The following is a 54,304-nucleotide window of genomic DNA, read 5'->3' as shown; positions in this document are numbered from 1 at the left end:
CTTTCTCATGTTGGGAAGTTTCGCGCTTGTCTTCGCAGAACTGGTGCGCCAGTCGGAAGAAACGAGCGCTAGGCCGATCCCCACGGCGTCGCGTTGCGGCGATGCCGCCGGCATGCCTTGCCCGCAAAGGGCGCTATAGGTCAAACACCGCATCGATCCGCACCAGGGGATCCGGCGTACTTTCGAATGGTTCAGGAAGCGGATAGCCGCCGATGGCAAATCGGCGGCGACGACCTGAAAACCGGAGATTTGCGGCTTCAGAACCCGGCCCGTCATGTCGAACGCGAGACGGAATCGAGCCGACCGGCGAAATAGGGCTCGAGCACGGTTTCGAAGACCTTAAGGGCGGCGCCGATCGCCTGATGCATATCGAGATAGCGGTAGGTTCCCAACCGTCCCCCGAGGTGCAGGTTTTTCTCCGCACCCGCCCGGTCGAGATAGCGGCGATAGACCGCCTGATCCTTGCGCGTGTCGATCGGATAATAAGGCTCGTCGGCGCGGCCTGCGAAACGGGAATACTCACGGCCGATGAGCGTCTTGGCGCTCCCGTGCTGGCGCTCCGGGTTGAAATGCCGGAATTCGACCACGCGGGTATAAGGCACGGCCTCGTCCGCGTAGTTCATGATCGCCGTGCCCTGATGGTCCGGCGTGTCCATGACCTCCAGATCGATATCAATGGTTCGCCAGCCGAGTTCGCCTTCGCTATAGTCGAAGTAGCGGTCGATCGGCCCGGTGTAGACGACCGGCAGGTCCTTCGGCAGCAAGGACTTGATGTCGAAGAAGTCGATGCCAAGCCGTGTTTCGATAAGCTCCTGCGCCAGCATCTTTTCGAAGATCGCCGTGTAGCCGTCCACAGGCTGGCCCTGGAACCGGTCGTTGAAATAGCCGTCCTCGAATGTGTAGCGAACCGGCAGGCGCGCGATGATCTGCGCCGGCAGTTCGCGCGGATCCGTCTGCCATTGCTTGGCGGTGTAACCCTTGATCAAGGCCTCGTAGAGAGGGCGGCCGACCAGGGAGATCGCCTTCTCCTCAAGATTGGCCGGCGGACGGTCGCCAACTTCCGTCGCCTGCTCGGCAATCATGTCGCGTGCCTCGTCCGGACTTAGCCGCCTGCCGAAGAACTGGGACATCGTGGCAAGGTTGATCGGCAGCGGATAGACCTTGTCGCGATATGTCGAGAATGCACGATGGCGATAGGCGGTAAAACCGGTGAAGGCACGCAGGTAATTCCAGACCTCCTCGTTGGATGTATGGAACAGATGCGGCCCGTAGCGATGGATCTCCACACCGGTGACAGGATCTTGTTCGGTGTAGGCATTGCCGCCGATGTGCCGGCGCCGGTCGATTACCAGCACGCGTCGCCCGAGTTGCGTGGCGATGCGCTCGGCAAGCGTTGCACCGTAAAAACCAGCGCCGACAATGAGGATTTCGGCCTTGCCCAGCAGGGTCCTGTCCATTCGCGTATCCGAACCTTAGGGCTTGAGAATTATTTGGGACAGATCGACGGACTTGGAATACTGCCTGCGCAGAAGGCGCCATAACAATTCCCTCAATCGATTCGCCTGGCGAAAGGCTTTCCTGTCCAAGAGATAGTCGGCCACCATACGCAGGCCGATCATCGATTTCGACCGCCAGCGCCGGCCTTTTCGATCGACGGCCTCATAGGACAATGGAAAAAGCTCGCCAAATCCATATTGCGACGCCAATTGGCGATATTCCTTGTCGGGCGTTCTTCCTGACTCGAGCATCGCTGTTTTCAGGTGAGCTCCCACCGGCCGGGTGTGGCGGACCGGCAAGGCGTCGAACACGGCAGATGTTCCACGGTTTTCTTCGGCAAGCCTGGTCCACAACAAGTCCAGACCAAAACCGCTCATGGAGTGTTTGAACAGAGGCAGCATCTTGGCCGCTACATCGGCTCTCAGGCAGGGGGCCATGATCTCGATCGTGTCTACCAGGCGAAACTCGAAGCTCTTGCAGCGGAGGAACGGGAGGTGGGAATAATAGCTGTCCAGCGTCAGTGACGGCTGGCCGATATGGAGGCCAAGCCGGCGCATGTTGGCGAACATCGCCTCGATGGTCGCCCGGTCTGCTTCCAGATCGTCGTCCGGCAGCCAGACATACTGGTAGCGGTCAAGAAGTTCGGGCTGTTGGCTCAGCAGAGCATGGATGCCATCCCATTTGCCGCCCTTGTAGTCGACTCGGTTTTCAAGCGGCAGCCGAAACGCAGATGGATCACTTCCGAAGTAGCTGACGATCAAATCAAATTCACAATTGGGATCGTCCGCCCCCCATCCACGATGGAGAGATTTGTCGCCTGCCCTGACTATCACGAGATTGCGGTGTGTGGTGTTCGTCAAAGTCCTGCTTCCGACACTCATACCCTCAATCCGGGTCCTCGGCGAGCCCTACACGAAAGCAAGTTGAATGCGAAGGGCATGAGGAAGATCTCCTGGCGTTACCTGAGCACGATGTCTTGCCGGCATAACGGGTGTATTTAAACGTCATGACGATTCGTCGTGTTTTGAGGCGAATCCAATGGGGCAGGGGCCTGTCATGTCAACAGCTATTGCCCGAACGAGCGTTCTGATAATCAAGATTCGCTGATGTACGGGACTCTGATTTTACAGGAACCAGGAATTCTATGAAACTGATCGTTGTCACCCCGGCCGGTCGTGAGAAATATCTGCGTCTGCTTGGCCATCATGTTTTGAAAAACCTCGATGTGCATGAGTGGCACCTCTGGGACAACTGTCGCAACGAGGCTGACCGGGCCTATCTACAAAGATTGGCGGCCTCCGATCCGCGTTGCAAGATCAAGCGGCTTCCACATGCCGATGGCGGGATCAACGTCATCGGCGATTTCTATCGCTTTTGCGACGATACCGGTGCTTTCTACCTACGCCTCGACGACGATGTAGTTTTTGTCGAGGACGGCTTCTTTCGAAAATTCATGGCAAGGGTCATGGCCGAAAGGGGATCGGCCATCTGGTACGCTCCGTTGATCGTCAACAACGCAATCTGCAATTCGCTGATCAAGCAGCTTTCCAGGGTGCGGGTGGATGGCCCGCTTACCTGTCAGGCGTCATGCGAATTCTCCTGGGCGCATGCGACCTTTCCGCAGGCCCTACACCCGGTGTTCATTGAAGCTGTGCGCTCCAATCGGCTCCAGGATTTTCGCGTGCCGGACCGGGAGATCAGGCTGTCACGCTTTTCGATCAACGCAATCGGTTTTTTCGGATCGGACATTGTCGATCTCGGAGAGCACTTTCAACCGCGCGGCGACGAGGAAGAGTGGTTGTCGGCGACGCTTCCGGCCAAGCTGGACCGGCCGGGCAAGATTTTCGGTGACCTGCTCGTCGCGCATTTCAGCTTCTATACACAGGAACGCCAGTTACTGCGCACCAACATTCTCGAAGGTTATTATGAGCTCGCCGGCCTGGCTCCCCCTGTCTACGAAAAACCGCCAGTCGGCTGGAGGGAGCAGCTGAGGCAATGGAGAAGACGCCGCAGGGGATCGGCGCCACCGCGCTATACAATCTCGCTTCCGGCACCCATTCCCGAGTGACGCACTGGCTCCGGCCGTTCGTGTCGCGAGCCGGTCGCCCACTGTGTCACCATCAGCGCACTGCGAGGGGTGGTGACGGGCTCGTGCCGCCCAGGCCTTCCCACGCCATTTCGACTTGATGCCGTAACTCAGCCCTCAAGGGCGCTGCCGCAGATGGCAGCCGGCCTGACGTTTCTGTTCGAGATATTCGTCGATCAACTGGCGGTAGCGCACCTTGCCGAAGCTCGAGAAATGGCCGCCATGGACGACCGAGACGTCGAGATCGCGCATGGCGAGCAGCGTCGCCATGTAATCTGGTATGTCCGAGTGGTAGACATCATCGATCAGCGGGCCATCATAGATGATGTCGCCGGACAAGAGGATGCCGGTCTTCTTCTCGTAGAGCGCAATGCCGCCCGGCGAATGGCCTGGCGTGTGGACGACCTCGAAGGCCCGGTCGCCGAGATCGATGATGTCGCCATGCGCGAGCATACGGTCGGCCGGCGCGGGCTGGATGCGATAGCGCGCCGTGTCCCAGCCCCGCGGCATGCCATCGAACATTTCTTCGGTCGCATAGGTGCCGGCAGCGGTCCATTCGTTGCGCGGATCGGCCAGGATTGCCGCTTCGGCCGAATGCACGGAGCGATCGGAAAACTCATGGTGGCAGCCGATATGGTCGAAATGCGTGTGGCTGGCAACGCAGGTCAGCTTGCGCTCGCTCACCAGGGACACATGGGTGCGCAGGCTGAAATGACCGAGGCCGGTGTCGAACAGGAGATCGCGGTCGCGTCCGCGCACATGCCACATATTGCAGCGGAAGAACGGTTTTATCCATGGCTCGTGAATTAGCGTGATGCCGTCGGCCATGCGGATTGTTTCGTACCAGTCCGGTGCGTCGATGACCGCAAGCGTGCTCATGTTCAATCCGTCAGCAAGATGATCTGGTCGGTATCACAGGAAATCGCGACCCTGTCGCCCGCATGGACGATGGAGGTCGCCGGCAGCTTGGCGATGAACCGCAGGGAAGGCTCTTCGACGGAGGTCGCCAGCACGCGCTTGAAACTGCCCTGGAAAACGACGTCGCTCACAGCAGCCTCGCCGAGCTTCGTGCCAGCCGACGCAGCGCCAAGCACAAGGTGCTCAGGGCGTATCGCCAGTGCGGCAGTAGACCCCAACGGCAAGGCACTGGATAAGGAAACCGGTCCGACCGGTGTCGTGACGGTGCTCGTCCTGTCACTGGACTCGATGACAGTGCCGGCAAGAATCGTGCTCTCGCCCATGAAGGTCGCGGAAAAACGCGTCGCCGGCCTCGCATAGACGCGCTCGGGCGGCCCCTCGTCCTCGATGCGGCCGTCATTCATCACCACGCAATGGTCGGCCAGCGCCATCGCTTCTTCCTGGTCGTGAGTGACATGGATGAAGGCGGTGCCGACCCGCTTCTGGATCGCCTTCAGTTCGTCCTGCATCTGGCGGCGCAGTTTCAGGTCGAGCGCCCCGAGCGGCTCGTCGAGCAGAAGCACCGCCGGCTCGATCACCAGGGCGCGCGCCAGCGCCACGCGTTGGCGCTGGCCCCCGGAAAGCTGGTGCGGCTTCTTGTCGAAGGCGGCGGCGAGGCCCACCAGGGCCAGCGCATCGCGCGCTTTTGCTGCCCGCGTCGCTCCATCGACACCTTGCATGCGCAGCCCGAAACCGACATTGCCGCCGACGCTCATATGCGGGAACAGCGCATAATCCTGGAACACCGTCGTCGTCGGGCGTTTGGCGGGCGGCACCGAGGTGCAGTCCTGGCCGCGGATGAGAACCTTGCCTTCGCTCGGATTGACGAAACCGCCGAGAATGGAGAGCAGCGTCGTCTTGCCGGAACCGGATGGTCCAAGCAGGATCGTATAGCTGCCGGCCGCTATCGTCAGCGAGACATTCTTCAGCACGGGATGCTGGCCGAAGCGGTGCCAGATGTCGCGGATATCGACCAGGGGCGCGTTCATGCCGGTTTCCTTCGCAGCAAGGTCAGTTCGAAGAACACCACCAGCACGATCGAGACGGCAAAGACCAGCGAACCGACCGCATTGGTCTTGGGGTTGAGGCCGGAGCGCAGCAGGTTCCAGATTTCCACCGGCAGCGTGGTATCGAAGCGCGTCAGCAGGAAGGAGATCACGAACTCGTCCCAGGAGAACGTCATCGACAGGAAGAAGCCGGCGAAAATGGCCGGCGCCATGACTGGCACGGTGATCAACAGCAGCACCTTCCATTCCGGCGCGCCGAGGTCGCGCGCGGCGCGCTCGATGTTGATCTGGTGGTCGCCTAACTGGCTGTAGATGATGGCGAAGCACAGCGGCAGGTTGATCACCACATGGCCGATCCCGGCGGCAAGCAGAGATTTCGGCACGCCGGCCCAGTTGAACAGCACCAGCAGCCCCATGCCGATGATGAGATAGCTGACGGTGAGCGGCAAGGTGATCAAACCGCGCAGCAGGCCCGAGCCTGGCAGGACGAAGCGCGCGAACCCCCAGGCCGACAGGAAGCCGAGCATGACGGCTGCGGCCGAGGAAAGAACCGCGACCAGCAGCGAATTGGCCAGCGCCGAAGTCAGCCGGTTATCGGAAAGAACCGCCTCGTACCAGCGCAGCGATGGGCCTGTGAACGGGGGGATGGGGAAGGACGTCGACTGCAGCGAGAACAGCACCAGCACGACGACCGGCAGGAAGATGAAGCCGTAGACGGCAAGCGCGTAAATCCAGGAAGCGATGCGGCCAATGCTGCGCATGATCAGGTCCGCTCGATCTTTAGCCAGCGGGCGCAGGCGAGATAGGCGATGGTCACGACCGCCATCAGGATGATCGACAGCGCCGAGGCCAATGGAAAATCGCCGCGCCGGCCGATCTGCATCATCACCAGCTGCGGCATCAGAAGCTCGTTGTTCCCGCCGAGGATCTGCGGCGTGATGTAGTCGCCGATGCACAGCACGAAAGTGAGAAAAGCGCCGACCATGATGCCGGGCAAGGTCAATGGCAGGATGACATGCAGGAAGGTGCGCACCGGTCCGGCGCCGAGATCGGCGGCGGCCTTGCGGTAACTGGGGCTGAGCTGCTTCAGATTGGCGAAGATGGTCAGCGTCAAAAGCATGACGAAGAAATGCACGAAGCCTGTGACGGTGGCCAGGCGCGTATTGGCGAGCTGCAGCGGTTCGGAGACCACGCCAATGCCAGTCAGTGCCCGGTTGATGACGCCGTTCTGCGCCAGCACCAGCAGCCAGGAGTAGGAGCGCACGACATAGGAGGTCCAGAACGGCAGCACGGCCAGCATCAGCGCCAGCCGCTGCCAGCGTTCAGGAACCTGTTCGGCCAGAATCCAGGCGAAGGGATAGGCAAGCAGCACGGAAACCACGGTGACGATGGCGGTGACCTGCAGCGAGTTCACCATCGCCTGCCAGTAGGCGGGGTTGGTGAAGAATTGGCTGTAGTTGGACAGGGTGCCCCCGCCGCCCTCCTGCGCGGTGAAGCTCGAAAGCCCCATGGCGACGAAGGGCAGCACGAAGAAGAGAAGCGTCCAGCCAAGTGCCGGTGTGACCAGCGCCCAGGGAAGGGCACGGCCTGTCCGCGCGCCCTCACTGTTTCCCGCGGCGCTCATCAGCGTATCGGCTCACTTGGCCTGCAGCATTTCGGTCCACATATCCTGCATCTTCTTGTCGAGGTCGGCGCTCGGCGCCGGATAGGCCTGCGCACGGGCGAGGAAGCCGGGCTGCTCGTCGAAGCGCAGGACCTTTTTCTGGTCGTCGGTCAATGCGGCCTTGGTGTTGGACGGCATGCCCCAGTAACAGGACGAGGTGGCGAGCCGTGCCTGGCCCTCGGGGCTCAGTATGTACTGGATGAATTTCAGCGCCATGTCCTTGTTCCTGGAATCCTTGAACATGGCGAGCGACTGCGACCACAGCACCGCACCTTCTTTTGGAATGGAAAAGTCCAGCGCCGGGTTTTCCTTGGCCAGCCCTGCCGTCACCCATTCGCCGCCGCCGACCAATATGTCGACCTCGCCGGTCGCCAGCGCCGTCTGGCTGGCGGTGACTTCACCGACCAGCTTGGCATTGGCCTTCATCTTGAGCAGCTCTTCCTTGAGCGCGGGCAGGTCGGCTTCCGTGAGATCGGCCGTCTTCTTGCCGATGGCCAATGCCGCCATGCCGATGACGGGGAGAGAATAATCGTAGATGGCGACCTTGCCCTTGTACTTGTCTGATGTCAGCGACGCCAAGGATTGCATGTCCGCCGGATCGACCTTTGTCTTGTTGAAGCCGATCGTGTTGTAACCGAACTTTTCGGTGATGCCGTAGCGCTTGCCGCCGACAATGGTCGAGCCGTCCATCTTCACCTGCGGGAAGAGATCGGCGAACGGCAGCTTGTCTTCCGGCAGCGGCTCGAACAGGCCTTTCTCGACGCCGCGCGGCACGTCGATGCTATCGATCACCATCACATCCCAGTCGCCGGGCTGCGACTGCTCGACGATGGCCAGCCCAGCCCCGGTGCCTTCGAATTCCTTGACGTTGACCTTGACGTTGTTGGCCTCCTCGAAAGGCTGCAGCAGCGCCGGATCGGAATGGTCGCACCAGATCAGCGCGTTGAGATCGGCGGCTTCGGCGAGGCTGCCCGCCGCAAGCAGCAATGCCGTGGCGGCACATGCAGCGTGCATCTGGCGCTTCAGGACGGAAAGCGGATTGCCGGATTTGACGGACATCGAGTGTTCTCCCTTGCCTTTGTGGCTTCTTGCAAAAAACTGAACCAATTCTAAAATTGAGTCAATTCTGTTTTTGTGACAAGAGGCTGATATGAGCGGATTGCGGGCAAGGCAAAAGGCGGATCGCCACCGGCGTATCATCGAGGCGGCGGCGACGCTTTTCCGCGAGGCCGGGTATGAGGGCGCCAAGATCGAGACGATCGCCGCGCAAGCCGAAGTCTCGATCGGCACCATCTACAATTACTACCAGAACAAAGGCGATATTCTCGGCGCCATCGTCTCGATGGAAGTCGACGAGGTGCTCAATGCCGGGCGCGGCGTGGTCGCCCGGCCGCCCGCCAATGTCGGCGACGCCCTGGACACGCTGATCGGCATCTATATCGAGCACTCGCTGCACTATCTCAGCAAGGAGATGTGGCGGCAGGCGATGGCGATCTCGACGCAACTGCCCGACAGCCCGTTCGGCCAGGCTTATACTGGCCTCGACCGCTCGCTCACCGAACAGATCCGCGCGCTGATCGCCCGCCTTCAGGAGATCGGCCTGGTGCGGCAGGATATCGACGGCACGGCACTCGGCGAATTGATCTTCAACAACATGAACATGATGTTCATCGAATTCGTGAAGCGGGATGAAGCCAGGATACCGGAGTTGAGGGCCGCGATACGGCGGCAGAACCGGATATTGGTGGCGGCGATCGGAGTGTGAGGGCGTCAGGAGCAGGCAGGAGAAGTTGTCGCTTCGGCATCGGACGGCGTCTTACGCGATGATTGGCTCTTGAGTTGAGTTTGAAATCTGCTACAACTTATAGGGGTATAAAAAGGGGGAAGGGTAAATGGGGACGTTTTCCATCTGGCATTGGGCGATCGTGCTGCTGCTGATCGGCGTGCCTGTTTTCTTTGCTGTCCGGTCAGCCGCGAAGCCGTCGCAGAATCCTGAGTCACTTGTGGGCTTCGGTGGCTGGCTGATGCTGCTGGCTATCGGTCAGACATTGTCACCGCTGCGCACGCTCGCCGATTTCGGCAATTCCGCCGACGGCTACCAGCAACTCATGACCCTCCCAAACGGCTCTCTGGCTGTGTATGGCGAGGTTGCCCTCAATCTGGCATTTCTGGCGCTTCAGCTGGTGGTGCTGGTTTCAATGCTGCGGCGAAGCCGTCGATTCCCGCAATTGTTTCTCTGCCAATGGTTTGCGATTCCTGTTGTGTTTATCCTGGATACGATCTGGATTTCGTCAATCCTGGGCGTTCCGGTAAACAAGGTGCTCGCAGGCGACGCGCTGGCGGCACCCATGGCTTCGTTTGTGGTGACCAGCATCTGGGCCGCTTATGTCTACAAGTCTGTGAGGGTGAGGAATACGTTCACCAGGACGAACGTGTCGGCCCAAATCGCGAGCGCTTCGTAAATGGTGGTGGCGACGTAATCGCCCTACAAGGGGGTCGGAGGACACTCCTGCGTCTACGGGCTTGGGGTGGCCTGCCACCCGGAGCTCAAAGAGCGTAGGGTGGTGCCCCCGGACGGAATCGAACCGCCGACCTTCGGTTTACAAAACCGCTGCTCTACCAGCTGAGCTACAAGGGCACGGCGCTCCGGTTAGCATATTTGTTGCGCCAGTAAAGACAAAAGTCCATTTTTGGGCATCAGCCGTGGTGGAGGATGCCCGCGCGTCCGCATGCTGAAATCCGCGAACGCGCTTCCTACATCAGGGTAAGTGCAATGCGCTGAACGGAGTGTCGCATGATCAGGCTTGTCATCATTCTCCCTATCGTCGTCGTGGCGTGGATGCTGCTGGTGAAGCTCATCAGCGATGTGAAGAAGGCCAATGTCGACTGGACAGGCGTCACCACCTTCATCGGCTTTATCGCGCTCGCCTTCTGGCTTCGGCATATCACCGGCATGGGCTGAGTGGGGAGTGGGGAGTGGGGAGTGGTGAGTAGTGAGCAATTGCTGCCGGTCATGGCGCGAGCCGGTGCTGCCTACTCAGTTTCGCCAACAGTGCGCCAAAAAAATCTCCAGATCTGTCGAACCTTTCGCCGCGGCGCGCCGACTGATCCTCAGAGGCGAATGGTCGCCTCGATCAGAGATCCAGGAGATCATCATGTTCAAGCGCAGTTTCGTTTCCAGCATCGTCGCCATCGTCGTTGCAACCGGCGCGCTCGCCGGCACCGTTCAGTCTTCGTCGGCTCACGGCATGCATCATCATCATCGTCATTTCGACGACTACCTCTACTACCAGGATTACCCGGACTATCCGGATTACTGGTGGGTCTATGGCCATCACCATCATCGTCATCACCACCACCGCCACATCATCCTCTACTGAGCGCAGCCTGGCGGCTTGATTGAAACCTCCAGCAAAGGGCGGCTTCGGCCGCCCTTTTCTCATCGAACGCGGCGCTTCCAGTCGCCGTCACGGACGATGACCGATCGGCGCAAGGTGCCTGAAGTGCCGGAATGGATGATCAACGCCGGCGAGCGTCGCCACGCCTTTTCAGCCAGCGAATTCCTGCTCTTCGAAAAAATCAAAACCCCGTCGAACCTTTTTCCTTGCCGCAACGACAGATCATCAAGAGGCGGATGGCTCGCCTCTCCAAACGAAGCAAGGAGATCATCATGTTCAAGCGCACACTCGTTTCCGGCCTCATCGCCACCACCGTCGCCGCCACCGCTTTGGTCGGCACCGTCCAGCCCTCTGCTGCCCACTCGCATCACCACGGCCTCGGTATCGGCATCGCCGCCGGCGTCGGCGGTTTCGTTCTCGGCAGCCTGCTTGCCCAGCAGCAGCCGCGCACCGTCTATGTCGAGGAAGATGGCGGTTCCTGGCACGTCCGCCGCTGCTTCGATCGCTACTCCAGCTACGACCCGGACTCCGACACCTATATCGGCCGTGACGGCTACAGCCATTACTGCCGGCTCTGAGCGGCGGCGGGCGACTGGAAAGAGGGGTTGCGAGGCAGCCCCTCTTCGTCGTTTGAAGACCGTCTTTCTAGAGGTGCATCTTCGGGTCGAGGATCGGCAGACCGGCCGCGCGGCAGATGCCGCCAATCTGAAGCCGGGCAACCTCGGTCTCGTCGCCCATCGCGACCAGTTCGAAGCGGCTTGCGGCGTCCGGGTAGACCTTGGCGATGAATGGCTTGTCGCCGACGCCGGATGAGGTTTTGGCATTGACGGTGCCGCAAACCACGATCTCCTCGCGGCCATCAAGCTTTCGCTCGCCTGCGAGCATGGTTCCGAACCTGGCGGAGGCCGAATCCGGCAGCCGCTGGCGGATACCGGCCGTGATGATCTCCTCCAGCGCGAGCGAGATCGGGATGGGATTGACCCGCTGGTCGCCGGTATCGGGTCGTGGTGCCGCCGCCACGCATCCGCACAGCGAAACGGCAAGCAGAAGCTGAACCACTTTCCTCATGCGCGCCCTTTCGCATGCATTCGAACGCGACGGCAAGACGGTCAAATCCCATGCAGCCGGCGGCATGCAGCGATTTTCGGCGCGTTTAGTCTATCCCTTGATCAGCCTGCCTTCGAGCCGCCGATCATTTTCGTCACTTCGGCCGCCGCGTCGCGCACCAGCGGGCCGATCTCGGCCAGCCGCTCGGGCGTGACCCGCACCGTCGGCCCGGACACGGAAACGCCGCCGATCGGCTCGCCATACTCGTTGAAGATGGCGGCGGCCACGCATCGCATGCCGGGATGGCGCTCCTCGTCGTCGACCGACCAGCCGCGATGCTTGATGACGGCCAGATCGTGCGCGAGGGCGGAGATGTCGGAAAGGGTCTTGTCCGTATAGCGCTGCAGGCCCGCCTTGCGCAGGATGGTTCCGACGCGCTCCGGTTCGAGATGTGCCAGCACCGCCTTGCCGATTCCCGAGGCATGGAAAGGGCTGCGCGTACCCGGCCGGAAGAAGGCGCGGATCGCCTGGTGCGTCTCGACCTGGTTGACGAAGACCACGCAATCGTCTTCCGCGACGCCGAGATTGGCGGTCTCGCCGGTCTTCTCCATCAGTTCCTGCATGACGATACGGGCGCGGTCGACCAGCTTGCGGCGGCGCAGGAACGCCGCGCCCATGCGGTAGGTCTCGACGCCGATCGACCAGAGCTGGTCCGATGTATCGAACTCGACCATGCCGTGATTTTCGAGTGTCGTCAGCATGCGGTAGGCGGTGGAGGCGGCAAGCCCGCTCTGCGCAGATATCTCGCTCAGCGACAGGCCGCTGCCTTCCGCGACAATGGCCAGGATACGCAAGGCCCGGTCGAGCGACTGCACCGAGGCAGCTTCGGCCGGACCATTGAAGGCGCGCGGGCGGCCACGCTGACGTTTTTCGCTCGTTTCCATGGCTGGCATTCTCGACCGTTTCTCCCAAGATGCAATGAAAAAGTTTTTCATGAAATTCTCGGTGCAAATCCTGGAAAAGGGAAAAGGAAACAAAATCAGTTGGTAAGAGCCGTTTATTAGAAATGAAAAAATATTCTGAAAAAATTGAAAAAGCGCCCGCCCGGTGACATCCTTAGCCATCCAACAATCATCTCGTGGAGGCTGGAAATGGCCAGGATGCGCGCTGTCGATGCCGCTGTTCTCGTTCTCGAAAAGGAAGGCATGTCCTGTGCTTTCGGCGTGCCGGGTGCGGCGATCAATCCGCTGTACTCGGCATTGAAGGCGAGGGGCACGATCCGCCATGTCCTTGCCCGCCACGTCGAGGGCGCCTCGCATATGGCCGAAGGCTATACCCGCGCCAAGGCGGGCAATATCGGCCTCTGCATCGGCACGTCGGGGCCGGCCGGCACCGATATGATAACCGGGCTCTATTCGGCCGCGGCCGATTCCATTCCGATCCTGTGCATCACCGGCCAGGCGCCGCGCGCGCGGCTGAACAAGGAGGATTTCCAGGCTGTCGACATCGCCGCGATCGCTGCGCCCGTCGCCAAATGGGCGGTGACGGTGATGGAGCCCTATCTGGTGCCGATGGCGCTGCAAAAAGCGTTCCATTTGATGCGCTCGTCGCGGCCGGGTCCGGTGCTGATCGACCTGCCGGTCGACGTCCAACTGGCCGAGATCGAGTTCGACATCGATGCGTATGAGCCGCTGACGCCATTCAAGCCGGCGATGACGCGCGCCCAGGCTGAAAAGGCGCTGGCGATGCTCAACGCGGCCGAGAAGCCGCTGATCGTTGCCGGCGGCGGCATCATCAATGCCGACGCATCCGACCTGTTGATCGAGTTTGCCGAGATCACGGGCGTTCCGGTCATTCCGACGCTGATGGGCTGGGGCGCGATTCCTGACGATCACCGGCTGATGGCCGGCATGTGCGGGCTGCAGACCTCGCACCGCTACGGCAACGCCACCATGCTGGAAGCCGATTTCGTCTTCGGCATCGGCAACCGCTGGGCCAACCGTCACACCGGTTCGGTGGACGTCTACACCAAGGGCAAGAAATTCATCCATGTCGACATCGAGCCCACACAGATCGGCCGTGTCTTCGCCCCCGATCTCGGCGTCGTTTCGGATGCCGGCGCTGCACTGAAGATGCTGCTCGACGTCGCCACCGAGTGGAGGACGGCGGGCAGGCTGCGCGATTGGTCGGGCTGGGCCAGGGAATGCCAGGGCCGCAAGAAGACGATGAAGCGCAAAACCCACTTCGAACAGGTGCCGCTGAAGCCGCAGCGTGTCTACGAGGAGATGAACAAGGCGTTCGGCCGTGACGTCACCTATGTCACCACCATCGGCCTGTCGCAAATCGCCGGCGCGCAGTTCCTGCATGTCTACAAGCCGCGCAACTGGATCAATTGCGGCCAGGCCGGCCCGCTCGGCTGGACCTTGCCGGCCGCACTCGGCGTGCGCGCCGCCGATCCCGAGCGCACCATCGTGGCGCTGTCGGGCGACTACGACTTCCAGTTCATGATCGAGGAACTGGCGGTCGGCGCGCAGCACAAGCTGCCCTATATCCACGTCGTCGTGAACAATGCCTATCTCGGCCTCATCCGCCAGGCGCAGCGCGGCTTTTCGATGGACTATGAGGTCAGCCTTGCTTTCGAGAACATCAACCGGGCCGACGATCCGGAGGCGGGCTATGGCGTCGACCATGTCGCCGTCGCCGAGGCAATGGGCTGCAAGGCGGTCAGGGTGCGCAAGCCGGAGGAATTCGCCGGCGCCTTCAAGCAAGCGCAGCGGTTGCTGAAGGAACACCAGGTTCCGGTCGTGCTCGAATTCATTCTCGAACGGGTCACCAACATCTCGATGGGGACCGAGATCGACAAGATCACCGAATTCGAAGACCTTGCCGAACATCAGGAAGACGCGCCCACCGCGATCGTGATGCTGGACTAAGCCATGCTGATATTCAGGTGAGGCCGGCCTGCAAACGGCGGCTTCCTGCGCTTCCGGTGCTCACGTACGAAAAGTACGCTCCGCTCCGGTTCTCGGAAACCACCATTTTCGACTCGGCCTGACCTGAATCTCAACACGGCTTTGGTTCCAGGCAAGAAAAGGAGAAAAAGAATGCCGCGTTTTTCAGCCAATCTGTCGATGCTCTTTGGCGAGCATGATTTCCTCGACCGTTTCGATGCCGCCGCCCGCGCCGGCTTCAAGGGGGTCGAATATATCGGCCCTTACGATCATGCGCCCGAGGTGGTCGCCGCCCGACTGAAGAAGAATGGCCTGACGCAGGTGCTGTTCAACCTGCCGGCGGGCGACTGGGCCAAGGGCGAGCGTGGCATCGCCGTGCTGCCGGACCGCGTGCCGGAATTCCGCCAGGGCATTGCCAGGGCGATCGCCTACGCGCAGGCACTTGGCTGCGGGCAGGTCAACTGCCTGGCCGGCATCGCGCCAGCCAATGTCGACCGCAAGGTGCTGGAGGATGTCTTTGCCGAAAACCTGGCTTTCGCGGCGGAGAAACTCGATCAAGCCGGCATCAAGCTGCTGATCGAGCCGATCAACACCCGCGATATCCCGGGCTTCTTCCTCAACTACTCCGACCAGGCGCTGACGCTGATCGACCGCGTCGGCTCGAAGAACCTGTTCCTGCAATATGACATCTACCACATGCAGATCATGGAGGGGGATCTCGCCCGTAAGATCGAGGCAAACCTCGGCCGCATCGCGCATATCCAGCTTGCGGACAATCCCGGCCGTCACGAGCCGGGGACGGGCGAGATCAACTATCCCTTCCTCTACGAACATATCGACCGGATTGGTTATGCCGGCTGGATTGGCGCGGAGTACAAGCCGAAGGCAGGGACGGAGGCCGGTCTGGGGTGGTTCAGGGAACTGACCGGGCAGGGAAGTGCTGCCGCTTAGCTGTCAAGAATCTTGCAATTCAGGTCGCGTTCTGTTGCGCCCCCTCTGGGCGTGAAGGAACGCGATCTGACAAAAAACGGAGAGAAGCAATGGAAACCATCGGCTTCATCGGGCTGGGCATCATGGGCGCGCCGATGGCGGGGCATCTGCTGGCGGCCGGCTACAGCGTCATCGCCAGCGACCACCGCTCAAAACCGCCGGCCGATCTCGTCGCCAAGGGTCTGAAGTCGGTCGCCGGCCATGCCGCCGTCGCGAGGGCCGCCGAGATCATCATCCTGATGGTTCCCGACACACCGCAGGTGGCCGATGTGCTGTTCGGCGACAACGGAGTCGCGTCCGGCCTGGCCAAGGGCAAGCTGGTGATCGACATGAGTTCGATCTCGCCGATCGAGACAAAGGAATTCGCAAAAAAGATCAACGATCTCGGTTGCGACTATCTCGACGCGCCGGTTTCCGGCGGCGAGGTCGGCGCCAGGGCGGCTTCGCTCACCATCATGGTCGGTGGTGAGGAACCGGCCTTCGAGCGCGCAAAACCCGTGTTCGAGAAAATGGGCAAGAACATCACTTTGGTCGGACCCAATGGTGTCGGCCAGACCACCAAGGTCGCCAACCAGATCGTCGTCGCGCTGACCATTGAAGCGGTCGCCGAAGCGCTTGTTTTTGCATCAAAAGCTGGGGCCGACCCAGCCAAGGTCAGGCAGGCGCTGATGGGCGGGCTGGCCGCCTCGCGCATTCTCGAAGTGCATGGCGAGCGCATGGTCAAGCGCACCTTCGCGCCGGGCTTCCGCATCGAACTGCACCAGAAGGATCTCAACCTGGCGCTGGAGGGTGCGAAGGCGCTTGGTGTGTCGCTGCCCAACACTTCGACCGCCCAGCAACTGTTCAATTCCTGCGCCGCCAATGGCGGCGCGAAGGAAGATCATTCCGCGCTGGTGAGGGCGCTGGAGCGGATGGCGAATTTCGAAATCGGCAAGGAGGCAAGAGAAATCAAAGCGGCATAGGGTCGGAAGAGGCGGCGTAACGTTCCCAGGCCGTCAACTTCCGTCTTAACCCAGCAACGGGTTCCGGCAAGCATCGCCGGGACCCGTTTTGATTTCTGGCGGGAGGCTTGCCGCTTCCAGTCAGCCGCGCTTCAGAAATGCCCGCGCCGCATAAAGGCTCACCGCCGCTGCGTTCGAGACATTGAGCGAGCGGATGGCGCCGGGCATGTCGAGCCTGGCCAGCGTCGTTACCGTCTCGCGCGTCTTCTGCCGCAGGCCCTTGCCCTCGGCGCCGAGCACCAAAGCGATCCTGTCGCCGGCAAAGCTGGTTTCGAGCTCAGCCGGCCCGTCCGAATCGAGCCCGATGGTCTGGAAGCCCACTTCGTGCAACTGGCCGAGCGCATCGGCGAGGTTCTTCACCTCGACCTGATCGATATGCTCAAGCGCACCGGAGGCGGATTTTGCCAGCACGCCTGATTCCTGCGGGCTGTGGCGCGCCGTGGTGATCAGCGCGCCAGCGCCGAAAGCGACCGCCGAACGCAGGATGGCGCCGACATTGTGCGGGTCGGTGACCTGGTCGAGCACCAGCACCAGCCTTGTGTCGCCAAGTGCGTCGAGGCGCTTGGGCTTCAGCGGCTCGGCCTCGATCAGCACCCCCTGGTGCACAGCGTCCGATCCGGTAATCTTGTCGATGTCCCTGGGTTCGACCAGTTCAGCCTTGAAGGGCAGGGCGGCGAGATCGGTGATCTCGAGCCGTTCGGCCGCATTGCGCGTCACCAGCATTTTCTTGATCCGGCGGCGCGGATTGTCGAGTGCCGCGCGCACCGTATGCAGGCCATAGAGCCGCACCAGCCCGTCGGCTGCGTTTTCGCCTGGTGGCACTGGTTGCCGTGGCTTGAACGCCGGCGCGCCGCCGCTCTTCTCGTCGCGAAAGGCGCGGCGCAGCTTGGCGTAATGGGTGTCTTTGGGGGTGTTGGAATTGTTGCTCATGGCCGGCTTCTATAGCCGTCTCCTCCGGCCAAGGATATGCCCTGTCGCCGCAGCCGGCGAACAACATCGAAAAACCGTGGCCGCGCGGTTGACACCCAATGGCCTTGCCGCCATAAGGCGCTTCGCTGGTTTCGGAGAAGACATCTATCTCGGGTCCGGATCGGCAAGAATGCCTCGTTGCATGGCTCCGGCGGCAGACTGGAGAGGTGCCCGAGTGGTTAAAGGGGACGGACTGTAAATCCGTTGGCTTAGCCTACGTTGGTTCGAATCCAACCCTCTCCACCACTGCCGGCCCGGAAGCCTGAAACGCGTAAAGCATCGGACCGAAAAGGGCATGGCGCTTTTCGGGGAAATCCGGTACTTCAGTGCAAGGTGCGGGTATAGCTCAGTGGTAGAGCAGCAGCCTTCCAAGCTGAATATGCGGGTTCGATTCCCGCTACCCGCTCCAGAAGCAGGTTCGTTTTGGACAACTATCGAAGCGACCGCCGCTAGGTGATGAGAGCGCCTACACACCTTGAGGGCCGTGAAGGACATCCGGAGAAAGCCACAATGGCGGATTCCCACCTATATTAGTCATTTCTGACGCAGCCCATCCGGTTCGGCAACCATGAGCTGGCGCCTATTGCCGAGAATGGCCGATCTCTTGGCCCGGGTTAATCGATCGAGCGTCAATGTTCTCAAAGGTCTAAGCCAGCGTGGGGGAGCGATGAGGCCATACTATTCGATGAACACAGACGGCTCATGCAGCACCAACCTCCAGCTTTATGCGCTGCTACAAGCAAAGCGCTATTGGAACGTACTCGCTGCAGATTATCTACGCGACAAGCAGGATACCAACGACCTAGTTGAGCGATGCGTTTTCATCGTCGCGACTTTGGGTCTGAGCGTGTCTCAGCTACTTGGCCAGAATGATCCGGCCCCAACAATTGGAAAGATTGCTAGCCCCAGGTCGATCTGGAAACGGTTCGTGGCCAAGCACGGCGTGACAGACGTCAGCACAGACGAATTTGAAAAGTTCATGGAAATCTATGACGCCTGTCGACACTTCGGTGTATCGCCAGACGGCCTAGGCCACTCCAGGCTAGAGCAACTGGATTTCGAGACCACCCGGAGATGGTATAATGTGGCCCACCTCATATGGTTGGCAGTTATCAAAGCTCTGCGTGCGGATCCGCAGAATGTCATTGATGTCATCGAGGTTGACGGATTCGAGGTGTAACGGAGCCGATGGATTCGGCCCCGTTTCGGCACGGATGATGTTTGCGGTGAAACGGCCCGTTGATTTCATTGGATTTCTAGGAACCTTCCAAGCTGAATATGCGGGTTCGATTCCCGCTACCCGCTCCAGATTTTCAGCGAAACAACCGGCAAGCCGAAACACTGCGCGGCAGGCGCGCAGCGCTTCAGGCATTGGTGGGCGCCGCGTCAGCTGTTGAAGGCGGAGGCGACCTGGTGCTGTTGCGGTACCTGGCCGTTCGGGGTCAGCTTGTCGACGATGCCGGGCAAGGCGGCCGATAGCTGCTTGAGCAGCTCCTGCTCGTCGAGCCCCGTCCTTTGGGCGATCTCGCGAATGACCTGCGGTCCGATCGCGTTGCCCAACTCATTGGCCCCGATTGACTGGTTCTGCCCGGTGCCGACCCAGGAGTCGGCGACATTGCCATGGCCGGCGTTCTTGAGCTTGTCGAGCAGCCCGCCCAGTCCGCCGAGCAGCCCACCGTCACCGGACGCGGTTCCGACAGGCGTGGGATCGGCGGGCGCCGGCGCCTGAGCCTGGTCCGGCTGTTCGGCGCTTCTGCCGCTCAGCATCTTCCCAACCAGCAGCGCACCGAGCGCGATCATCAGCGGTTTGGTGATATTGCCGCCGGGAACGGCGTTGTCAAAAAGTCCCATAGTGGATCCTCCATTTCAACCAAGCCCGGCCCATCTTCAACAATGGCGCATTCGGGGGGAATTTCAAGCTGGCTTGAGCTTTTGACAATCATATGAAAATGTCCGGTTGGCGGAGGAATGGAGAGGAAAAAAATGGGTATCATCAGCTGGATCATTCTCGGCGTCATTGCCGGGTTCATTGGTAGTAAGATCGTCAACAAGACCGGTCAGGGCATGATCATGGATATCGTGCTCGGCATTGTCGGCGCCATAGTCGGCGGGCTGATCTTCAGCGCCTTCGGTGCTTCGGGTGTGACCGGCCTCAACATCTATAGCCTGATCGTCGCCGTCGTGGGTGCCGTCGTGGTGTTGTGGGCCTATCATCAGTTCGCGGGCAAGCGGACCATCTAGACGCGATCGGCGGATTATCGGCTGCCGAATCCTGAATTGCGCTAACCCGCCGTCGGTGCTGACCGCGCTCACGGTATCGGAAACTATTATGCCGGTGCGCCGCCGCGGATCAGGCGACCACGGCCAGCCGACGCTTGCGCTGGTCCAGCGACACGATGGTCAGCCCGCTGGCGACAACCAGCAGGATGCCGCAGACCGCCAGTGCATTGGGGAATTGCCCGAACACCAGCAGCCCCGAAATGACGGCCCAGACCGTGAAGCAGTAATAGAACGGCGCCACCGCGCCGGTCGGCCCGACGCGATAGGCCATGAAGATGAAGAAGTGGCCGAAGATCAGGAAGAAACCGGCTCCCGCCATCAGCATCAGGTGGTGCGCCTCCGGCGCCACCCAGCGCTCGGAAACCAGATGCGCGGCGCCTGCGCCGATCAGGACCACGACGACCGCCGAGATCGCCACGATCATTCCTGGCACTTCGGCGGCGATCTTGCGGCCGGCCAGATCGCGCGCGGCGGCGAACGTCGCGTTGCCGAGCGCCAGCAAGGCATAGACCGAAATGCCTTGCATGGTCGGCTGCGCCACCATCAGCGCGCCGATGAAGCCCAGCCCGATCAGCGCCATGCGTTGGCCGCCGATACGCTCGCCAAACAGGATCGAGGAGCCGACCAGCATCAGCAGCGGCGTGATCTGCCCCAACGCGGTGGAATCGGCGATCTGCATGTTGGCGAGCGCGACGACGTAACAGAGGATCGCCGCCAGTTCGAGGAGGTTCCTGCGCAGCACCCGCCTGTCGAAGATCAGCGGGATCTGCTTGCCGTAGCCGAGCGCAAACAACAGCGGAACGCCCCACAGCGTTGCCGCGGCACCACGCAGGAAGAGCACTTCGTAGGAGGGCAACCCCGACGTGGCGAGCTTCATCATCGTGTCGTTGACCAGATACGACCCGGTCGAGACGATCATGAACAGCGGGCCGCGAACGGCAGTCGGGATGAAATGCATCGGCGCAGGAGATCAGACGCGGATCGCTGCCGCAATGGGCCATGAACCGCCGATAAATCCGACAGCGACTGACGTGGAGACCCGAGCAATCCTCGCTTTGCTCCCTCGGTTTTCGCCCATTCCATTTTCAACGACGGATCCCCATATCAGCGCCACATCCCCGCAATCGGATCATGGGTTCTGGCCGAGTGAGATGGCGCCCGGGCAAAAGACGCTTGTGTTTTTTGGCCTTTATCGCTAATCGCCCCGCATTCGACTGAACTGAAGGTCCAGGCCGTCCAAGGAAAGAGACTATGGCAAAAGGTAAATTCGAGCGCACCAAGCCTCATGTGAACATCGGCACGATTGGTCACGTCGACCATGGCAAGACGTCGCTGACGGCGGCGATCACCAAGTATTTTGGCGAATACAAGCGCTACGACCAGATCGATGCGGCGCCTGAAGAGAAGGCGCGCGGCATCACGATCTCGACGGCTCACGTCGAATACGAGACCGCCAACCGCCACTATGCCCACGTCGACTGCCCCGGCCACGCCGACTATGTGAAGAACATGATCACCGGTGCCGCGCAGATGGACGGCGCGATCCTGGTCGTGTCGGCCGCCGACGGCCCGATGCCGCAGACCCGCGAGCATATCCTGCTTGCCCGTCAGGTCGGCGTGCCGTCGATCGTTGTGTTCCTGAACAAGGTCGACCAGGTCGACGACGCCGAGCTGCTCGAACTGGTCGAGCTCGAGGTTCGCGAACTGCTGTCGAAGAACGAATTCCCCGGCGACGACATTCCGATCGTCAAGGGTTCGGCGCTGGCCGCTCTGGAAGATTCGGACAAGAAGATCGGCGAGGACGCGATCCGCGAGCTGATGGCTGCGGTCGACGCCTACATCCCGACGCCGGTTCGTCCGCTCGACAAGCCGTTCCTGATGCCGATCGAGGACGTGTTCTCGATCTCGGGCCGCGGCACGGTCGTCACCGGCCGCGTCGAGCGCGGCGTGGTCAAGGTCGGCGAGGAACTGGAGATCATCGGCATCCGTCCGACGACCAAGACGACCTGCACGGGCGTCGAAATGTTCCGCAAGCTGCTCGACCAGGGCCAGGCTGGCGACAACATCGGCGCGCTGCTGCGCGGCGTTGATCGTGAGGGTGTCGAGCGCGGCCAGGTTCTGGCCAAGCCGGGCACGGTGAAGCCGCACAAGAAGTTCGTGGCCGAAGCCTACATCCTGACCAAGGACGAAGGTGGCCGTCACACGCCGTTCTTCACCAACTACCGTCCGCAGTTCTACTTCCGCACGACCGACGTGACCGGCATCGTGTCGCTGCCGGAAGGCACCGAGATGGTGATGCCCGGCGACAACATCACGGTCGATGTCGAGCTGATCGTGCCGATCGCCATGGAAGAGAAGCTGCGCTTCGCCATCCGTGAAGGCGGCCGCACCGTCGGTGCCGGCATCGTCGTCACCATCAAAGAGTAATCGATCCGGCTGCTGCCGGTCTCGAAAACGAAAGGGCGGTCTTCGGGCCGCCCTTTTTCGTTTCAGACGCCTCGCAACGCAAGCATTGCGCGTTTGTTTCAAAGCTGTTGCAAGCGCCATGGCTGCAACTAGTATAGGTTGCACTGAGGGAGCTTTGCCGACAGTGGTTCCAAGGCACCGTTTCGATGGGAAGGCATGGCGGTTATGGGCACTGGTTTGCCTCGCCGTCGCCATGGCTCTGCCCGTTTTGACAGCGCGAGCGGAGGATGGGCCTCTCGACATCCCGCCCATGCGCTTCGTCGTCGTGCGCAGCAACGCTCCGGGATGCGAACCCAATTGTCCTGAATGGATATCGGCGGACGGCACCATCGACGCGGGCACGCCGTCTCTCTTCAAGCGCACGCTCAAGGCGCTCAAGGGAAGGCAATTGCCGGTCGTCGTCAATTCGCCCGGCGGTAACGTCGAGGCCGCGTTGGCACTCGGCCGTATGATCCGCAAGAACAAGCTCGATATCGCCGTCGGCGTGACTGTTTTTTCCGATTGCCGACCGGAAACAAACTGCGGGGACAACAAGGGCAAGAGTGCCGATTATTTCGGTACGGCCTATGACGACGGAGCCATGTGCAATTCGGCCTGTCCGCTAATGTTTTCCGGCGGTGTCCGCCGCTTCGTTGGAGATTTCGGCTATCTCGGCGTCCACCAGATCACCACCACATACCAGCGGGAGAAGCTGCTCTACCGGACCACGTATCGGATCGTGAACGGCAGGAAGAAGATCATCAGCACCAAGGTGGTCAGCCGCAAAAACGCTGGCAGCTACAAAACCTACGAGATGAGCAGGACCGTCGAGAAGACGCTTTCGGCCTACCTTGAGGAAATGGGGATAGCAGACGGCGTACTGGAAGTCATGAAGGCCACGCCGGCCAGTGAGATTCGTCAGATTCCCCTCGACGACATGGTGAGGATGAAGCTGGTCACCAGCCGGGACGCAGTGGATCTGTTGACCGCCGCCAGCCTCTGCGGCCTGGCCCAGCCGGCCACGAACTGCCGGCAAATAGCTGGACCCGCAAGCAAGACGACGCCATCGGCCGCAGCCAGGCCCATGGCTGCCGTTCAACCGGATACCGCGAGGGCCGGCGGGGACATGCGGTTTGTCGTCGTTCGCGGCAGCAATCCGCTGTGCGATCCCGATTGTCCGGAATGGATATCGGCCGAAGGCGCGATCACGAACCAGGCGCCGCGGAAGCTGCGGCAGTTGCTGGCCACGCTTGGCGATCGGCGGCTGCCTGTCGTCATCAGCTCACGCGGAGGCGACCTGCCCAGCGCTCTCGCAATGGGGCGGCTTATCCATGAAAGAAAGCTCGACATCGCCGTTGCCCGCACCGATTTCGTCGACTGTGACCCCGACGCGTGGAACTGCCTGGCTACGGAAGGAGCCTATGCCGGATTGAGCATCGATGCGGGGGTGGAGTGTGATTCCGCCTGTGCGTTAGTGGTCGCCGGCGGTGCCAGACGGCTTGTCGGTCCCCGGGCGCGGCTCAGCCTGTATCCGATGGGACAGAAGCTGGTGGTCAAGGCCTACCTCGACGAGATGGCGATCAGTCCCGCTCTGTTCGCAACAATCGAACGACGCTCGACCGAGGGGCAACTTGACCCAGACACCATGCTCAAGCTTGGACTGACAACGGGACCGCAATCGGTCGACGCGCTGACCGGCTCCACGATTTGCAAGGCTGTTGCCAAGCCCGACAATTGCCTGGGCCTGCCAGCCGCCAATGCACAGGCCGACGCGCCCGCCAGGCTGTAGAGCACGGTGATGTCAGGGGAACTGCCCATCGAGGCAGGTTGAGCCATATCCGATTTCCGCTATCGTCGCGGCGGCGGGGCCGGCGAAGGATCGAGAATGAGCCAGGACGTTCCGACACTCTACGAATGGGCCGGAGGCAGCGAGGCGCTGAACCGGCTGACGCAAACCTTCTACGACAAGGTGGCACGAGATCCGGTCGTTGGCCCGGTGTTCAAGCACATGTCGCCGGACCACCCCGCCCATGTCGCGGCCTTCATCGGCGAGGTCTTCGGCGGACCGAAAACCTACAGCGAAACCTTTGGCGGCCACCGCGAAATGGTCATGCATCATCTGGGCAAGCATTTGAGCGAGGAGCAGCGCCGCCGCTGGATCAATCTTCTCGCCGACGCGGCGGATGAGGTCGGTCTGCCGGACGATCCGGAATTCCGTTCAGCCTTCATGGGCTACGTCGAATGGGGATCGCGGCTGGCCAAGATGAATTCCAATCTCGGCGAGACCTGCAATCCCGAGACCGAACCGATGCCGGCCTGGGGCTGGGGCGTGCCTGGCGGTCCGTATCGGGTGCCGGACGCAAAATAGCTTCGGCTGCCGGCGATACCTCTATGAATCGCGCGCCAGCCACTTCAGGCGGGAGCTGGAGATCGATGCCGAGGGGCTGGTCGCCGACCATCTCGATTTCTGGCGCAGGGGTTAAGCACGTTTGCCTGCAAACCGCTCTTTACAGAGCGCGCGGAAGCTTTTAGGAAGCGCCTGCGCCGAAGCGCGCGTGTACGGGCATAGCTCAGTTGGTAGAGCGGCGGTCTCCAAAACCGCAGGTCGTAGGTTCGAGCCCTGCTGCCCGTGCCATTTCCTAAGACTGGCATCAAAACGATGTTTCGCGGGCCAGCCTTTGAAAATCGGCGAGCCGCTTGCCATATTAGCCCGATTGGGGCATAAGGGTGCCATAGCCGGGACGGAACGACTGGATGGTTCCGAGGCGGTGTTTGGTCATAAAGCGGGCACTTGCCACTTGCGTGGATCAAGAATCGGTTTTATGTAGACGAAACAGACACGCGACGCGTGGAGCTGGGAAGCCGGCTTTACGCGTCTGATTTGCATGGGCGAAATGATTGTGCTGATTCGGCGCAGGATTGGGCTCAGGCGGCACGTCCCGGCCAGCGGGATCATCCAGGGGGCCCGGCCAACGGGTCTTGAAGACAGGCGGCATATGGCTTCGAAAACCACAAATCCTTTCGTCTTTCTCCAGCAGGTGCGCGCGGAGACAGCCAAGGTGACTTGGCCGTCGCGCCGCGAGACGATGATCTCGACGGTCATGGTCCTGGCCTTTGCTGTGATTGCGATGATCTTCTTCTTCACCGCCGATCAGCTCATGGGCCTCGCGGTCGAGCAGATTCTGGGCATTGGACGCTAAGTCCGGCGATTAGGAGAAGTCGAAAAAAATGGCTACGCGCTGGTACATCGTCCACGCCTATTCGAACTTCGAGAAGAAGGTCGCCGAGGACATCGAGAACAAGGCCAAGCAGAAGGGCCTGTCCGCCGATATCGAGCAGATCGTGGTGCCGACCGAGAAGGTCGTCGAAGTTCGTCGCGGCCGGAAGGTCGACGCCGAGCGCAAGTTCTTCCCAGGCTACGTGCTCTTGAAGGCCAACCTGACCGACGCCGTGTTCTCGCTGGTCAAGAACACGCCGAAAGTTACTGGTTTTCTCGGCGACTCCAAGCCGGTGCCGATCACCGAGGCCGAAGCCCAGCGCATCCTGAACCAGGTGCAGGAAGGCGTCGAGCGGCCGAAGCCCTCGGTCACCTTCGAGATCGGCGAGGCGATCCGCGTTTCGGATGGTCCCTTCGCGTCGTTCAACGGTTTCGTCCAGGAAGTGGACGAGGAGCGGGCGCGGCTCAAGGTGGAAGTTTCGATCTTCGGGCGCGCCGTGCCCGTCGATCTGGAATTCGGACAGGTCGAAAAGGGCTGATCCGAAATCCCTGATGCCGGTCCGGCGATCAGGGGAGGCGGCGCGGCAACGCGCGGCTTGAGAACGGTGGGAGGCGAAGGCGGCTTTAGCCGGCCGCAAGAACCGCACCACCAGACTGCAACCGCCGGTGTTTCCCAGATCGTGGGGCCGGCATAGACAAAGGCAGGAAAAGAGATGGCTAAGAAAATTGCAGGCCAGCTCAAGCTCCAGGTCTCCGCGGGATCGGCCACGCCGTCTCCCCCGATCGGCCCGGCACTTGGTCAGCGTGGCATCAACATCATGGAGTTCTGCAAGGCGTTCAACGCGCAGACCCAGGAAATGGAAAAGGGATCGCCGGTTCCGGTCGTCATCACCTATTACCAGGACAAGTCGTTCACCTTCGTCATGAAGACGCCCCCGGTGAGCTACTTCCTGAAGAAGGCCGCGAACCTGAAGTCGGGCTCGAAGGAGCCGGGCAAGGTCAAGGCTGGCACGGTTTCGCGCGACAAGGTTCGCGAAATCGCGACCGCCAAGATGAAGGATCTGAACGCGAACGACGTCGAAGCGGCCATGCGCATGGTCGAGGGCTCCGCCCGCTCGATGGGTCTGGAAGTGGTGGGCTAAGATCATGGCAAAGATTGCAAAGCGTGTATCGAAGACCCGTGAAGGCATCGATCCCAACAAGGCTTACGCGCTCGGTGATGCGCTGAAGCTGCTCAAGGATCGTTCCTCGGTCAAGTTCGACGAGACCATCGAAGTGGCCATGAACCTCGGCGTAGACCCGCGTCATGCCGACCAGATGGTTCGCGGCGTGGTCAACCTGCCGAACGGCACCGGCCGCTCGGTCCGTGTCGCCGTGTTCGCCCGTGGCGACAAGGCCGAAGAGGCCAAGGCCGCCGGTGCCGACATCGTCGGTGCCGAGGATCTGGTCGACATCGTCCAGAAGGGCACGATCGATTTCGATCGCTGCATCGCCACGCCGGACATGATGCCGCTCGTCGGCCGTCTCGGTAAGGTGCTCGGCCCGCGCGGCATGATGCCGAACCCGAAGGTCGGCACCGTCACCACCGATGTCGCCGCGGCCGTCAAGGCTTCGAAGGGCGGCGCGGTCGAGTTCCGTGTCGAGAAGGCCGGCATCGTTCATGCCGGTGTCGGCAAGGTCTCTTTCGACGTCAAGGCGCTGGAAGAGAACGTCCGTGCCTTCGCCGATGCGGTGACCAAGGCAAAGCCGGCTGGCGCCAAGGGCAACTACGTCAAGAAGGTGTCCGTCACCTCGACGATGGGCCCGGGCCTCAAGCTCGACGTCTCGACGCTCGCCGCGTCCTGATTGGATTTGGGTTGGCCTTTCGAAGGCTGATCCGTGACTGAATTCCGGGCCTTGGATTTATCCTGGGCCCGGTACCGGAAGCCGGAAGGCTTCCGGACATCCTGTCCGAGATTGCGGGCGGCCCGAACCTTGATTCAAGAGGAGGGCCTTAATTCATGTGGGCCTGCATGAGACGGGTGAAAACCGGACAACGGAGCAACAAGCTCCAATGAAAGGTTCGAACCGTGTTTGCCTTTTGTCTGCGCATCGCCGGCTTTGCCGTCGATGTGGCGAAAGGGGGCAGGATCCTCGAGCGTCGTTCGGGAGATCCGTTACTGGATGGCCCGGCCGGCAAAAGGCAACCCGACGCCTGTCCTCGAAATGGGAATGTTCCCATTGGCAGGACTGGGGTCAACTGGAGATAGGCAGTGGACAGAGCGGAAAAACGCGAACTCGTCACGGGCCTGAATGATGCGTTTTCGGGCGCGGGTTCAGTCGTCGTGGCCCACTATGCCGGTATCACCGTCGCGCAAATGAACGACCTTCGGTCGAAGATGCGCGCTGCCGGTGGCACCGTTAAAGTCGCGAAGAACCGTCTCGCCAAAATCGCTCTTCAGGGCACGGACTCCGCATCGATCATCGAGCTGTTCAAGGGACAGACGCTGATCGCCTATTCGGAGGATCCGATTGCGGCGCCGAAGGTCGCGTCCGATTTCGCCAAGGGGAATGACAAGCTCGTCATTCTCGGCGGCGCAATGGGCACCACCTCGCTCAACGCCGACGGTGTGAAGGCACTCGCCACACTTCCGTCGCTCGATGAGCTGCGCGCCAGGCTGGTTGGCATGATCGCCACGCCGGCAACCCGGATCGCCCAGATCGTCAATGCGCCAGCGGCCTCGGTCGCGCGCGTCATCGGCGCTTACGCCCGGAAGGACGAGGCGGCATGAGGCCGTTCCTCGCTATCAAAAACACACGTTCGAACCTAACGAAGGAACACAACAATGGCTGATCTGGCAAAGATCGTAGACGACCTTTCGAAGCTGACCGTCCTCGAGGCGGCTGAGCTGTCGAAGCTTCTGGAAGAAAAGTGGGGCGTTTCGGCTGCTGCTCCGGTGGCGGTTGCCGCTGCTGGCGGTGCTGCCGCTGCTGCTGCCCCGGTCGAGGAAAAGACGGAATTCGACGTCGTTCTCACCGAGGCCGGCGCTCAGAAGATCAACGTCATCAAGGAAGTCCGCGCCATCACCGGTCTTGGCCTCAAGGAAGCCAAGGACCTGGTCGAAGCGGCTCCGAAGCCGGTCAAGGAAGGCGTTTCCAAGGCCGATGCTGACAAGTTCAAGGCGCAGCTGGAAGCAGCCGGCGCCAAGGTCGACCTGAAGTAAGCGTAAAAAGCGGCGGGCGGCCTCGCGCCGTCCGCCACTCCCTTGGGTGACCAGGGGAGGCTGCGTGACGCGAGATGTACGAAAACCTCTTTCCTGAGGGCCGTAAACCGGCCTTCAGGAAACGGGTTTTCTCCCGTTTTAGCCGGTAACCGCCAAGCAATTGGAGAGGCGGCCGGAGAACAGACAGAGAGCCGCCGCCCAGGTGGCTCAGTATGCAAGACGAACCGCGGCGAGGTTCGTCCCGAGTTTAGAGCTAAGGAGCGACGATGGCCCAGACCCAGACTTTCAATGGCCGCAGACGCGTACGCAAGTTCTTCGGGAAGATCCCGGAAGTTGCGGAGATGCCGAACCTTATCGAGGTTCAGAAGGCATCCTATGACCAGTTCCTGATGGTGGACGAGCCCAAGGGCGGGCGTCCCGACGAAGGACTGCAGGCTGTTTTCAAGTCGGTCTTCCCGATCTCCGATTTTTCCGGCTCCTCCATGCTGGAGTTCGTGAAGTACGAGTTCGAAGGACCGAAATTCGACGTTGACGAATGCCGTCAGCGCGACCTGACCTATGCCGCGCCGCTGAAGGTGACGCTGCGCCTCATCGTGTTCGATATCGACGAGGATACCGGTGCCAAGTCGATCAAGGACATCAAGGAGCAGGACGTCTACATGGGCGACATGCCGCTCATGACCTTGAACGGCACCTTTATCGTCAACGGCACCGAGCGCGTCATCGTCTCGCAGATGCACCGCTCGCCGGGCGTCTTCTTCGACCACGACAAGGGCAAGTCGCACTCGTCGGGCAAGCTTCTGTTTGCCGCCCGTGTGATCCCCTATCGTGGCTCGTGGCTCGACATCGAGTTCGATTCCAAGGACGTCGTGCACGCCCGCATCGACCGTCGCCGCAAGATTCCGGTGACGTCGCTGCTGATGGCGCTTGGCATGGACGGCGAGGAGATCCTGTCGACCTTCTACAATAAGATCACCTACAAGCGCGCCGGCGACCATTGGCGCATTCCCTTCAACGTCGAGCGTTTCCGCGGCCTCAAGGCCGTCGGCGACCTGGTCGATGCCGACACCGGCGAGATCGTCGTCGAGGCGGGCAAGAAGATCACCGCTCGCCAGGCACGCCAGCTCGGCGAAAAGGGTCTCAAGGCGATTAAGGCGACCGACGAGGATCTGCTCGGCAACTACCTGGCCGAGGACATCGTCAACTACGCCACCGGCGAAATTTTCCTCGAGGCCGGGGACGAGATCGACGACAAGACGCTCAAGGTGCTGCTCGGCACCGGCGAGCAGGAGATCCAGGTCCTCGACATCGACCATGTCAATGTCGGCGCCTATATCCGCAACACGCTCGCCGTCGACAAGAACGAGAGCCGCCAGGACGCGCTGTTCGACATCTACCGTGTCATGCGCCCGGGCGAGCCGCCGACGCTCGAGACCGCCGAAGCCATGTTCAACTCGCTGTTCTTCGACAGCGAGCGCTACGACCTGTCCGCCGTCGGCCGCGTCAAGATGAACATGCGCCTCGAGCTCAAGGCCGAGGACACCGTGCGCGTGCTGCGCAAGGACGACATCCTGGCCGTGGTCAGGACGCTGGTCGAACTGCGTGACGGCAAGGGCGAGATCGACGACATCGACAATCTCGGCAACCGCCGTGTGCGTTCGGTCGGCGAGCTGATGGAGAACCAGTACCGCGTCGGCCTGCTGCGCATGGAGCGCGCGATCAAGGAACGCATGTCCTCGATCGAGATCGACACGGTCATGCCGCAGGACCTGATCAACGCCAAGCCGGCGGCCGCCGCCGTGCGCGAGTTCTTCGGTTCCTCACAGCTGTCGCAGTTCATGGACCAGACCAACCCGCTGTCGGAGATCACCCACAAGCGTCGTCTCTCGGCGCTTGGGCCGGGCGGTCTGACCCGCGAGCGTGCCGGCTTCGAAGTGCGCGACGTGCACCCGACGCATTACGGCCGTATCTGCCCGATCGAGACGCCGGAAGGCCCGAATATCGGTCTGATCAACTCGCTGGCGACCTTCGCGCGCGTCAACAAGTACGGCTTCATCGAAAGCCCGTACCGCAAGATCGTTGACGGCAAGCTGACCAATGACGTCGTCTATCTCTCGGCGATGGAAGAGGCCAAGCACCATGTCGCGCAGGCCAACGCCGAGCTCGACAAGAATGGCGGCTTCGTCGACGAGTTCGTCATTTGCCGCAGCGCCGGCGAAGTGATGATGGCGCCGCGCGAAAACGTCGACCTGATGGACGTGTCGCCCAAGCAGATGGTGTCTGTTGCCGCGGCGCTCATCCCGTTCCTCGAGAACGACGACGCCAACCGCGCTCTAATGGGCTCGAACATGCAGCGCCAGGCCGTGCCGCTGGTGCGCGCCGAGGCGCCGTTCGTCGGCACCGGCATGGAGCCGATCGTCGCCCGTGACTCGGGCGCCGCCATCGGCGCGCGTCGTGGCGGCATCGTCGACCAGGTGGACGCGACGCGTATCGTTATCCGCGCCACCGAGGATCTCGATCCGGGCAAGTCCGGCGTCGACATCTACCGGCTGATGAAGTTCCAGCGCTCGAACCAGAACACCTGCATCAACCAGCGTCCGCTGGTGCGCATGGGTGACCGGGTCAACAAGGGCGACATCATCGCCGACGGTCCGTCGACCGAGCTTGGTGATCTGGCGCTCGGCCGCAACGTGCTGGTCGCGTTCATGCCGTGGAACGGCTACAACTACGAGGACTCGATCCTGCTCTCCGAGCGTATCGTGGCCGACGACGTCTTCACCTCGATCCACATCGAGGAGTTCGAGGTCATGGCGCGCGATACCAAGCTCGGTCCGGAGGAAATCACGCGCGATATTCCAAACGTCTCGGAAGAAGCGCTGAAGAACCTCGACGAAGCCGGCATCGTCTATATCGGTGCGGAAGTGCAGCCGGGCGACATCCTGGTCGGCAAGATCACGCCGAAGGGCGAGAGCCCGATGACGCCGGAAGAGAAGCTTCTGCGCGCCATCTTCGGCGAAAAGGCTTCCGACGTGCGCGACACTTCGATGCGCATGCCTCCGGGCACTTTCGGCACCGTCGTCGAGGTGCGCGTGTTCAATCGCCACGGTGTGGAGAAGGACGAGCGCGCCATGGCGATCGAGCGCGAGGAGATCGAACGCCTCGCCAAGGATCGCGACGACGAGCAGGCCATTCTGGACCGTAACGTCTATGCGCGTCTTTCCGACGTTCTCGTCGGCAAGGAAGCGATCGCTGGACCGAAGGGCTTCAAGAAGGGCTCGACGCTGTCCAAGGACACGCTCGACGAGTATCCGCGTTCGCAGTGGTGGCAGTTTGCGGTGGAGAACGAAAAGCTCCAGAGCGAACTGGAAGCCCTGCGTGGCCAGTACGACGATTCCAAGAAGGCGCTCGAACAGCGCTTCATGGACAAGGTCGAGAAGGTGCAGCGCGGCGACGAAATGCCTCCGGGCGTCATGAAGATGGTCAAGGTCTTCGTGGCGGTGAAGCGCAAGATGCAGCCCGGCGACAAGATGGCCGGCCGTCACGGCAACAAGGGTGTCGTGTCGCGTATCGTTCCGGTCGAGGACATGCCTTTCCTCGAGGACGGCACGCATGCCGATATCGTGCTCAACCCGCTGGGTGTGCCGAGCCGCATGAATGTCGGCCAGATCCTGGAAACGCATCTGGGCTGGGCCTGCGCTGGCATGGGCAGGAAGATCGGCGAGCTTATCGATGCGTACAAGACAGCCGGCGACATCAAGCCGCTGCGCAAGACGCTCGAGAGCTTCATGCCGGCCAACGACCGCAACGAGCCGGTTCGCGAATATGACGACGAGAGCATCGTTCGCCTGAGCGAGCAGATGCGCCGCGGCGTCTCCATCGCGACCCCGGTGTTCGACGGCGCGCATGAGGCTGACATCAACATCATGCTGGAGCAGGCGGGCCTGCACACCAGCGGTCAGTCGCAGCTCTATGACGGACGCACCGGCGAGCCGTTCGATCGCAAGGTGACGATGGGCTATATCTACATGCTCAAGCTTCACCACCTCGTGGACGACAAGATCCACGCGCGTTCGATCGGTCCGTACTCGCTCGTCACCCAGCAGCCGCTGGGCGGCAAGGCGCAGTTCGGCGGCCAGCGCTTCGGCGAGATGGAGGTCTGGGCACTGGAAGCCTACGGCGCCGCTTACACGCTGCAGGAAATGCTGACGGTGAAGTCGGACGACGTCGCCGGCCGCACCAAGGTCTACGAGGCGATCGTGCGTGGCGACGACACGTTCGAGGCAGGCATTCCCGAGAGCTTCAACGTGCTCGTCAAGGAAATGCGGTCTCTCGGCCTCAATGTCGAGCTCGAGAACACCAAGCTCGACGACAACCCGATCCGGCTGCCCGATGCTGCCGAATAGGGGCGCGGCCGAGTAAACAAGACATCCGGGCGCGGGAGAGGGCTCTCGCGACCGGATGCACCAATTCTTCGGCCGGTGGGCCGACCACTCAGCGGGCATTCGGCCCGCGTTAGATGCAAGGGGTTTTCGAGGACCCCGAAAAGGAGAACGGCATGAACCAAGAGGTCATGAATCTCTTCAATCCGCAGGCGCCTGCGCAGGTGTTCGATTCCATCCGGATTTCGCTTGCCAGCCCTGAGAAGATTCTGTCCTGGTCGTTCGGCGAGATCAAGAAGCCGGAGACCATCAACTACCGCACCTTCAAGCCGGAGCGTGACGGTCTGTTCTGCGCGCGCATTTTTGGCCCGATCAAGGACTATGAATGCCTGTGCGGCAAGTACAAGCGCATGAAGTACAAGGGCGTGATCTGCGAGAAGTGCGGCGTCGAAGTCACGCTGTCGCGCGTCCGCCGCGAGCGCATGGGCCATATCGAGCTGGCGGCTCCCGTCGCTCACATCTGGTTCCTGAAGTCGCTGCCCTCGCGCATCGGCACCCTGCTCGACATGACGCTGAAGGATATCGAGCGCGTCCTCTACTTCGAGAACTACATCGTCACCGAGCCTGGCCTCACCGCGCTGAAGGAGCACCAGCTGCTCAGCGAGGAAGAGTACATGATCGCCGTCGACGAATATGGCGAGGACAGTTTCACCGCCATGATCGGCGCCGAGGCCATTCATGACCTTCTGGCCGGCATGGACCTGGAGAAGATCGCCGGCGACCTGCGTTCGGAACTGGCGTCGACCACGTCCGAGCTGAAGCAGAAGAAGTATCTGAAGCGGCTCAAGGTCGTCGAGAACTTCATGGAATCCGGCAACCGTCCGGAATGGATGATCATGAAGGTGGTTCCGGTGATCCCGCCGGACCTGCGCCCGCTCGTCCCGCTGGACGGCGGTCGTTTCGCGACGTCCGATCTGAACGATCTCTACCGCCGCGTCATCAACCGCAACAACCGCCTGAAGCGGCTGATCGAGCTGCGGGCGCCGGGCATCATCGTGCGCAATGAAAAGCGCATGCTGCAGGAAGCCGTCGATGCGCTGTTCGACAACGGCCGTCGCGGCCGCGTCATCACCGGCGCCAACAAGCGTCCGCTGAAGTCGCTGTCCGACATGCTCAAGGGCAAGCAGGGCCGGTTCCGTCAGAACCTGCTCGGCAAGCGCGTCGACTATTCCGGACGCTCGGTCATCGTCACCGGTCCGGAGCTCAAGCTGCACCAGTGCGGCCTGCCGAAGAAGATGGCGCTCGAACTGTTCAAGCCCTTCATCTACGCCCGTCTCGACGCCAAGGGTTACTCCTCGACCGTCAAGCAGGCCAAGAAGCTGGTCGAGAAGGAGCGTCCGGAAGTCTGGGATATCCTCGATGAGGTCATCCGCGAGCATCCGGTTCTCTTGAATCGCGCTCCGACGCTGCACCGCCTCGGCATCCAGGCGTTCGAGCCGATCCTGATCGAAGGCAAGGCGATCCAGCTTCACCCGCTGGTCTGCACGGCCTTCAACGCCGACTTCGACGGCGACCAGATGGCCGTTCACGTGCCGCTGTCGCTGGAAGCGCAGTTGGAAGCCCGCGTGCTGATGATGTCGACCAACAACATCCTGCACCCGGCTTCCGGCGCGCCGATCATCGTGCCGTCGCAGGACATGGTCCTGGGTCTCTACTACCTCTCGATCGTCAACCAGAACGAGCCGGGCGAGGGCATGGTGTTTGCCGACATGGGCGAACTCCAGCACGCGCTCGAGACCAAGGCTGTGACCCTCCACGCCAAGATCAAGGGCCGCTTCCGCACGGTCGACGCCGAAGGAAAGGTCGTGTCGAAAATCCATGACACCACGCCTGGCCGCATGATCATTGGCGAGCTTCTGCCGAAGAACGTCAACGTGCCCTATGAGACCGCCAACCAGGAGATGACCAAGAAGAACATCTCCAAGATGATCGACACCGTCTACCGCCATTGCGGTCAGAAGGAGACGGTCATTTTCTGCGACCGCATCATGGCGCTCGGCTTTGCCCATGCCTGCCGTGCCGGCATTTCGTTCGGCAAGGACGACATGCTGATCCCGGACACCAAGATCAAGCTGGTGTCGGACACCGAGGCTTTGGCCAAGGAGTACGAGCAGCAGTACAATGACGGCCTGATCACGCAGGGCGAGAAGTACAATAAGGTCGTCGACGCCTGGGCCAAGTGCTCGGAAAAGGTCGCCGACGAAATGATGGCCCGCATCAAGGCGGTCGAGTTCGAGGACAACGGCCGTCAGAAGCCGATGAACTCGATCTACATGATGTCGCACTCCGGTGCGCGCGGCTCGCCCACCCAGATGCGCCAGCTCGCCGGCATGCGCGGCCTGATGGCCAAGCCGTCGGGTGAAATCATCGAGACGCCGATCATCTCGAACTTCAAGGAAGGCCTGACCGTGCTCGAGTATTTCAACTCGACCCACGGCGCCCGCAAGGGTCTGGCCGATACCGCCTTGAAGACGGCGAACTCGGGTTACCTCACCCGTCGTCTGGTCGACGTGGCGCAGGACTGCATCGTCAACTCCGTGGATTGCGGCACCGACAAGGGCCTCACCATGCAGCCGATCGTCGATGCCGGTCAGGTCGTCGCTTCGGTCGGCCAGCGCGTGCTGGGCCGTACATCGCTCGACGACATCACCCATCCGGTGTCGGGCGAGGTTCTGGTCAAGGCCGGAACGCTGATGGACGAGCGTGACGTCGAGCAGATCGAAAAGGCCGGCGTGCAGTCGGTCCGCATTCGCTCGGCCCTGACCTGCGAAGTCAGGATCGGCGTCTGCGCGGTCTGCTACGGACGCGATCTGGCCCGCGGCACCCCGGTCAACCAGGGCGAAGCCGTCGGCGTCATCGCGGCGCAGTCGATCGGCGAGCCGGGCACGCAGCTCACCATGCGTACCTTCCACATGGGCGGTACGGCGCAGGTGGTGGATAGCTCGTTCCTTGAAGCCTCCTATGAGGGCAAGGTCGAGATCCGCAACCGCAACGTGGTGCGCAACTCGGACGGCCAGCAGATGGTCATGGGCCGCAACATGGCGGTTCTGATCCTCGACGAAGCCGGCAAGGAGCGCGCCACGCACCGTGTCACCTATGGTTCGCGCATCTTCGTGGACGATGGCGACAAGGTGAAGCGCGGTCAGCGTATCGCCGAGTGGGATCCCTATACCCGTCCTGTCCTCACTGAAATCGAGGGCAAGGTGTCGTATGAGGATCTGGTCGACGGCATTTCCGTTCAGGAAACGGCCGACGAGTCGACCGGCATCACCAAGCGTGAGGTCATCGACTGGCGTTCGACGCCGCGTGGCAACGACCTCAAGCCCGCGATTGCCATCCTGGACACCAAGGGCAAGGTCGGCAAGCTGTCGAAGGGTGGCGACGCCCGCTTCCTGCTCTCGGTCGAGGCCATTCTCTCGGTCGAGCCGGGTGCTCAGGTTCGCCCCGGCGACGTGCTGGCGCGTATCCCGATGGAAAGCGCCAAGACCAAGGACATCACCGGCGGTCTGCCGCGTGTTGCCGAACTGTTCGAGGCACGTCGTCCGAAGGATCACGCCATCATCGCCGAGATCGATGGCACGATCCGCTTCGGCCGCGACTACAAGAACAAGCGCCGCATCATCATCGAGCCGCACGACTCGACGCTCGAGCCGGTCGAGTACCTGATCCCGAAGGGCAAGCCGTTCCATCTCCAGGACGGCGACGTCATCGAGAAGGGCGACTACATCCTCGACGGCAATCCGGCGCCGCACGACATCCTGGCAATCAAGGGCGTGGAGGCACTTGCTTCCTACCTAGTCAACGAGATCCAGGAAGTCTACCGCCTGCAGGGCGTCTCGATCAACGACAAGCACATCGAGGTGATCGTTCGCCAGATGCTGCAGAAGGTCGAGATCACGGTGCAGGGCGACTCGACCTATATCCCGGGCGACCACGTCGATGTGATCGAACTGGAAGAGGTCAACGAGCGCCTGGTCGAGGACGGCAAGAAGCCGGCCGAAGGCCAGCCGGTGCTCTTGGGCATCACCAAGGCATCGCTGCAGACGCCGTCCTTCATCTCGGCCGCCTCCTTCCAGGAGACGACCAGGGTGCTGACGGAAGCCGCGGTTGCCGGCAAGACCGACATGCTGCAGGGCTTGAAGGAAAACGTCATCGTCGGCCGGCTGATCCCCGCCGGTACCGGCGGCACGATGAGCCAGATCCGGCGCATCGCCACCTCGCGCGACGAACTGATCATCGACGAGCGCCGCAAGGCCTCCGGTGTGGAAGTCGCCGAGCCGATGCTGGCGGACATGACAACCGCCGCGCAGTAGGCGCGGCGGCAAAAATCTCAGGCAACAGAAGCCGTCGGGGCAACCCGGCGGCTTTTTCATTTTTGCGATCGGAGGAAAGCGGATGAACACGAAGACCTGGACGGCTGTCGATGACTACATCGTTTCTTCTCTCTTCGAGGCGGATCCCGTTCTCGACGCGGTTCTGGCGGCCAACCGCCGCCAGGGCCTGCCGGCGATCGACGTCTCGGCGGCGCAAGGAAAGCTGCTCTCGCTGCTGGTGCGCATCAGCGGCGCGAAGAAGGTGCTCGAGATCGGCACGCTGGGTGGCTATTCGACCATCTGGATGGCGCGGGGATTGCCTGCTGACGGCAAGGTCGTGACACTCGAACTCGATCCGCACCATGCCAAGGTCGCGCGTTCGAATTTCGAGCGGGCAGGGGTTGCGGACCGTGTGGAACTGCGTGTCGGTTCGGCGCTCCAGTCGCTCACAGAACTGGGCGGCGAGAATGCCGGCCCGTTCGATCTCATCTTCATCGACGCGGACAAGCCGAACAACCCGAACTATCTGGCCTGGGCCTTGCGGCTGTCGCGGTCAGGAACGGTTATCGTCTGCGACAACGTCATCCGCGATGGTGCCGTTCTGGATGAAGATGGACGCGATGCCAATGTCGAGGGCGCCCGCGCGGCATTTTCATTCATCGGTGGCGACAAACGGCTGGACGGCACCGCCATCCAGACGGTGGGCGCCAAGGGCTATGACGGGTTTGCGATTGCGATTGTCGATTGATGCCGAGGCGGTCCGGCGACCTCAGTCGAAAAACGCCTCGACCACGTTGCGCTTGCCGAGCATGAAGGCGTCGGCGACGTGCTGGAGCGGCGCAAGGTCCACATCCGACGTCCCGGCGTGCACGATTTCGGCAAAGCGCCGATAGAGCATCGGATATTCCGCTTCCGGCTCCTCGTGTACGATATTGCCCTCGACGGCGAGCTTCGAGCCACCACCCGAGAGCACCATCTGTCCGGCATCCGTATCGGCCAGGATGTCCCAGCTCTGCGGTCCGGTCTGCAACCAGTCGAGATCCATCGTCACATCCGATCCGTTCGCTGCCCGGAACGCGACCTGGGCCGCGATCGGCGCGTCACGGTTCACCGGAAAGTCGAGCACGGCCGAAGTGATGTACATTGCCGGCAGTATGTAGGTTGCGATCGACAGCGCGTTGATGCCGGGATCGAAGACGCCGAAGCCGCCAGGCTGCCAGATCCAGTCCTGGTTTGGGTGCCAGCGGCGCACATCTTCCTTCCAGACGATCGCCGCCGATTTGATTTTGGTCGAAGCGAGGAATGTCCGCGCCGCTTCGACCGCCGGCGCGTAGCGCGAATGCCAGCTTGCGAACAGTGAGACGCCTTGTTTTGCCGCGAGCGCCTTCAGGTCCTCGACCTCGCTGACCGTGGCACCGGGCGGCTTTTCCAGGAAAACGTGCTTCCCAGCCTCGAGCGCCTTGCGCGCGGCGTCATAGCGGAACTGCGGCGGCATGCACAGCGACACTGCATCGAGTTCGGGGACCGCGCCAAGCATCGTCTCGATGTCGGGGAAATTCACAATGCCGTCGACCTTGCCGTGCCGGCTGGCCGCCGCGATCAGCTGGTAATCCCGATCCTTGGCCAGGGCGGGAAGGTGTTGGTCGCGGACGATCTTGCCGACGCCGACAATGCTGATTCTGATGGGCGAGATGGATGAGGACATGAGGCTCCGCCGGGTTTGGACGACTGCGCGTCTCTTAGCAGATCGGCCATGACGGGCAAGCGTCGGCCGTGCCGGCTATCCGAACGAATCGCGTCACGGCAAGGAGGGCAAGGAAGGACACCGCGCCCATGACACGCCATGATCAGATCGGCGCGTCGAAGGTGACGATCGACACTTCGCCTTCGAGAGCGCCCTGGTAGGCCGACAGATGCGGCTCGTCGTCGGGCACCCCGTCCATATCGCCGATCTGGTCGAGCTCGGCTTCGGCATAGCCTTCCGCCGCCAGCGATTCGAGGGCGCGTCGCACCGCCGAATCGTCATCAGGAGCGACCAGCATGACATGCACGCCTTCCACCTTGCCGCCTTTGCGCTTCCACACCCGGCCGGTGATGATGGTGACCGGGCGTTCTTCATTGTCGTTCACGGCTGATTCCTCCTGGCAAGCGCGGGCGAGGGGATGTTGATGCTCAGGCCGCCTTTTCGCATGAAGCATGGGCGCGCAAAAGCCAAAAGCCGGTCACTTTCTTCCTCGGCATTGCAAAATCGCGAAAGAAAATTACATGCGGTTTTCGCATGGCTGCCAAGTCCCGGCTTCGATGCAATATTTGCCACTGCGGGCTTGACGGTTCGCGGGCTTACGAGTAGAAGCCGCCCAGTCAGAACCGATGTGAGGCTCTCCCTTCCGAAGCGACACGCTTTGGAGTTTGCCTCAAACAGGGTTCGTTTTACGAGCGAAAAGACATTTCCGGCGTGCACGAAGCGGTTTCCGCTTCCTCTGCGATTTGTTCGGGCAAGACCGCGAGGCGCGGTTTGTGGCCCGAATTTGCGTATGGAAATGACGCTTTGAGCGAGCCTTGACCGGCACGAGACACGGAATTGAGAGACAAGAGGGTTTAATGCCTACCGTCAACCAGCTGATCCGCAAGCCGCGCATTGCGCCGGTGAAGCGCAACAAGGTCCCGGCCATGCAGCAGAACCCGCAGAAGCGGGGCGTCTGCACGCGCGTCTATACAACGACGCCGAAGAAGCCGAACTCGGCGCTGCGCAAGGTGGCCAAGATCCGCCTGACCAATGGTTTTGAAGTGATCGGTTACATCCCCGGCGAAGGTCACAACCTTCAGGAGCACTCCGTGGTCATGATCCGCGGCGGCCGCGTCAAGGATCTTCCGGGCGTGCGCTACCACATCATCCGCGGCGTGCTCGATACGCAGGGTGTGAAGAACCGCAAGCAGCGCCGTTCGAAGTACGGCGCCAAGCGTCCGAAGTAAGGCGTCCGAAGTAAGATTTTCGGCCTTGGTGCTGCTTGAATGCGCCGGGCTACGAGATTGAGAGACAAAAGCCATGTCGCGTCGTCACAGTGCAGAAAAGCGTGAGATCAACCCGGATCCCAAGTTCGGCGATCTGATCGTCACCAAGTTCATGAATGCCGTCATGTATGACGGCAAGAAGTCGGTTGCCGAGACCATCGTCTACGGCGCGCTGGACCAGGTCCAGTCGAAGACCAAGCAGGAGCCGGTCACCGTCTTCCATCAGGCGCTCGACAATGTCGCGCCGCATGTGGAAGTGCGTTCGCGTCGCGTCGGCGGCGCCACCTACCAGGTTCCGGTCGACGTGCGCCCCGAGCGCCGCCAGGCGCTGGCGATCCGTTGGCTGATCGCCGCGGCCCGCAACCGCAACGAGACCACCATGGTCGACCGCCTCTCCGGCGAGCTGATGGACGCGGCCAACAACCGCGGCACCGCCGTGAAGAAGCGTGAAGACACCCACAAGATGGCAGAAGCCAACCGCGCTTTCGCGCACTACCGCTGGTAAAGCGCGAACGAGACTGAGAGGCAGCTACGATGGCCCGCGAATACAAAATCGAAGACTACCGCAATTTCGGTATCATGGCGCATATTGACGCCGGCAAGACGACGACCACCGAGCGCGTCCTCTATTACACGGGCAAGTCGCACAAGATCGGCGAAGTGCACGACGGCGCTGCCACCATGGATTGGATGGAGCAGGAGCAGGAGCGCGGCATCACCATCACGTCCGCCGCGACCACGACCTTCTGGAAGGCTCGTGACGGCAAGATGCACCGCTTCAACATCATCGACACCCCCGGACACGTCGACTTCACCATCGAAGTCGAGCGTTCGCTGCGCGTGCTCGACGGCGCCATTGCGCTGCTCGATGCCAATGCCGGTGTCGAGCCGCAGACGGAAACCGTCTGGCGCCAGGCGGACAAGTACCGCGTTCCGCGCATGATCTTCTGCAACAAGATGGACAAGATTGGCGCCGACTTCTATCGCTCGGTCGAAATGATCGGTTCGCGCCTCGGCGCACATGCCGTCGTCATGCAGCTGCCGATCGGCGCCGAGACCGAATTCAAGGGCGTCGTCGACCTGGTCGAGATGAACGCGCTGGTCTGGCGCGACGAGACGCTGGGCGCTGCCTGGGACGTCGTCGAGATCCCGGCCGACCTTCAGGCTCGTGCGGAAGAATATCGCGAGAAGATGATCGAAGCCGCCGTCGAAATGGACGAGACGGCGCTTGAGAATTACCTCGAAGGCAAGATGCCGTCGAATGACGAGATCCGCGCGCTGATCCGCAAGGGCACCATCGCGGTGAAGTTCTACCCGATGTTTTGCGGCTCGGCCTTCAAGAACAAGGGCGTGCAGCCGCTGCTCGACGCCGTCGTCGAATACCTGCCGTCGCCGGCCGATGTTCCGGCCATCAAGGGCGTCGATGCCAAGACCGATGCCGAGATCGAGCGTCACGCCGACGACAACGAGCCGCTTTCGATGCTCGCCTTCAAGATCATGAACGACCCGTTCGTTGGTTCGTTGACCTTTGCCCGCATCTACTCGGGCAAGCTCACCAAGGGCATCTCGGTTGACAACACCGTGAAGGGCAAGAAGGAGCGCATTGGCCGCATGCTTCAGATGCATGCGAACTCGCGCGCCGACGTCGAAGAGGCTTTTGCCGGCGACATCGTCGCCCTGGCCGGCCTCAAGGACACCACCACCGGCGATACGCTGAGCGATCCGCTGCACCCGGTCATCCTCGAGCGCATGGAATTCCCCGATCCGGTCATCCAGATCGCCATCGAGCCGAAGACCAAGAACGACCAGGAAAAGATGGGCCTGGCCCTTCATCGCCTGGCCGCCGAGGACCCCTCCTTCCGCGTCAAGACCGACGAGGAATCAGGCCAGACCATCATTTCCGGCATGGGCGAGCTTCACCTCGACATCATCGTCGACCGCATGCGGCGCGAGTTCAAGGTTGAAGCCAACGTCGGTGCGCCGCAGGTGGCTTACCGTGAAACGATCACTCGCAAGCACGAGCAGGACTACACGCATAAGAAGCAGACCGGCGGTACCGGTCAGTTCGCCCGCGTCAAGATCCTGTTCGAGCCGAACCCGGAAAGCCCCGAGTTCGAATTCGATACCAAGATCGTTGGCGGTGCTGTTCCGAAGGAATACATCCCGGGTGTCGAAAAGGGCATCAACAGCGTCATGTCGTCGGGTCCGTTCGCGGGCTTCCCGATGATCGGTGTCAAGGCGACGCTCATCGACGGCGCATACCACGACGTCGACTCCTCGGTGCTCGCCTTCGAAATCGCCGGCCGTGCCTGCTTCCGTGAAGCCGCGCCCAAGCTCGGCGTGCAGCTGCTCGAGCCGATCATGAAGGTCGAGGTCGTCACGCCGGAAGATTACGTCGGCAGCGTCATCGGTGACCTGAATGGCCGTCGCGGCCAGATCCAGGGCCAGGAAGCACGTGGCGTCGCGGTGGTTATCAACGCGATGGTGCCACTCGCCAACATGTTCAAGTATGTCGACAACCTGCGCTCGATGAGCCAGGGCCGCGCGGCCTACACGATGCAGTTCGATCACTACGAGCCTGTGCCGACCGCGGTCGCCCAGGAAGTCCAGAAGAAATACGCGTAACCCGACGGGTTGCAGCAGTAACTTAAATCAAGGCCCGCACGGGCGAGCAGGATTGGAGACATCACATGGCAAAAGGTAAATTCGAGCGCACCAAGCCTCATGTGAACATCGGCACGATTGGTCACGTCGACCATGGCAAGACGTCGCTGACGGCGGCGATCACCAAGTATTTTGGCGAATACAAGCGCTATGACCAGATCGACGCGGCGCCTGAAGAGAAGGCGCGCGGCATCACGATCTCGACGGCTCACGTCGAATACGAGACCGCCAACCGCCACTATGCCCACGTCGACTGCCCCGGCCACGCCGACTATGTGAAGAACATGATCACCGGTGCCGCGCAGATGGACGGCGCGATCCTGGTCGTGTCGGCCGCCGACGGCCCGATGCCGCAGACCCGCGAGCATATCCTGCTTGCCCGTCAGGTCGGCGTGCCGTCGATCGTGGTGTTCCTGAACAAGGTCGACCAGGTCGACGATGCCGAGCTGCTCGAACTGGTCGAGCTCGAGGTTCGCGAACTGCTGTCGAAGAACGAATTCCCCGGCGACGACATTCCGATCGTCAAGGGTTCGGCGCTGGCTGCACTCGAAGATTCGGACAAGAAGATCGGCGAGGACGCGATCCGCGAGCTGATGGCTGCGGTCGACGCCTACATCCCGACGCCGGTTCGTCCGCTGGACAAGCCGTTCCTGATGCCGATCGAGGACGTGTTCTCGATCTCGGGCCGCGGCACGGTCGTCACCGGCCGCGTCGAGCGCGGCGTGGTCAAGGTCGGCGAGGAACTGGAGATCATCGGCATCCGTCCGACGACCAAGACGACCTGCACGGGCGTCGAAATGTTCCGCAAGCTGCTCGACCAGGGCCAGGCTGGCGACAACATCGGCGCGCTGCTGCGCGGCGTTGATCGTGAAGGTGTCGAGCGCGGCCAGGTTCTGGCCAAGCCGGGCACGGTGAAGCCGCACAAGAAGTTCGTGGCCGAAGCCTACATCCTGACCAAGGACGAAGGTGGCCGTCACACGCCGTTCTTCACCAACTACCGTCCGCAGTTCTACTTCCGCACGACCGACGTGACCGGCATCGTGTCGCTGCCGGAAGGCACCGAGATGGTGATGCCCGGCGACAACATCACGGTCGATGTCGAGCTGATCGTGCCGATCGCCATGGAAGAGAAGCTGCGCTTCGCCATCCGTGAAGGCGGCCGCACCGTCGGTGCCGGCATCGTCGTCACCATCAAAGAGTAATTTGGACTTAAACCGATCTGTCGCGGGCGCCGGAGTTGCCCGCGCCGCGCCAGAACAAGGAAGTGACGCATGAACGGACAGAATATCCGCATCCGCCTGAAGGCGTTTGATCACCGCGTGCTTGACGCCTCGACGAAGGAAATCGTGTCGACGGCCAAGCGCACCGGGGCAAACGTCCGCGGCCCCATTCCGCTGCCGACGCGGATCGAAAAGTTCACGGTCAACCGGTCGCCCCACGTCGACAAGAAGAGCCGCGAGCAGTTCGAGATGCGCACGCACAAGCGTCTGCTCGACATCGTCGATCCGACCCCGCAGACGGTCGATGCTTTGATGAAGCTCGATCTGGCCGCCGGCGTCGACGTCGAGATCAAGCTCTAAGGGAATGAGAGCGCGGTAAGGGGCGGTGCCCCTGGCCCGGAACTCTAAAGGAATTGAACCGATGCGTTCAGGTGTGATTGCAAAGAAGGTGGGAATGACCCGCATCTATAATGATGCCGGGGAACATGTTCCCGTCACCGTTCTCCAGATGGAGAACTGCCAGGTCGTGGCACAGCGCACGCAGGAGAAGAATGGCTACACCGCCGTTCAGCTCGGCGTTGGCCTCGCCAAGGTGAAGAACACGTCGAAGGCGATGCGCGGCCATTTCGCGACCGCCTCCGTCGAGCCGAAGGCGAAGGTCGCCGAGTTCCGCGTCTCCGCCGACAATATGATCGACGTCGGCGCCGAGATCACCGTCGACCATTTTGTCGCCGGCCAGAAGGTCGATGTGACGGGCACGACGATCGGCAAGGGTTTCCAGGGCGTCATCAAGCGCCACCACATGGGTGGTGGCCGCGCGACCCACGGTAACTCGGTCTCGCACCGTACACACGGCTCGACCGGTCAGCGCCAGGACCCGGGCAAGGTGTTCAAGGGCAAGCATATGGCTGGTCACATGGGCGACACCCGCGTGACGACACAGAATGTCGAGGTCGTTTCGACCGATGCCGACCGCGGCCTGATCCTGATCCGCGGTGCGGTTCCCGGATCGAAGGGCGCCTGGATCCTGGTCCGCGACGCGGCCAAGGTGGCACTGCCGGCCAATGCGCCGAAGCCCGCCGCGATCCGCGCCGTTGCGGCAGCTGCTAAGAACGAGGCTCCGGCCACAGAGGGAGCGGAATAATGGATCTCAAGATCACAACGCTCGGCGGCAAAGACGCCGGCAAGGTGGAACTTTCCGACGGAATTTTCGGCCTTGATCCGCGCGAGGACATCCTGCAGCGCGTCGTGCGCTGGCAGCTTGCCAAGAAGCAGCAGGGCACGCACAAGGCCAAGGGCCGCGCCGAAATCGCGCGCACCGGTGCCAAGATGTACAAGCAGAAGGGTACGGGCCGCGCCCGTCACCACTCCGCACGCGCTCCGCAGTTCCGCGGCGGCGGCAAGGCCCACGGCCCGGTCGTTCGCAGCCATGAGCATGAACTGCCCAAGAAGGTTCGTGCGCTCGGCCTCAAGCATGCCCTTTCGGCCAAGGCCAAGAGCGCGTCGATCATCATCATCGACGAGCTGAAGCTGACCGAGGCCAAGACCAAGGCGCTGATCGCGAATTTCGCGACGCTGGGCCTGACCAACGCCCTGGTGATTGGCGGCGCCGAGCTTGACAAGAACTTCAAGCTGGCAGCCACCAACATCCCCAACATCGACGTGCTGCCCATCCAGGGCATCAACGTCTACGACATTCTGCGCCGCGGCACGCTGGTCCTTTCGAAGGCCGCCGTCGAGGCTCTCGAGGAGCGCTTTAAATGACCGACCTTCGTCACTACGACGTGATCGTCTCGCCGGCGATCACTGAAAAGTCGACCATGGCCTCCGAGCAGAACCAGGTCGTCTTCAACGTCGCCAAGAAGGCGTCGAAGCCCGAAATCAAGGCCGCCGTCGAAGCGCTGTTCGGCGTCAAGGTGATGGCCGTGAACACGCTTGTCCGCAAGGGCAAGATCAAGCGCTTCCGCGGCACGATCGGCCGCCAGAGCGACGTCAAGAAGGCGATCGTGACGCTGGCCGACGGCCAGTCGATCGACGTCGCGACGGGTCTCTGAGCAAGGCCGCGAGGACAACAACAATGGCACTGAAAAAATTCAACCCGGTAACGCCGAGCACCCGCCAGCTGGTCATCGTCGACCGCTCGGGCCTCTACAAGGGCAAGCCCGTGAAGGGCCTGACCGAGGGTCTGACCAAGTCGGGCGGCCGCAACAACCACGGCCGTATCACCGCCCGCTTCATCGGTGGTGGCCACAAGCGTTCGTACCGCATCATCGACTTCAAGCGTCGCAAGTTCGACGTTGTCGGCACGGTCGAGCGCATTGAATACGATCCGAACCGCACGGCCTTCATCGCACTGATCAAGTATGATGATGGTGAGCTGTCCTACATCATCGCTCCGCAGCGTCTGGCTCCCGGCGACAAGATCGTGGCTGGCGAAGCGGTCGACGTTAAGCCGGGCAATGCGATGCCGCTGGCCTCGATGCCGGTCGGCACCATCGTCCACAACATCGAGCTGAAGCCGGGCAAGGGCGCCCAGGTCGCCCGGTCGGCAGGTGGTTACGGCCAGTTGGTCGGCCGTGACCAGGGCATGGCGATCCTGCGCCTCAACTCGGGCGAGCAGCGTGTCGTTCACGGCTCCTGCATGGCCACCGTCGGTGCCGTGTCCAATCCGGACCACGGCAACATCAACGACGGCAAGGCCGGCCGCACGGTTTGGCGTGGCAAGCGTCCGCACAATCGCGGCGTGACCATGAACCCGGTCGACCACCCGCATGGCGGTGGTGAAGGCCGCACCTCCGGTGGCCGTCATCCGGTCAGCCCGTGGGGCAAGCCGACCAAGGGCAAGAAGACGCGGTCCAACAAGGCGACCGACAAGTTCATCCTGCGCTCGCGCCATCAGCGCAAGAGCTAAGAAGAGGTAACGCCAAGTGACTCGTTCTATTTGGAAAGGCCCCTTCATCGACGGCTACCTTCTCAAGAAGGTGGACAAGGTTCGTGAAGGCGGTCGCAATGAGGTGATCAAGATGTGGAGCCGTCGCTCCACCATCCTGCCGCAGTTCGTCGGCCTCACCTTCGGTGTCTACAACGGCCAGAAGCATGTTCCCGTTTCGGTGAACGAGGACATGGTCGGTCACAAGTTCGGTGAATTCGCTCCGACCCGGACCTATTACGGTCACGGCGCGGATAAGAAGGCGAAGAGGAAATAATCATGGGCAAGGCCAAAGCTCCGCGCAGGCTTGCTGACAACGAAGCGCGCGCCGTGTTGCGCACGATCCGTATCAGCCCGCAGAAGCTGAACCTGGTTGCCGCGCTGATCCGCGGCAAGAAGGTCGCGACAGCGCTTTCCGATCTCGAATTCTCGGCCAAGCGGATTTCCGGCACGGTCAAGAAGACGCTGGAATCGGCAATCGCCAACGCGGAAAACAACCACGACCTCGATGTCGATGCGCTGGTGGTGGCGGAAGCCTATGTCGGCAAGTCGATCGTCATGAAGCGGTTCCACGCTCGTGGCCGTGGTCGCGCCAGCCGTATCGAGAAGCCGTTCTCGCACCTCACGATCGTCGTTCGTGAAGTCGAAGAAAAAGGGGAGGCCGCATAATGGGCCAGAAAGTCAATCCGATCGGTCTTCGCCTCGGCATCAACCGCACCTGGGATTCGCGCTGGTTCGCGAACACCGGCGAGTACGGCAAGCTGCTGCATGAGGACATCAAGATCCGCAAGTATCTTGAGAAGGAACTCAAGCAGGCCGCGATCTCGAAGGTCGTGATCGAGCGTCCGCACAAGAAGTGCCGCGTCACCATCCATGCCGCGCGCCCGGGTCTGATCATCGGCAAGAAGGGCGCCGACATCGAGAAGCTTCGCAAGAAGCTGATGGAGATGACGAAGTCCGAGACGCACCTCAACATCGTTGAAGTGCGCAAGCCGGAAATCGACGCGACCCTGGTCGCCCAGTCGATCGCCCAGCAGCTCGAGCGCCGTATCGCGTTCCGCCGCGCCATGAAGCGTGCCGTGCAGTCGGCCATGCGCCTCGGTGCCGAAGGCATCCGCATCAACTGCGCCGGCCGTCTTGGCGGCGCCGAGATCGCGCGCATGGAATGGTACCGTGAAGGTCGCGTGCCGCTGCATACGCTGCGCGCCGATGTCGATTACGGTACGGCCGAGGCGAACACGGCGTATGGCATCTGCGGCGTCAAGGTCTGGGTATTCAAGGGCGAGATCCTCGAGCACGATCCGATGGCTTCGGAACGCCGCGCGACCGAGGGTGATGCCGCGCATGGCGGTGGTGGTGATCGCGAACGCGGTCGTCGTCGCGAAAACGCCTGAGACATTTAGGAATTTGGAGTTAGAACGATGCTGCAGCCAAAGCGCACAAAGTTCCGCAAGCAGTTCAAGGGCCGTATCCATGGTACCGCAAAGGGCGGCACCAACCTGGATTTCGGTGGTTTCGGGCTGAAGGCGCTTGAGCCGAACCGCGTCACCGCGCGTGAGATCGAGGCGGCCCGCCGCGCGATCACTCGCGAAATGAAGCGTGCCGGCCGCGTCTGGATCCGCATTTTCCCGGACGTGCCGGTCACTTCGAAGCCGACCGAAGTCCGCATGGGCAAGGGCAAGGGCGCGGTCGATTACTGGGCGGCGCGCGTCAAGCCGGGCCGCATCATGTTCGAGATCGACGGCGTCAATGAAGAAACCGCCCGTGAGGCGCTGCGTCTCGGCGCGGCCAAGCTCTCGGTCAGGACGCGCTTCGTACAGCGCATCGCAGAATAAGGACGGGCTGATCATGAAAGCCGAAGACATCCGGACCAAGACCCAGGACCAGCTGACCGACGACCTGGCCAGCCTGAAGAAGGAGCAGTTCAACCTGCGCTTCCAGAAGGCCACCGGCCAGCTCGAGAAGACCGCGCGCGTGAGGCAGGTTCGCAAGGACATTGCGCGTATCAAGACCATCGCTGCGGAAAAGTCCGCGGCCAAGAAGGCTTAAGGACGAAAACCATGCCAAAGCGCATTCTGCAGGGCACCGTCGTCAGCGACAAGAACGAGAAGACGGTTGTCGTCAAGGTCGAACGGCGCTTCACGCATCCCGTGATGAAGAAGACCGTGCGCATGACCAAGAAGTACAAGGCGCACGACGAGAACAACGCCCACAAGGTCGGCGATCAGGTGTTCATCCAGGAATCGAAGCCGATTTCCAAGGATAAGCGCTGGATCGTCGTATCCTCGGATCAGGCGTAAACAAACGAATTTTGGACAGACCGGGGAGGGGCTTCGAGCCCATCCCGTTAGAAAAGAAGAAGGCGGCCAGTCATGATTCAGATGCAAACAAACCTCGACGTGGCGGATAATTCCGGCGCGCGTCGTGTCATGTGCATCAAGGTGCTGGGCGGCTCGAAGCGGAAATACGCTTCCGTGGGCGACATCATCGTGGTGTCGATCAAGGAAGCCATTCCGCGCGGCCGCGTTAAGAAGGGCGATGTGATGAAGGCGGTCGTGGTTCGCACGGCCAAGGACATCCGCCGCCCGGACGGCAGCGTGATCCGTTTCGACAAGAACGCGGCCGTTCTCGTCGACAACAAGAAAGAGCCGATCGGCACGCGTATCTTCGGACCGGTTCCGCGCGAACTTCGCGCCAAGAACCACATGAAGATCATCTCGCTCGCGCCTGAAGTGCTGTAAGGAGCCGGACCAATGCAAAAGATTAGAAAAGGCGACAAGGTCGTCGTGCTGGCTGGCAAGGACAAGGGCCGTTCGGGCGAAGTCCTCTCGGTTCAGCCGAAGGATGACACCGCGCTGGTGCGCGGCGTCAACATGATCCGTCGTCACCAGAAGCAGTCCCAGTCCCAAGAGGGCGGGATCATCACCAAGGAAGCGCCGATCCAGCTGTCGAACATCGCGCTGGCCGACCCGAAGGATGGCAAGCCGACCCGCGTCGGTTTCGTCTTCCAGAAGGACGGCAAGAAGGTGCGCGTCGCCAAGCGCTCGGGAGAAGTCATCAATGGCTAAGGCTCAAACCAAGCAGGCGACTGCCAACAACACGCCGCGCCTCAAGCAGGTCTACAACGAGACCATCCGCAAGGCGCTGCAGGAGCAGTTCGGCTACGACAACGAGATGCAGGTTCCGCGCCTCGACAAGATCGTGCTGAACATGGGTGTGGGCGAAGCGACCGCCGATTCGAAGAAGCCTTCGGTCGCGGCCGAGGACCTGGCGATGATCGCCGGCCAGAAGGCCGTCGTCACCCGCGCCCGCAATTCGATCGCGGGCTTCAAGGTTCGCGAGAAGATGCCGATCGGCGCCAAGGTCACGCTGCGCAAGGAACGCATGTACGAGTTCCTCGACCGCCTCGTGAACATCGCGCTGCCGCGCGTCCGCGACTTCCGCGGACTGAACCCCAAGAGCTTCGATGGCCGTGGCAACTACGCCATGGGCATCAAGGAGCACATCGTGTTCCCGGAGATCAACTACGACAAGGTTGATCAGATCTGGGGCATGGACGTCATCGTTTGTACGACTGCGAAGACGGACGACGAAGCCAGGGCTTTGCTCAAGGCTTTCAACTTCCCCTTCCGCCAGTAACGGCAGCGAGAAAAGGAAAAATCTGAAATGGCAAAGACCAGCTCAGTCGAGAAGAACAACAGGCGCCGCAAGCTTGCCGACCAGTACGGTCCCAAGCGCGCTGCGCTCAAGGCGATCATCATGGATCAATCCAAGCCGATGGAAGAGCGCTTCCGCGCTCAGCTCAAGCTTGCCGCCATGCCGCGCAACTCGGCCAAAATCCGCATCCGCAACCGCTGCGAAGTCACCGGCCGCCCGCGTGCCTACTATCGCAAGCTCAAAGTATCGCGCATCGCGCTTCGGGACCTCGGCAATAACGGCCAGATCCCGGGCCTGGTCAAGTCGAGCTGGTAAGGAGGACATAACATGTCATTGAGCGATCCTCTCGGCGATATGCTGACCCGCATCCGCAACGCCTATGGCCGCAAGAAGTCGAGTGTCTCGACGCCGGCCTCGCGTCTGCGCACCCGCGTCCTCGACGTGCTGAAGGCTGAAGGCTATATCCGCGATTACAGCCAGACCGATTTCGACAACGGCAAGTCCGAGATCGAAATCGAGCTGAAGTATTTCGACGGTGCCCCGGTCGTGCGCGAAATCGCCCGCGTTTCGAAGCCCGGCCGCCGCGTTTACGTCTCGGCCAAGTCGATCCCGCACGTTGCCAACGGCCTCGGCATTGCCATCCTTTCGACACCGAAGGGCGTGATGGCCGACCATGAAGCACGCGAACAGAACGTCGGCGGCGAGATCCTCTGCCAGATCTTCTGATCCGGCAGCTTACCGCACGTGGAATTCGGTCTTCGGATCGTTCCCGAAGACAGAGACCTGAAACAAGAGAAGTGACGAGGACAACCTGATGTCTCGTATTGGAAAGAAACCCGTTTCGCTGCCGCAGGGCGTGACCGCGACCGTCAATGGCCAGACCGTGACGGCGAAGGGCCCCAAGGGCGAGCTGAAGTTCGTGGTGAACGACGAAGTCCTGGTCAAGATGGAAGGCAGCGAAATCGCTGTCCAGCCGCGCGACCAGACCAAGACCGCCCGCTCCAAGTGGGGCATGTCGCGCACGCAGATCGTCAACATCCTGCAGGGCGTGAAGGACGGTTTCGAGAAGAAGCTCGAGATCACCGGCGTCGGCTATCGCGCCGCCTTGCAGGGCAAGAACCTGCAACTGGCCCTTGGCTTCAGCCATGATGTCGTCTACGAGACGCCGGCCGGCATCACGATCACCGTGCCGAAGCCGACCGAAATCACCGTGGCCGGCATCGACAAGCAGCAGGTCGGCCAGGTCGCAGCGGAGATCCGCGAATACCGCGGTCCCGAGCCCTACAAGGGCAAGGGCGTCCGCTACGCTGGCGAGAAGATCGTCCGCAAGGAAGGCAAGAAGAAGTAATCGGCTTGGCCCTGAAAAGTTGCAGACTTTTCGCACAGGGACCAAGCCACGGAAGTTAACGCCGCGGGGAGCGGTCGCGGGAGGCGCTTCGCCTACCGCATGTGGCGGCCCCCGTTTTTTGAAGGCAAGGAACTATCATGGCTATCAAGGAATCCATCCAGCGCCGCGCGCAGCGCGTGCGCCGTCAGATCAAGAAAGTCGCCGGCGAGCGTCCGCGTCTGTCGGTTCATCGCACGTCGAAGAACATCTACGTTCAGGTCATCGACGACGCCAAGGGCCACACCATTGCCGCCGCCTCGACGCTCGAGAAGGACCTCAAGGGTTCGCTCAAGACCGGCGCTGACACCGCTGCCGCCGCTGCGATCGGCAAGCTGATCGCCGAGCGCGCCACCAAGGCCGGCGTCAAGGAAGTCGTCTTCGATCGCGGCGCCTACATCTATCACGGCCGCGTCAAGGCGCTGGCTGAAGCGGCCCGCGAAGGCGGTCTCAGCTTCTAAGCATGACCCCGAAAAGTTGCAGACTTTTCGGATAAGATCATGCAAAGGAAGAAATAGTTTTCACCGTCGGGGACCCAAAGCGGCGCCGGCAATCAGCAACCCGTGCTTCCGGAAAAGAACAAGGAACAGGATATGGCACAGGAACGTAGGGATGGCGGCCGCGGCCGCGATCGTGAAGAACGCGATGACGGCATGGTGGACAAGCTTGTCCACATCAACCGCGTCGCCAAGGTCGTCAAGGGCGGCCGTCGCTTTGGTTTTGCCGCGCTCGTCGTCGTCGGCGACCAGAAGGGCCGCGTTGGCTTTGGTCACGGCAAGGCGCGTGAAGTGCCGGAAGCTATCCGCAAGGCAACCGAATCCGCAAAGCGCGACATGATCTTCGTGCCGTTGCGCTCGGGCCGCACGCTGCACCATGACGTCGAGGGACGTTGGGGCGCTGGCCGTGTTCTGCTGCGCGCTGCCAAGCAGGGTACTGGCATCATCGCCGGCGGCCCGATGCGCGCCGTCTTCGAGACGCTCGGCATGCACGACGTGGTTGCCAAGTCGATGGGTTCGTCGAACCCGTACAACATGGTTCGCGCCACCTTCGACGCGCTGAAGAGCCAGATGCATCCCAAGGATGTGGCTGCCGCGCGTGGCATCAAGTATTCGACCCTTCAGGCCCGCCGCGGCACCGCCGTTGCGGCTGAAGAATAGTCGATCTGACCAGGGATTTTGACCATGGCCAAGAAAGCAACCAAGACCATCACCGTTGAGCAGATCGGTTCGCCGATCCGCCGCCCGAAGGAACAGCGCGCAACGCTGGTCGGCCTCGGCCTCAACAAGATGCACAAGCAGCGCACGCTGGAAGATACGCCTTCCGTGCGCGGCATGATCGCTGCCGTCCAGCATCTCGTCCGCGTCGTGGACGAGGGCTGAGCAAGAGCGCAGGAGAACCCAGATGAAACTCAATGATCTGCGTGACAAGGACGGCGCGACGCACTCCAAGAAGCGCCTCGGCCGCGGCATCGGCTCCGGCTCGGGCAAGACCGCCGGTCGCGGCGTCAAGGGCCAGAAGGCGCGCTCCGGCGTCGCCGTCAACGGCTTCGAGGGTGGCCAGATGCCGCTCTACAGGCGTCTGCCGAAGCGTGGCTTCAACAACATCTTCGCCAAGAGCTTCACCGTCGTGTCGCTGGCCCGTATCCAGGAAGCCGTCGATGCCAAGAAGCTTGACGTCAAGGCGACCGTGACGGCCGAGGCGCTTGTCGTCGCCGGCGTCATCCGTCGCGTCAAGGATGGCGTGCGCGTGCTGTCCGATGGCGAACTCAAGGCCAAGCTCGCCTTCGACGTCGCCGGCGCCTCCAAGGCCGCGATCGAGAAGATCGAAAAGGCCGGCGGTTCGGTCAAGCTGCCGGAAAAGGCAGCCGCCGAGTAACGGCAATTTGAAGAGCGGTCGGCAAGAGTGGTATCCGTTTTTGCTTCCGATCGCGCTTTGACCTGCTCAATTTAGCGGCCCCGGCGACGCGGGCCCGTGG

At 61.7% G+C, this 54,304-nt stretch carries 63 protein-coding genes and 4 tRNA genes (1 of these 67 cut by a window edge); 52 read left to right on the top strand and 15 right to left on the bottom strand.

What is annotated here, in order from left to right; all coding sequences use genetic code 11:
* On the top strand, positions 1–139 hold the 3' portion of the coding sequence (locus LB555_RS03100; RefSeq protein ID WP_083883050.1) for a hypothetical protein. The gene continues 83 nt to the left of window position 1, outside the view; only the last 139 of its 222 coding nucleotides appear in the window; its start codon lies beyond the left edge, outside the window; the stop codon is at positions 137–139.
* Between the two features lie 133 nt (positions 140–272).
* On the opposite strand, the gene glf is transcribed toward LB555_RS03100, so the two are convergent.
* Positions 273–1,457 (bottom strand): UDP-galactopyranose mutase, encoded by a 1,185-nt coding sequence (gene glf, locus LB555_RS03095; RefSeq protein WP_015318020.1) that lies wholly within the window; start codon positions 1,455–1,457, stop codon positions 273–275.
* Positions 1,458–1,472: 15 nt separating this feature from the next.
* Complete coding sequence (locus LB555_RS03090) at positions 1,473–2,357, bottom strand: hypothetical protein (RefSeq protein ID WP_140717317.1); 885 nt, start codon at positions 2,355–2,357, stop codon at positions 1,473–1,475.
* 284 nt (positions 2,358–2,641) lie between these two features.
* On the opposite strand from LB555_RS03090, the gene LB555_RS03085 reads away from it, so the two are divergent.
* Complete coding sequence (locus LB555_RS03085) at positions 2,642–3,565, top strand: hypothetical protein (RefSeq protein ID WP_015318018.1); 924 nt, start codon at positions 2,642–2,644, stop codon at positions 3,563–3,565.
* Between the two features lie 135 nt (positions 3,566–3,700).
* Here the strand turns inward: LB555_RS03085 and LB555_RS03080 are convergent, their stop codons facing one another.
* Genes LB555_RS03080 through LB555_RS03060 form a run of 5 tightly spaced genes read right to left on the bottom strand, consistent with a single transcriptional unit; the run spans position 3,701 to position 8,269 of the window.
* Positions 3,701–4,462: an MBL fold metallo-hydrolase gene (locus tag LB555_RS03080; protein WP_015318017.1), complete on the bottom strand. Its 762-nt coding sequence runs from the start codon at positions 4,460–4,462 to the stop codon at positions 3,701–3,703.
* Positions 4,463–4,464: 2 nt separating this feature from the next.
* Entirely contained in the window at positions 4,465–5,529 is a 1,065-nt protein-coding gene (locus LB555_RS03075) for an ABC transporter ATP-binding protein (protein WP_015318016.1), read from the bottom strand.
* Positions 5,526–6,308 (bottom strand): ABC transporter permease, encoded by a 783-nt coding sequence (locus tag LB555_RS03070; RefSeq protein WP_015318015.1) that lies wholly within the window; start codon positions 6,306–6,308, stop codon positions 5,526–5,528. The genes LB555_RS03075 and LB555_RS03070 overlap by 4 nt, the downstream gene beginning before the upstream one ends.
* A 2-nt stretch (positions 6,309–6,310) precedes the next feature.
* Positions 6,311–7,171 (bottom strand): ABC transporter permease, encoded by an 861-nt coding sequence (locus LB555_RS03065; protein ID WP_140616913.1) that lies wholly within the window; start codon positions 7,169–7,171, stop codon positions 6,311–6,313.
* 12 nt (positions 7,172–7,183) lie between these two features.
* Positions 7,184–8,269: a spermidine/putrescine ABC transporter substrate-binding protein gene (locus LB555_RS03060; protein WP_224682258.1), complete on the bottom strand. Its 1,086-nt coding sequence runs from the start codon at positions 8,267–8,269 to the stop codon at positions 7,184–7,186.
* A gap of 91 nt (positions 8,270–8,360) precedes the next feature.
* Between LB555_RS03060 and LB555_RS03055 the strand changes: the two genes are divergently transcribed.
* Complete coding sequence (locus LB555_RS03055; RefSeq protein ID WP_224682257.1) at positions 8,361–8,975, top strand: TetR/AcrR family transcriptional regulator; 615 nt, start codon at positions 8,361–8,363, stop codon at positions 8,973–8,975.
* Between the two features lie 127 nt (positions 8,976–9,102).
* Positions 9,103–9,672: a DUF2569 family protein gene (locus LB555_RS03050; protein ID WP_015318011.1), complete on the top strand. Its 570-nt coding sequence runs from the start codon at positions 9,103–9,105 to the stop codon at positions 9,670–9,672.
* A gap of 100 nt (positions 9,673–9,772) precedes the next feature.
* On the opposite strand, the gene LB555_RS03045 is transcribed toward LB555_RS03050, so the two are convergent.
* A tRNA-Thr gene (locus LB555_RS03045) sits at positions 9,773–9,848 on the bottom strand.
* Positions 9,849–10,004: 156 nt separating this feature from the next.
* Between LB555_RS03045 and LB555_RS03040 the strand changes: the two genes are divergently transcribed.
* From LB555_RS03040 to LB555_RS03030, 3 genes are all read left to right on the top strand, one after another.
* A complete protein-coding gene (locus LB555_RS03040; protein ID WP_015318010.1) occupies positions 10,005–10,172 on the top strand; it encodes a hypothetical protein in 168 nt (55 codons plus the stop codon).
* Between the two features lie 193 nt (positions 10,173–10,365).
* Positions 10,366–10,590 carry a hypothetical protein gene (locus tag LB555_RS03035; RefSeq protein ID WP_015318009.1) on the top strand — a complete coding sequence of 75 codons (225 nt, stop codon included), beginning with the start codon at positions 10,366–10,368 and terminating at the stop codon, positions 10,588–10,590.
* Between the two features lie 290 nt (positions 10,591–10,880).
* On the top strand, positions 10,881–11,186 hold the full coding sequence (locus LB555_RS03030) for a BA14K family protein (RefSeq protein ID WP_140720544.1): 306 nt from the start codon (positions 10,881–10,883) through the stop codon (positions 11,184–11,186).
* A 67-nt stretch (positions 11,187–11,253) separates the two neighbouring features.
* Here the strand turns inward: LB555_RS03030 and LB555_RS03025 are convergent, their stop codons facing one another.
* Together LB555_RS03025 and bhcR are read right to left on the bottom strand one after the other, a co-directional pair.
* Positions 11,254–11,676 carry a hypothetical protein gene (locus LB555_RS03025; RefSeq protein WP_140720542.1) on the bottom strand — a complete coding sequence of 141 codons (423 nt, stop codon included), beginning with the start codon at positions 11,674–11,676 and terminating at the stop codon, positions 11,254–11,256.
* 101 nt (positions 11,677–11,777) lie between these two features.
* A complete protein-coding gene (gene bhcR / locus LB555_RS03020) occupies positions 11,778–12,599 on the bottom strand; it encodes an HTH-type transcriptional regulator BhcR (RefSeq protein WP_023773060.1) in 822 nt (273 codons plus the stop codon).
* Between the two features lie 207 nt (positions 12,600–12,806).
* On the opposite strand from bhcR, the gene gcl reads away from it, so the two are divergent.
* From gcl to LB555_RS03005, 3 genes are all read left to right on the top strand, one after another.
* Complete coding sequence (gene gcl / locus LB555_RS03015; RefSeq protein ID WP_140717295.1) at positions 12,807–14,588, top strand: glyoxylate carboligase; 1,782 nt, start codon at positions 12,807–12,809, stop codon at positions 14,586–14,588.
* A 171-nt stretch (positions 14,589–14,759) separates the two neighbouring features.
* Positions 14,760–15,557: a 2-oxo-tetronate isomerase gene (otnI, locus tag LB555_RS03010; protein ID WP_140665433.1), complete on the top strand. Its 798-nt coding sequence runs from the start codon at positions 14,760–14,762 to the stop codon at positions 15,555–15,557.
* 89 nt (positions 15,558–15,646) lie between these two features.
* Positions 15,647–16,558 (top strand): 2-hydroxy-3-oxopropionate reductase, encoded by a 912-nt coding sequence (locus LB555_RS03005; RefSeq protein ID WP_224682256.1) that lies wholly within the window; start codon positions 15,647–15,649, stop codon positions 16,556–16,558.
* 120 nt (positions 16,559–16,678) lie between these two features.
* Here LB555_RS03005 and LB555_RS03000 read toward each other — a convergent pair whose 3' ends face one another.
* Positions 16,679–17,527 (bottom strand): TrmH family RNA methyltransferase, encoded by an 849-nt coding sequence (locus tag LB555_RS03000; RefSeq protein ID WP_224682255.1) that lies wholly within the window; start codon positions 17,525–17,527, stop codon positions 16,679–16,681.
* A gap of 200 nt (positions 17,528–17,727) precedes the next feature.
* On the opposite strand from LB555_RS03000, the gene LB555_RS02995 reads away from it, so the two are divergent.
* From LB555_RS02995 to LB555_RS02985, 3 genes are all read left to right on the top strand, one after another.
* Positions 17,728–17,812 (top strand) — tRNA-Tyr (locus LB555_RS02995).
* An 89-nt stretch (positions 17,813–17,901) separates the two neighbouring features.
* Positions 17,902–17,975 (top strand) — tRNA-Gly (locus LB555_RS02990).
* Between the two features lie 276 nt (positions 17,976–18,251).
* Positions 18,252–18,746: a hypothetical protein gene (locus LB555_RS02985; RefSeq protein WP_140665427.1), complete on the top strand. Its 495-nt coding sequence runs from the start codon at positions 18,252–18,254 to the stop codon at positions 18,744–18,746.
* A gap of 206 nt (positions 18,747–18,952) precedes the next feature.
* Here LB555_RS02985 and LB555_RS02980 read toward each other — a convergent pair whose 3' ends face one another.
* On the bottom strand, positions 18,953–19,417 hold the full coding sequence (locus LB555_RS02980) for a YidB family protein (protein ID WP_015318001.1): 465 nt from the start codon (positions 19,415–19,417) through the stop codon (positions 18,953–18,955).
* A 132-nt stretch (positions 19,418–19,549) separates the two neighbouring features.
* On the opposite strand from LB555_RS02980, the gene LB555_RS02975 reads away from it, so the two are divergent.
* Complete coding sequence (locus tag LB555_RS02975; RefSeq protein WP_015318000.1) at positions 19,550–19,807, top strand: GlsB/YeaQ/YmgE family stress response membrane protein; 258 nt, start codon at positions 19,550–19,552, stop codon at positions 19,805–19,807.
* Between the two features lie 109 nt (positions 19,808–19,916).
* Here LB555_RS02975 and LB555_RS02970 read toward each other — a convergent pair whose 3' ends face one another.
* On the bottom strand, positions 19,917–20,804 hold the full coding sequence (locus LB555_RS02970) for a DMT family transporter (RefSeq protein ID WP_140665422.1): 888 nt from the start codon (positions 20,802–20,804) through the stop codon (positions 19,917–19,919).
* A 293-nt stretch (positions 20,805–21,097) separates the two neighbouring features.
* Between LB555_RS02970 and tuf (LB555_RS02965) the strand changes: the two genes are divergently transcribed.
* The 13 genes from tuf (LB555_RS02965) to LB555_RS02905 all read left to right on the top strand — a co-directional run bounded on the left by tuf (LB555_RS02965) (position 21,098) and on the right by LB555_RS02905 (position 38,211).
* Entirely contained in the window at positions 21,098–22,273 is a 1,176-nt protein-coding gene (gene tuf, locus LB555_RS02965) for an elongation factor Tu (protein ID WP_015317986.1), read from the top strand.
* A gap of 289 nt (positions 22,274–22,562) precedes the next feature.
* A complete protein-coding gene (locus LB555_RS02960) occupies positions 22,563–24,080 on the top strand; it encodes a hypothetical protein (RefSeq protein ID WP_411970747.1) in 1,518 nt (505 codons plus the stop codon).
* Between the two features lie 96 nt (positions 24,081–24,176).
* A complete protein-coding gene (locus LB555_RS02955) occupies positions 24,177–24,659 on the top strand; it encodes a group II truncated hemoglobin (protein WP_224531695.1) in 483 nt (160 codons plus the stop codon).
* 191 nt (positions 24,660–24,850) lie between these two features.
* Positions 24,851–24,926 (top strand) — tRNA-Trp (locus tag LB555_RS02950).
* Positions 24,927–25,287: 361 nt separating this feature from the next.
* Positions 25,288–25,491, top strand: coding sequence for a preprotein translocase subunit SecE (gene secE / locus LB555_RS02945; protein ID WP_013531408.1), 204 nt, complete (start codon positions 25,288–25,290; stop codon positions 25,489–25,491).
* A gap of 28 nt (positions 25,492–25,519) precedes the next feature.
* A complete protein-coding gene (gene nusG, locus LB555_RS02940; protein WP_015317996.1) occupies positions 25,520–26,047 on the top strand; it encodes a transcription termination/antitermination protein NusG in 528 nt (175 codons plus the stop codon).
* Between the two features lie 174 nt (positions 26,048–26,221).
* Positions 26,222–26,650, top strand: a complete 429-nt coding sequence (gene rplK / locus LB555_RS02935; protein ID WP_010909262.1) for a 50S ribosomal protein L11 — start codon at positions 26,222–26,224, stop codon at positions 26,648–26,650.
* Between the two features lie 4 nt (positions 26,651–26,654).
* Positions 26,655–27,353: a 50S ribosomal protein L1 gene (gene rplA, locus LB555_RS02930; RefSeq protein ID WP_023775355.1), complete on the top strand. Its 699-nt coding sequence runs from the start codon at positions 26,655–26,657 to the stop codon at positions 27,351–27,353.
* A gap of 407 nt (positions 27,354–27,760) precedes the next feature.
* The gene (gene rplJ / locus LB555_RS02925) at positions 27,761–28,279 is read left to right on the top strand and encodes a 50S ribosomal protein L10 (protein ID WP_015317994.1); all 519 of its coding nucleotides are present in this window, start codon (positions 27,761–27,763) and stop codon (positions 28,277–28,279) included.
* Between the two features lie 54 nt (positions 28,280–28,333).
* Positions 28,334–28,711 (top strand): 50S ribosomal protein L7/L12, encoded by a 378-nt coding sequence (gene rplL / locus LB555_RS02920; protein WP_015317993.1) that lies wholly within the window; start codon positions 28,334–28,336, stop codon positions 28,709–28,711.
* 266 nt (positions 28,712–28,977) lie between these two features.
* Positions 28,978–33,114, top strand: a complete 4,137-nt coding sequence (gene rpoB, locus LB555_RS02915) for a DNA-directed RNA polymerase subunit beta (protein WP_015317992.1) — start codon at positions 28,978–28,980, stop codon at positions 33,112–33,114.
* Between the two features lie 152 nt (positions 33,115–33,266).
* Positions 33,267–37,463 carry a DNA-directed RNA polymerase subunit beta' gene (gene rpoC, locus LB555_RS02910; RefSeq protein ID WP_015317991.1) on the top strand — a complete coding sequence of 1,399 codons (4,197 nt, stop codon included), beginning with the start codon at positions 33,267–33,269 and terminating at the stop codon, positions 37,461–37,463.
* A gap of 82 nt (positions 37,464–37,545) precedes the next feature.
* Complete coding sequence (locus tag LB555_RS02905) at positions 37,546–38,211, top strand: O-methyltransferase (protein WP_224599717.1); 666 nt, start codon at positions 37,546–37,548, stop codon at positions 38,209–38,211.
* A gap of 21 nt (positions 38,212–38,232) precedes the next feature.
* Here LB555_RS02905 and LB555_RS02900 read toward each other — a convergent pair whose 3' ends face one another.
* Together LB555_RS02900 and LB555_RS02895 are read right to left on the bottom strand one after the other, a co-directional pair.
* Positions 38,233–39,156, bottom strand: coding sequence for a Gfo/Idh/MocA family protein (locus LB555_RS02900; RefSeq protein ID WP_224682434.1), 924 nt, complete (start codon positions 39,154–39,156; stop codon positions 38,233–38,235).
* Between the two features lie 154 nt (positions 39,157–39,310).
* Positions 39,311–39,592 (bottom strand): hypothetical protein, encoded by a 282-nt coding sequence (locus LB555_RS02895; protein WP_015317988.1) that lies wholly within the window; start codon positions 39,590–39,592, stop codon positions 39,311–39,313.
* A gap of 472 nt (positions 39,593–40,064) precedes the next feature.
* On the opposite strand from LB555_RS02895, the gene rpsL reads away from it, so the two are divergent.
* The 25 genes from rpsL to rplO all read left to right on the top strand — a co-directional run bounded on the left by rpsL (position 40,065) and on the right by rplO (position 54,204).
* Positions 40,065–40,436 (top strand): 30S ribosomal protein S12, encoded by a 372-nt coding sequence (gene rpsL / locus LB555_RS02890; RefSeq protein ID WP_006333356.1) that lies wholly within the window; start codon positions 40,065–40,067, stop codon positions 40,434–40,436.
* Positions 40,437–40,509: 73 nt separating this feature from the next.
* Positions 40,510–40,980: a 30S ribosomal protein S7 gene (gene rpsG / locus LB555_RS02885; RefSeq protein ID WP_008875664.1), complete on the top strand. Its 471-nt coding sequence runs from the start codon at positions 40,510–40,512 to the stop codon at positions 40,978–40,980.
* A 29-nt stretch (positions 40,981–41,009) separates the two neighbouring features.
* Complete coding sequence (gene fusA / locus LB555_RS02880; RefSeq protein ID WP_015317987.1) at positions 41,010–43,100, top strand: elongation factor G; 2,091 nt, start codon at positions 41,010–41,012, stop codon at positions 43,098–43,100.
* A gap of 65 nt (positions 43,101–43,165) precedes the next feature.
* The gene (gene tuf / locus LB555_RS02875; protein WP_015317986.1) at positions 43,166–44,341 is read left to right on the top strand and encodes an elongation factor Tu; all 1,176 of its coding nucleotides are present in this window, start codon (positions 43,166–43,168) and stop codon (positions 44,339–44,341) included.
* Positions 44,342–44,410: 69 nt separating this feature from the next.
* Complete coding sequence (gene rpsJ, locus LB555_RS02870; protein WP_010909272.1) at positions 44,411–44,719, top strand: 30S ribosomal protein S10; 309 nt, start codon at positions 44,411–44,413, stop codon at positions 44,717–44,719.
* Between the two features lie 61 nt (positions 44,720–44,780).
* Positions 44,781–45,503 carry a 50S ribosomal protein L3 gene (gene rplC / locus LB555_RS02865; RefSeq protein ID WP_015317985.1) on the top strand — a complete coding sequence of 241 codons (723 nt, stop codon included), beginning with the start codon at positions 44,781–44,783 and terminating at the stop codon, positions 45,501–45,503.
* Complete coding sequence (rplD, locus tag LB555_RS02860; RefSeq protein ID WP_015317984.1) at positions 45,503–46,123, top strand: 50S ribosomal protein L4; 621 nt, start codon at positions 45,503–45,505, stop codon at positions 46,121–46,123. The genes rplC and rplD overlap by 1 nt, the downstream gene beginning before the upstream one ends.
* The gene (locus tag LB555_RS02855; protein ID WP_010909275.1) at positions 46,120–46,413 is read left to right on the top strand and encodes a 50S ribosomal protein L23; all 294 of its coding nucleotides are present in this window, start codon (positions 46,120–46,122) and stop codon (positions 46,411–46,413) included. Before rplD ends, LB555_RS02855 begins: the two co-directional genes overlap by 4 nt.
* Before the next feature lie 23 nt (positions 46,414–46,436).
* The gene (gene rplB / locus LB555_RS02850; protein ID WP_015317983.1) at positions 46,437–47,270 is read left to right on the top strand and encodes a 50S ribosomal protein L2; all 834 of its coding nucleotides are present in this window, start codon (positions 46,437–46,439) and stop codon (positions 47,268–47,270) included.
* A 16-nt stretch (positions 47,271–47,286) separates the two neighbouring features.
* A complete protein-coding gene (rpsS, locus tag LB555_RS02845; RefSeq protein WP_015317982.1) occupies positions 47,287–47,565 on the top strand; it encodes a 30S ribosomal protein S19 in 279 nt (92 codons plus the stop codon).
* A gap of 2 nt (positions 47,566–47,567) precedes the next feature.
* On the top strand, positions 47,568–47,957 hold the full coding sequence (rplV, locus tag LB555_RS02840; protein WP_010909277.1) for a 50S ribosomal protein L22: 390 nt from the start codon (positions 47,568–47,570) through the stop codon (positions 47,955–47,957).
* A complete protein-coding gene (gene rpsC / locus LB555_RS02835; protein ID WP_013895697.1) occupies positions 47,957–48,682 on the top strand; it encodes a 30S ribosomal protein S3 in 726 nt (241 codons plus the stop codon). Before rplV ends, rpsC begins: the two co-directional genes overlap by 1 nt.
* 27 nt (positions 48,683–48,709) lie before the next feature.
* The gene (gene rplP, locus LB555_RS02830) at positions 48,710–49,123 is read left to right on the top strand and encodes a 50S ribosomal protein L16 (RefSeq protein WP_006205460.1); all 414 of its coding nucleotides are present in this window, start codon (positions 48,710–48,712) and stop codon (positions 49,121–49,123) included.
* A 13-nt stretch (positions 49,124–49,136) separates the two neighbouring features.
* Positions 49,137–49,337 carry a 50S ribosomal protein L29 gene (gene rpmC, locus LB555_RS02825; protein ID WP_006205459.1) on the top strand — a complete coding sequence of 67 codons (201 nt, stop codon included), beginning with the start codon at positions 49,137–49,139 and terminating at the stop codon, positions 49,335–49,337.
* An 11-nt stretch (positions 49,338–49,348) separates the two neighbouring features.
* Positions 49,349–49,588, top strand: coding sequence for a 30S ribosomal protein S17 (gene rpsQ / locus LB555_RS02820; RefSeq protein WP_010909280.1), 240 nt, complete (start codon positions 49,349–49,351; stop codon positions 49,586–49,588).
* Between the two features lie 72 nt (positions 49,589–49,660).
* Entirely contained in the window at positions 49,661–50,029 is a 369-nt protein-coding gene (gene rplN, locus LB555_RS02815) for a 50S ribosomal protein L14 (RefSeq protein WP_006205457.1), read from the top strand.
* A gap of 12 nt (positions 50,030–50,041) precedes the next feature.
* Positions 50,042–50,356 (top strand): 50S ribosomal protein L24, encoded by a 315-nt coding sequence (gene rplX / locus LB555_RS02810; RefSeq protein ID WP_015317981.1) that lies wholly within the window; start codon positions 50,042–50,044, stop codon positions 50,354–50,356.
* Complete coding sequence (rplE, locus tag LB555_RS02805; RefSeq protein ID WP_023773630.1) at positions 50,349–50,927, top strand: 50S ribosomal protein L5; 579 nt, start codon at positions 50,349–50,351, stop codon at positions 50,925–50,927. The genes rplX and rplE overlap by 8 nt, the downstream gene beginning before the upstream one ends.
* A 27-nt stretch (positions 50,928–50,954) precedes the next feature.
* Complete coding sequence (gene rpsN, locus LB555_RS02800) at positions 50,955–51,260, top strand: 30S ribosomal protein S14 (RefSeq protein WP_013895695.1); 306 nt, start codon at positions 50,955–50,957, stop codon at positions 51,258–51,260.
* A 12-nt stretch (positions 51,261–51,272) separates the two neighbouring features.
* Complete coding sequence (rpsH, locus tag LB555_RS02795; RefSeq protein WP_006205453.1) at positions 51,273–51,671, top strand: 30S ribosomal protein S8; 399 nt, start codon at positions 51,273–51,275, stop codon at positions 51,669–51,671.
* A gap of 88 nt (positions 51,672–51,759) precedes the next feature.
* On the top strand, positions 51,760–52,293 hold the full coding sequence (rplF, locus tag LB555_RS02790) for a 50S ribosomal protein L6 (RefSeq protein ID WP_013895694.1): 534 nt from the start codon (positions 51,760–51,762) through the stop codon (positions 52,291–52,293).
* Positions 52,294–52,430: 137 nt separating this feature from the next.
* Positions 52,431–52,790 carry a 50S ribosomal protein L18 gene (gene rplR, locus LB555_RS02785; RefSeq protein WP_015317978.1) on the top strand — a complete coding sequence of 120 codons (360 nt, stop codon included), beginning with the start codon at positions 52,431–52,433 and terminating at the stop codon, positions 52,788–52,790.
* 132 nt (positions 52,791–52,922) lie between these two features.
* Positions 52,923–53,486 (top strand): 30S ribosomal protein S5, encoded by a 564-nt coding sequence (gene rpsE / locus LB555_RS02780; protein ID WP_006333394.1) that lies wholly within the window; start codon positions 52,923–52,925, stop codon positions 53,484–53,486.
* A gap of 24 nt (positions 53,487–53,510) precedes the next feature.
* Positions 53,511–53,708, top strand: coding sequence for a 50S ribosomal protein L30 (rpmD, locus tag LB555_RS02775; RefSeq protein ID WP_006205449.1), 198 nt, complete (start codon positions 53,511–53,513; stop codon positions 53,706–53,708).
* Positions 53,709–53,730: 22 nt separating this feature from the next.
* On the top strand, positions 53,731–54,204 hold the full coding sequence (gene rplO / locus LB555_RS02770) for a 50S ribosomal protein L15 (RefSeq protein ID WP_224682254.1): 474 nt from the start codon (positions 53,731–53,733) through the stop codon (positions 54,202–54,204).
* Positions 54,205–54,304: the final 100 nt, after the last annotated feature.

Origin of the sequence: Mesorhizobium sp. BR-1-1-10 (genome assembly GCF_020165595.1) — a bacterium.
In the GTDB taxonomy this organism is placed as follows: Bacteria; Pseudomonadota; Alphaproteobacteria; order Rhizobiales; family Rhizobiaceae; genus Mesorhizobium; species Mesorhizobium australicum.
Note: the sequence above shows the minus strand (reverse complement) of the source record. Positions and strands in the feature narration are given on the sequence as shown.

Coding starts and splice junctions, on each gene's coding strand:
- glf (WP_015318020.1), bottom strand. CDS start 1,457: ATGGACAGGACCCTGCTGGGCAAGGCCGAAATCCTCATTGTCGGCGCT.
- LB555_RS03085 (WP_015318018.1), top strand. CDS start 2,642: ATGAAACTGATCGTTGTCACCCCGGCCGGTCGTGAGAAATATCTGCGT.
- LB555_RS03080 (WP_015318017.1), bottom strand. CDS start 4,462: ATGAGCACGCTTGCGGTCATCGACGCACCGGACTGGTACGAAACAATC.
- LB555_RS03075 (WP_015318016.1), bottom strand. CDS start 5,529: ATGAACGCGCCCCTGGTCGATATCCGCGACATCTGGCACCGCTTCGGC.
- LB555_RS03070 (WP_015318015.1), bottom strand. CDS start 6,308: ATGCGCAGCATTGGCCGCATCGCTTCCTGGATTTACGCGCTTGCCGTC.
- LB555_RS03065 (WP_140616913.1), bottom strand. CDS start 7,171: ATGAGCGCCGCGGGAAACAGTGAGGGCGCGCGGACAGGCCGTGCCCTT.
- LB555_RS03060 (WP_224682258.1), bottom strand. CDS start 8,269: ATGTCCGTCAAATCCGGCAATCCGCTTTCCGTCCTGAAGCGCCAGATG.
- LB555_RS03055 (WP_224682257.1), top strand. CDS start 8,361: ATGAGCGGATTGCGGGCAAGGCAAAAGGCGGATCGCCACCGGCGTATC.
- LB555_RS03050 (WP_015318011.1), top strand. CDS start 9,103: ATGGGGACGTTTTCCATCTGGCATTGGGCGATCGTGCTGCTGCTGATC.
- LB555_RS03040 (WP_015318010.1), top strand. CDS start 10,005: ATGATCAGGCTTGTCATCATTCTCCCTATCGTCGTCGTGGCGTGGATG.
- LB555_RS03035 (WP_015318009.1), top strand. CDS start 10,366: ATGTTCAAGCGCAGTTTCGTTTCCAGCATCGTCGCCATCGTCGTTGCA.
- LB555_RS03030 (WP_140720544.1), top strand. CDS start 10,881: ATGTTCAAGCGCACACTCGTTTCCGGCCTCATCGCCACCACCGTCGCC.
- LB555_RS03025 (WP_140720542.1), bottom strand. CDS start 11,676: ATGAGGAAAGTGGTTCAGCTTCTGCTTGCCGTTTCGCTGTGCGGATGC.
- bhcR (WP_023773060.1), bottom strand. CDS start 12,599: ATGGAAACGAGCGAAAAACGTCAGCGTGGCCGCCCGCGCGCCTTCAAT.
- gcl (WP_140717295.1), top strand. CDS start 12,807: ATGGCCAGGATGCGCGCTGTCGATGCCGCTGTTCTCGTTCTCGAAAAG.
- otnI (WP_140665433.1), top strand. CDS start 14,760: ATGCCGCGTTTTTCAGCCAATCTGTCGATGCTCTTTGGCGAGCATGAT.
- LB555_RS03005 (WP_224682256.1), top strand. CDS start 15,647: ATGGAAACCATCGGCTTCATCGGGCTGGGCATCATGGGCGCGCCGATG.
- LB555_RS03000 (WP_224682255.1), bottom strand. CDS start 17,527: ATGAGCAACAATTCCAACACCCCCAAAGACACCCATTACGCCAAGCTG.
- LB555_RS02985 (WP_140665427.1), top strand. CDS start 18,252: ATGAACACAGACGGCTCATGCAGCACCAACCTCCAGCTTTATGCGCTG.
- LB555_RS02980 (WP_015318001.1), bottom strand. CDS start 19,417: ATGGGACTTTTTGACAACGCCGTTCCCGGCGGCAATATCACCAAACCG.
- LB555_RS02975 (WP_015318000.1), top strand. CDS start 19,550: ATGGGTATCATCAGCTGGATCATTCTCGGCGTCATTGCCGGGTTCATT.
- LB555_RS02970 (WP_140665422.1), bottom strand. CDS start 20,804: ATGCATTTCATCCCGACTGCCGTTCGCGGCCCGCTGTTCATGATCGTC.
- tuf (WP_015317986.1), top strand. CDS start 21,098: ATGGCAAAAGGTAAATTCGAGCGCACCAAGCCTCATGTGAACATCGGC.
- LB555_RS02960 (WP_411970747.1), top strand. CDS start 22,563: ATGCGCTTCGTCGTCGTGCGCAGCAACGCTCCGGGATGCGAACCCAAT.
- LB555_RS02955 (WP_224531695.1), top strand. CDS start 24,177: ATGAGCCAGGACGTTCCGACACTCTACGAATGGGCCGGAGGCAGCGAG.
- secE (WP_013531408.1), top strand. CDS start 25,288: ATGGCTTCGAAAACCACAAATCCTTTCGTCTTTCTCCAGCAGGTGCGC.
- nusG (WP_015317996.1), top strand. CDS start 25,520: ATGGCTACGCGCTGGTACATCGTCCACGCCTATTCGAACTTCGAGAAG.
- rplK (WP_010909262.1), top strand. CDS start 26,222: ATGGCTAAGAAAATTGCAGGCCAGCTCAAGCTCCAGGTCTCCGCGGGA.
- rplA (WP_023775355.1), top strand. CDS start 26,655: ATGGCAAAGATTGCAAAGCGTGTATCGAAGACCCGTGAAGGCATCGAT.
- rplL (WP_015317993.1), top strand. CDS start 28,334: ATGGCTGATCTGGCAAAGATCGTAGACGACCTTTCGAAGCTGACCGTC.
- rpoB (WP_015317992.1), top strand. CDS start 28,978: ATGGCCCAGACCCAGACTTTCAATGGCCGCAGACGCGTACGCAAGTTC.
- rpoC (WP_015317991.1), top strand. CDS start 33,267: ATGAACCAAGAGGTCATGAATCTCTTCAATCCGCAGGCGCCTGCGCAG.
- LB555_RS02905 (WP_224599717.1), top strand. CDS start 37,546: ATGAACACGAAGACCTGGACGGCTGTCGATGACTACATCGTTTCTTCT.
- rpsL (WP_006333356.1), top strand. CDS start 40,065: ATGCCTACCGTCAACCAGCTGATCCGCAAGCCGCGCATTGCGCCGGTG.
- rpsG (WP_008875664.1), top strand. CDS start 40,510: ATGTCGCGTCGTCACAGTGCAGAAAAGCGTGAGATCAACCCGGATCCC.
- fusA (WP_015317987.1), top strand. CDS start 41,010: ATGGCCCGCGAATACAAAATCGAAGACTACCGCAATTTCGGTATCATG.
- tuf (WP_015317986.1), top strand. CDS start 43,166: ATGGCAAAAGGTAAATTCGAGCGCACCAAGCCTCATGTGAACATCGGC.
- rpsJ (WP_010909272.1), top strand. CDS start 44,411: ATGAACGGACAGAATATCCGCATCCGCCTGAAGGCGTTTGATCACCGC.
- rplC (WP_015317985.1), top strand. CDS start 44,781: ATGCGTTCAGGTGTGATTGCAAAGAAGGTGGGAATGACCCGCATCTAT.
- rplD (WP_015317984.1), top strand. CDS start 45,503: ATGGATCTCAAGATCACAACGCTCGGCGGCAAAGACGCCGGCAAGGTG.
- LB555_RS02855 (WP_010909275.1), top strand. CDS start 46,120: ATGACCGACCTTCGTCACTACGACGTGATCGTCTCGCCGGCGATCACT.
- rplB (WP_015317983.1), top strand. CDS start 46,437: ATGGCACTGAAAAAATTCAACCCGGTAACGCCGAGCACCCGCCAGCTG.
- rplV (WP_010909277.1), top strand. CDS start 47,568: ATGGGCAAGGCCAAAGCTCCGCGCAGGCTTGCTGACAACGAAGCGCGC.
- rpsC (WP_013895697.1), top strand. CDS start 47,957: ATGGGCCAGAAAGTCAATCCGATCGGTCTTCGCCTCGGCATCAACCGC.
- rplP (WP_006205460.1), top strand. CDS start 48,710: ATGCTGCAGCCAAAGCGCACAAAGTTCCGCAAGCAGTTCAAGGGCCGT.
- rpmC (WP_006205459.1), top strand. CDS start 49,137: ATGAAAGCCGAAGACATCCGGACCAAGACCCAGGACCAGCTGACCGAC.
- rpsQ (WP_010909280.1), top strand. CDS start 49,349: ATGCCAAAGCGCATTCTGCAGGGCACCGTCGTCAGCGACAAGAACGAG.
- rplN (WP_006205457.1), top strand. CDS start 49,661: ATGATTCAGATGCAAACAAACCTCGACGTGGCGGATAATTCCGGCGCG.
- rplX (WP_015317981.1), top strand. CDS start 50,042: ATGCAAAAGATTAGAAAAGGCGACAAGGTCGTCGTGCTGGCTGGCAAG.
- rplE (WP_023773630.1), top strand. CDS start 50,349: ATGGCTAAGGCTCAAACCAAGCAGGCGACTGCCAACAACACGCCGCGC.
- rpsN (WP_013895695.1), top strand. CDS start 50,955: ATGGCAAAGACCAGCTCAGTCGAGAAGAACAACAGGCGCCGCAAGCTT.
- rpsH (WP_006205453.1), top strand. CDS start 51,273: ATGTCATTGAGCGATCCTCTCGGCGATATGCTGACCCGCATCCGCAAC.
- rplF (WP_013895694.1), top strand. CDS start 51,760: ATGTCTCGTATTGGAAAGAAACCCGTTTCGCTGCCGCAGGGCGTGACC.
- rplR (WP_015317978.1), top strand. CDS start 52,431: ATGGCTATCAAGGAATCCATCCAGCGCCGCGCGCAGCGCGTGCGCCGT.
- rpsE (WP_006333394.1), top strand. CDS start 52,923: ATGGCACAGGAACGTAGGGATGGCGGCCGCGGCCGCGATCGTGAAGAA.
- rpmD (WP_006205449.1), top strand. CDS start 53,511: ATGGCCAAGAAAGCAACCAAGACCATCACCGTTGAGCAGATCGGTTCG.
- rplO (WP_224682254.1), top strand. CDS start 53,731: ATGAAACTCAATGATCTGCGTGACAAGGACGGCGCGACGCACTCCAAG.